The sequence below is a fragment of the Kitasatospora phosalacinea genome (assembly GCF_000717185.1).
In the GTDB taxonomy this organism is placed as follows: Bacteria; Actinomycetota; Actinomycetes; order Streptomycetales; family Streptomycetaceae; genus Kitasatospora; species Kitasatospora phosalacinea_A.
This window is the reverse complement of sequence record NZ_JNYE01000049.1, coordinates 1-51,953: the sequence shown is the minus strand read 5'-3', so window position 1 is coordinate 51,953 and position 51,953 is coordinate 1. Positions and strand designations below refer to the sequence as shown.

41 protein-coding genes are annotated in these 51,953 nt (G+C 74.3%); 15 read left to right on the top strand and 26 right to left on the bottom strand.

Translation table 11 applies throughout. The features are described from left to right. Nucleotides 1–416 precede the first annotated feature (416 nt). The 3 genes from htpG to OO57_RS21045 form a co-directional block, all read right to left on the bottom strand. On the bottom strand, nt 417–2,261 hold the full coding sequence (gene htpG, locus OO57_RS21055) for a molecular chaperone HtpG (RefSeq protein ID WP_033254123.1): 1,845 nt from the start codon (nt 2,259–2,261) through the stop codon (nt 417–419). A gap of 178 nt (nt 2,262–2,439) precedes the next feature. After that, a complete protein-coding gene (locus OO57_RS21050) occupies nt 2,440–3,168 on the bottom strand; it encodes a ribonuclease H family protein (protein ID WP_033254122.1) in 729 nt (242 codons plus the stop codon). Between the two features lie 85 nt (nt 3,169–3,253). Next, nucleotides 3,254–4,672 (bottom strand): MFS transporter, encoded by a 1,419-nt coding sequence (locus tag OO57_RS21045; protein WP_106974056.1) that lies wholly within the window; start codon nt 4,670–4,672, stop codon nt 3,254–3,256. 163 nt (nt 4,673–4,835) lie between these two features. Between OO57_RS21045 and OO57_RS21040 the strand changes: the two genes are divergently transcribed. Further along, nucleotides 4,836–5,768 (top strand): helix-turn-helix domain-containing protein, encoded by a 933-nt coding sequence (locus OO57_RS21040; RefSeq protein ID WP_063737612.1) that lies wholly within the window; start codon nt 4,836–4,838, stop codon nt 5,766–5,768. Between the two features lie 99 nt (nt 5,769–5,867). Here the strand turns inward: OO57_RS21040 and OO57_RS21035 are convergent, their stop codons facing one another. Then, complete coding sequence (locus tag OO57_RS21035; protein WP_033254120.1) at nt 5,868–6,278, bottom strand: cold-shock protein; 411 nt, start codon at nt 6,276–6,278, stop codon at nt 5,868–5,870. 257 nt (nt 6,279–6,535) lie between these two features. On the opposite strand from OO57_RS21035, the gene OO57_RS21030 reads away from it, so the two are divergent. Continuing rightward, on the top strand, nt 6,536–6,970 hold the full coding sequence (locus OO57_RS21030) for an LppU/SCO3897 family protein (RefSeq protein WP_051778027.1): 435 nt from the start codon (nt 6,536–6,538) through the stop codon (nt 6,968–6,970). A 52-nt stretch (nt 6,971–7,022) separates the two neighbouring features. On the opposite strand, the gene OO57_RS44815 is transcribed toward OO57_RS21030, so the two are convergent. The 6 genes from OO57_RS44815 to OO57_RS21000 form a co-directional block, all read right to left on the bottom strand. Then, nucleotides 7,023–7,823, bottom strand: coding sequence for an ABC transporter permease subunit (locus tag OO57_RS44815; protein ID WP_033254119.1), 801 nt, complete (start codon nt 7,821–7,823; stop codon nt 7,023–7,025). Next, the gene (locus OO57_RS21020) at nt 7,820–9,376 is read right to left on the bottom strand and encodes a hypothetical protein (protein WP_199811294.1); all 1,557 of its coding nucleotides are present in this window, start codon (nt 9,374–9,376) and stop codon (nt 7,820–7,822) included. Before OO57_RS21020 ends, OO57_RS44815 begins: the two co-directional genes overlap by 4 nt. Then, nucleotides 9,373–10,323, bottom strand: coding sequence for an ABC transporter ATP-binding protein (locus OO57_RS21015; RefSeq protein WP_033254118.1), 951 nt, complete (start codon nt 10,321–10,323; stop codon nt 9,373–9,375). Before OO57_RS21015 ends, OO57_RS21020 begins: the two co-directional genes overlap by 4 nt. 110 nt (nt 10,324–10,433) lie before the next feature. Further along, complete coding sequence (locus OO57_RS21010; RefSeq protein WP_033254117.1) at nt 10,434–11,054, bottom strand: dihydrofolate reductase family protein; 621 nt, start codon at nt 11,052–11,054, stop codon at nt 10,434–10,436. A gap of 106 nt (nt 11,055–11,160) precedes the next feature. Continuing rightward, complete coding sequence (locus OO57_RS21005) at nt 11,161–11,892, bottom strand: response regulator (RefSeq protein ID WP_033254116.1); 732 nt, start codon at nt 11,890–11,892, stop codon at nt 11,161–11,163. Further along, complete coding sequence (locus OO57_RS21000; protein ID WP_234337435.1) at nt 11,889–13,136, bottom strand: sensor histidine kinase; 1,248 nt, start codon at nt 13,134–13,136, stop codon at nt 11,889–11,891. Before OO57_RS21000 ends, OO57_RS21005 begins: the two co-directional genes overlap by 4 nt. 339 nt (nt 13,137–13,475) lie before the next feature. Here OO57_RS21000 and OO57_RS20995 point away from each other — a divergent pair, with 339 nt between their 5' ends. From OO57_RS20995 to OO57_RS20985, 3 genes are all read left to right on the top strand, one after another. Continuing rightward, entirely contained in the window at nt 13,476–13,778 is a 303-nt protein-coding gene (locus OO57_RS20995; RefSeq protein ID WP_063737611.1) for a DUF3311 domain-containing protein, read from the top strand. A gap of 20 nt (nt 13,779–13,798) precedes the next feature. After that, nucleotides 13,799–15,394 carry a monocarboxylate uptake permease MctP gene (mctP, locus tag OO57_RS20990; RefSeq protein ID WP_158715181.1) on the top strand — a complete coding sequence of 532 codons (1,596 nt, stop codon included), beginning with the start codon at nt 13,799–13,801 and terminating at the stop codon, nt 15,392–15,394. Nucleotides 15,395–15,598: 204 nt separating this feature from the next. Next, the gene (locus OO57_RS20985) at nt 15,599–16,687 is read left to right on the top strand and encodes a branched-chain amino acid aminotransferase (protein ID WP_033254114.1); all 1,089 of its coding nucleotides are present in this window, start codon (nt 15,599–15,601) and stop codon (nt 16,685–16,687) included. A gap of 420 nt (nt 16,688–17,107) precedes the next feature. Here the strand turns inward: OO57_RS20985 and OO57_RS20980 are convergent, their stop codons facing one another. After that, entirely contained in the window at nt 17,108–18,163 is a 1,056-nt protein-coding gene (locus OO57_RS20980; protein WP_033254113.1) for a helix-turn-helix transcriptional regulator, read from the bottom strand. Between the two features lie 147 nt (nt 18,164–18,310). On the opposite strand from OO57_RS20980, the gene OO57_RS20975 reads away from it, so the two are divergent. Together OO57_RS20975 and OO57_RS20970 are read left to right on the top strand one after the other, a co-directional pair. Then, the gene (locus tag OO57_RS20975) at nt 18,311–21,160 is read left to right on the top strand and encodes a M4 family metallopeptidase (protein WP_033254112.1); all 2,850 of its coding nucleotides are present in this window, start codon (nt 18,311–18,313) and stop codon (nt 21,158–21,160) included. Nucleotides 21,161–21,462: 302 nt separating this feature from the next. Continuing rightward, nucleotides 21,463–22,248, top strand: coding sequence for a hypothetical protein (locus OO57_RS20970; RefSeq protein WP_033254111.1), 786 nt, complete (start codon nt 21,463–21,465; stop codon nt 22,246–22,248). Between the two features lie 71 nt (nt 22,249–22,319). On the opposite strand, the gene OO57_RS20965 is transcribed toward OO57_RS20970, so the two are convergent. From OO57_RS20965 to OO57_RS20955, 3 genes are all read right to left on the bottom strand, one after another. Further along, entirely contained in the window at nt 22,320–22,514 is a 195-nt protein-coding gene (locus OO57_RS20965) for a hypothetical protein (protein ID WP_033254110.1), read from the bottom strand. A 137-nt stretch (nt 22,515–22,651) separates the two neighbouring features. After that, nucleotides 22,652–24,181: an NAD(P)/FAD-dependent oxidoreductase gene (locus tag OO57_RS20960; protein WP_051778024.1), complete on the bottom strand. Its 1,530-nt coding sequence runs from the start codon at nt 24,179–24,181 to the stop codon at nt 22,652–22,654. Between the two features lie 93 nt (nt 24,182–24,274). Next, entirely contained in the window at nt 24,275–25,732 is a 1,458-nt protein-coding gene (locus OO57_RS20955; protein WP_033254109.1) for a hypothetical protein, read from the bottom strand. A gap of 454 nt (nt 25,733–26,186) precedes the next feature. Between OO57_RS20955 and OO57_RS20950 the strand changes: the two genes are divergently transcribed. Both OO57_RS20950 and pntB read left to right on the top strand, forming a co-directional pair. Beyond that, nucleotides 26,187–27,740 (top strand): Re/Si-specific NAD(P)(+) transhydrogenase subunit alpha, encoded by a 1,554-nt coding sequence (locus OO57_RS20950; protein ID WP_033254108.1) that lies wholly within the window; start codon nt 26,187–26,189, stop codon nt 27,738–27,740. Nucleotides 27,741–27,746: 6 nt separating this feature from the next. Further along, the gene (gene pntB, locus OO57_RS20945; protein ID WP_033254107.1) at nt 27,747–29,186 is read left to right on the top strand and encodes a Re/Si-specific NAD(P)(+) transhydrogenase subunit beta; all 1,440 of its coding nucleotides are present in this window, start codon (nt 27,747–27,749) and stop codon (nt 29,184–29,186) included. Here the strand turns inward: pntB and OO57_RS20940 are convergent. Both OO57_RS20940 and OO57_RS20935 read right to left on the bottom strand, forming a co-directional pair. Then, a complete protein-coding gene (locus tag OO57_RS20940; protein ID WP_063737610.1) occupies nt 29,170–29,499 on the bottom strand; it encodes an STAS domain-containing protein in 330 nt (109 codons plus the stop codon). The two genes, pntB and OO57_RS20940, sit on opposite strands and share 17 nt — an antisense overlap. A 97-nt stretch (nt 29,500–29,596) precedes the next feature. Then, nucleotides 29,597–30,031, bottom strand: coding sequence for an Hsp20/alpha crystallin family protein (locus OO57_RS20935; protein WP_033254106.1), 435 nt, complete (start codon nt 30,029–30,031; stop codon nt 29,597–29,599). A 125-nt stretch (nt 30,032–30,156) separates the two neighbouring features. On the opposite strand from OO57_RS20935, the gene OO57_RS20930 reads away from it, so the two are divergent. Together OO57_RS20930 and OO57_RS20925 are read left to right on the top strand one after the other, a co-directional pair. After that, nucleotides 30,157–30,837: a hypothetical protein gene (locus OO57_RS20930; RefSeq protein WP_051778022.1), complete on the top strand. Its 681-nt coding sequence runs from the start codon at nt 30,157–30,159 to the stop codon at nt 30,835–30,837. After that, nucleotides 30,746–31,030 carry a hypothetical protein gene (locus OO57_RS20925; RefSeq protein ID WP_033254105.1) on the top strand — a complete coding sequence of 95 codons (285 nt, stop codon included), beginning with the start codon at nt 30,746–30,748 and terminating at the stop codon, nt 31,028–31,030. The genes OO57_RS20930 and OO57_RS20925 overlap by 92 nt, the downstream gene beginning before the upstream one ends. Nucleotides 31,031–31,066: 36 nt before the next feature. On the opposite strand, the gene OO57_RS20920 is transcribed toward OO57_RS20925, so the two are convergent. The 6 genes from OO57_RS20920 to OO57_RS20895 all read right to left on the bottom strand — a co-directional run bounded on the left by OO57_RS20920 (nt 31,067) and on the right by OO57_RS20895 (nt 40,214). After that, entirely contained in the window at nt 31,067–32,203 is a 1,137-nt protein-coding gene (locus OO57_RS20920; protein ID WP_051778021.1) for an ABC transporter substrate-binding protein, read from the bottom strand. Between the two features lie 112 nt (nt 32,204–32,315). Next, entirely contained in the window at nt 32,316–35,084 is a 2,769-nt protein-coding gene (locus tag OO57_RS20915) for a SpoIIE family protein phosphatase/ATP-binding protein (RefSeq protein WP_033254104.1), read from the bottom strand. A gap of 122 nt (nt 35,085–35,206) precedes the next feature. After that, on the bottom strand, nt 35,207–35,584 hold the full coding sequence (locus tag OO57_RS20910; protein WP_033254103.1) for a hypothetical protein: 378 nt from the start codon (nt 35,582–35,584) through the stop codon (nt 35,207–35,209). Nucleotides 35,585–35,998: 414 nt separating this feature from the next. Next, a complete protein-coding gene (locus OO57_RS20905; protein WP_033254102.1) occupies nt 35,999–36,670 on the bottom strand; it encodes a response regulator in 672 nt (223 codons plus the stop codon). 58 nt (nt 36,671–36,728) lie between these two features. Beyond that, entirely contained in the window at nt 36,729–37,946 is a 1,218-nt protein-coding gene (locus OO57_RS20900) for a sensor histidine kinase (RefSeq protein ID WP_106974055.1), read from the bottom strand. 81 nt (nt 37,947–38,027) lie between these two features. Next, on the bottom strand, nt 38,028–40,214 hold the full coding sequence (locus OO57_RS20895; RefSeq protein WP_033254101.1) for an MMPL family transporter: 2,187 nt from the start codon (nt 40,212–40,214) through the stop codon (nt 38,028–38,030). Nucleotides 40,215–40,507: 293 nt separating this feature from the next. Here OO57_RS20895 and OO57_RS20890 point away from each other — a divergent pair, with 293 nt between their 5' ends. Together OO57_RS20890 and OO57_RS20885 are read left to right on the top strand one after the other, a co-directional pair. Beyond that, the gene (locus OO57_RS20890) at nt 40,508–41,947 is read left to right on the top strand and encodes a condensation domain-containing protein (RefSeq protein WP_081973840.1); all 1,440 of its coding nucleotides are present in this window, start codon (nt 40,508–40,510) and stop codon (nt 41,945–41,947) included. Nucleotides 41,948–42,287: 340 nt separating this feature from the next. Then, nucleotides 42,288–43,442, top strand: a complete 1,155-nt coding sequence (locus OO57_RS20885) for an endo-1,4-beta-xylanase (protein WP_033254100.1) — start codon at nt 42,288–42,290, stop codon at nt 43,440–43,442. 341 nt (nt 43,443–43,783) lie between these two features. On the opposite strand, the gene OO57_RS20880 is transcribed toward OO57_RS20885, so the two are convergent. The 4 genes from OO57_RS20880 to OO57_RS20865 are packed head-to-tail and all read right to left on the bottom strand — an operon-like array spanning nt 43,784 to nt 49,222. Continuing rightward, on the bottom strand, nt 43,784–46,162 hold the full coding sequence (locus tag OO57_RS20880) for a beta-glucosidase (protein WP_033254124.1): 2,379 nt from the start codon (nt 46,160–46,162) through the stop codon (nt 43,784–43,786). Nucleotides 46,163–46,170: 8 nt separating this feature from the next. Continuing rightward, complete coding sequence (locus OO57_RS20875; protein WP_033254099.1) at nt 46,171–46,989, bottom strand: carbohydrate ABC transporter permease; 819 nt, start codon at nt 46,987–46,989, stop codon at nt 46,171–46,173. Beyond that, the gene (locus OO57_RS20870; protein WP_234337434.1) at nt 46,989–47,924 is read right to left on the bottom strand and encodes a carbohydrate ABC transporter permease; all 936 of its coding nucleotides are present in this window, start codon (nt 47,922–47,924) and stop codon (nt 46,989–46,991) included. The genes OO57_RS20875 and OO57_RS20870 overlap by 1 nt, the downstream gene beginning before the upstream one ends. An 11-nt stretch (nt 47,925–47,935) precedes the next feature. Then, entirely contained in the window at nt 47,936–49,222 is a 1,287-nt protein-coding gene (locus tag OO57_RS20865) for an ABC transporter substrate-binding protein (protein WP_033254097.1), read from the bottom strand. A 155-nt stretch (nt 49,223–49,377) separates the two neighbouring features. Between OO57_RS20865 and OO57_RS20860 the strand changes: the two genes are divergently transcribed. Both OO57_RS20860 and OO57_RS20855 read left to right on the top strand, forming a co-directional pair. Then, complete coding sequence (locus OO57_RS20860) at nt 49,378–50,403, top strand: LacI family DNA-binding transcriptional regulator (RefSeq protein ID WP_033254096.1); 1,026 nt, start codon at nt 49,378–49,380, stop codon at nt 50,401–50,403. Between the two features lie 235 nt (nt 50,404–50,638). Then, the gene (locus OO57_RS20855) at nt 50,639–51,904 is read left to right on the top strand and encodes an FAD-binding protein (protein ID WP_033254095.1); all 1,266 of its coding nucleotides are present in this window, start codon (nt 50,639–50,641) and stop codon (nt 51,902–51,904) included. Nucleotides 51,905–51,953: the final 49 nt, after the last annotated feature.

Here is a 51,953-nt window from a genome sequence, read left to right as displayed (position 1 = left end):
TCCCGCCGCCACCACTGCTGCTACAGGCAGTGAGCACCACCATGGAAGCGGCCCCGACGGCCAGCCATCCTCTGCGCATCTCGCTCATCCTTCACGCTGTTCCTCATCGGCTCCGGATCGGCCCCGGGCCGTTGGACGCTTAACGTAGACGTCACCTCCCAGCCATGTCCATAGACCGGTCAACACTGAAATACAGCGGATCTGAAGCAGCAAAGCCCCCAGGCACTAAAACTTTACTTAACTTGATGACAGATTAGTCTCGTTACCGGACTGCTATCGCGAAGCACTGGACAACGTTGTCAGGACAGGCCAGAATCCACCGCAGCGCAGTTACGTTGCGTTACCATCCCGGGCGTGCAAAAGCCGCGGCCCCGCCCCCCCGGGAACGAGCGGGGGCGGGGCCGCGGCCGGGGGCGTCAGACCGTCCGGGCCAGCCGGTCGGCCAGCAGCTTGGCGAAGCGGGCCGGGTCGGCGAGGTCGCCGCCCTCGGCCAGCAGGGCGGTGCCGTAGAGGAGTTCGGCGGTCTCGACCAGGGCCGGGTCGTCGGCGCGCTCCTCGTGGGCGGTGCGCAGGGCGCCGACCAGGGGGTGCTCGGGGTTGAGTTCGAGGATCCGCCGGGCGGTCGGGACGTCCTGGCCCATCGCCCGGTACATCTTCTCCAGGGTCGGGGTGAGGCCGTCGGCGTCGCTGACCAGGCAGGCGGGCGAGTTGGTCAGGCGGCTGGTGAGGCGGACGTCCTTGACCTCGGCGAGCGTCTCGCCCAGCCAGCCCAGCAGCGCCGCGTACGAGCCGGTGCGCTCCTCGGAGACCTCGTCGGCTGGCAGGTCGACGGCGCCGCGGGCCACCGAGCTGAACTCCTTGCCCTCGTACTCGGGGACGCCCTCGACCCAGATCTCGTCGACCGGGTCGGTGAGCAGCAGGACCTCGTAGCCCTGGGCCCGGAACGCCTCCAGGTGCGGGGAGTTCTCGACCTGGGCACGGCTCTCGCCGGTCATGTAGTAGATCTTGTCCTGGCCGTCCTTCATCCGGGCCAGGTAGTCGGCCAGCGAGGTCGGCTCCTCGCCCGCGGTGCTGGCGAAGGAGGCGATGTCGAGGATCGCCTTGCGGTCCTCGGCCGGGTCGAGCAGGCCTTCCTTGACGGCGGGGCCGAACTCGCGCCAGAAGGTGCGGTACTTGTCGGCGTCGCCGGTCATCATCTCCTTGATCGTGGCCGTCACCTTCTTGGCGAGGCGGCGGCGGATCAGCTGGATGTGCCGGTCCTGCTGGAGGATCTCGCGGGAGATGTTCAGCGACAGGTCGGCGGCGTCCACCACGCCCTTGACGAAGCGCAGGTGGTCGGGGAGCAGCTCGCGGCTGTCCTCCAGGATGAACACCCGCTTGACGTACAGCTGGACGCCGTGGCGGCCGTCGCGCTGGAACAGGTCGTGCGGGCGGCGGGCCGGGATGAACAGCAGCGCCTCGTACTCGAAGGTGCCCTCGGCCCGCAGGCTGATGGTCTCCAGCGGGTCGGTCCAGTCGTGCGCGATGTGCCGGTAGAACTCGCGGTACTCCTCCTCGGCGACCTCGGCGCGCGGGCGGGCCCACAGCGCCTTCATCGAGTTGAGGACCTGCTCCTCGGCGCCCGCCGCCGCGGTGGCGCGGATCGGGAAGGCGATGAAGTCGGAGTAGCGCTTGACGATCCGCCGGACGGTCGCCAGGTCGGTGTAGTCGTGCAGGCCGTCCTCGCCGTCCTCGGGGCGCAGGTGGACGGTGACCGCGGTGCCCTCGGGCGCGTCCGCGACCTCCTCCACGGTGTAGGTGCCCTCGCCGGCCGACTCCCAGCGGGTGCCGGTGGGCTCGCCGGCCTTGCGGGTCAGCAGGGTGACCTTGTCCGCGACCATGAAGGTGGAGTAGAAGCCGACGCCGAACTGGCCGATCAGCTCGGCGGGTTCCTTGCTCTCGCGCAGGCGGCGCAGCGTCTCGGCGGTGCCGGAGCGGGCGATGGTGCCGATCAGGCCGACGACCTCGTCGCGGCTCATGCCGATGCCGTTGTCGCGGACGGTCAGGGTGCGGGCGTCCGGGTCGACGGCGAGGTCGATGTGCAGGTCGTCGGCGCGCAGCCCCTCGTCGGTCAGTCCGGCCAGGCGCCGCTTGTCCAGCGCGTCCGACGCGTTGGAGATCAGCTCGCGCAGGAAGACGTCCTTGTTCGAGTAGATCGAATGGACCATCAGCTGCAGCAACTGCCGCGCTTCGGCCTGGAACTCCAGCGTCTCGGTGGTCATGGGGTCCTTCTCGCTCAGGTTCGCTCGGGTGACGGTACGGGTACGGGAGCACGCGCTCCGTGGCAATCTGACACACCGGCGGCGGCCCCGACAAACCCCGTGGAAGGCGGCTCCGGCACCGTGGACGCCACCGCCGGGGCCGGCCCCGGCGGCGGGACCGGCCCCGGTCGTCGTCCCGTCAGGCGTGGGCGGTCGCGCAGTCCGGGTGGCCCCAGCTGCTGCCCACCTTGGTGATCGTCTCGCCCTTGCCGTACGCGCGCCCGCACGGGCACCGGCCGGGGAACTTCGCGGCCAGCGTCCGCCCGCCGCCTCCCGTCGAACTGCGCTTCGCCGCACCGCCGTTGGCGCCGGAAGCGGCGGACGCGGCAGAGGAGGAGGACGAGGAGGCCCGGCGGGCGCGCGGGGCGGGGGCGGCGGCCGGGTCGGGCACCGGGAGGTCGGCGGCGGTGCCCGCGGCGGACTGCTGGGTGCGGGCCGCGTCGCTGGCGGCCTTGTCGGCGATCGCGTTCAGCGGGTCGCCGTCCACCTGGTGGGCGGGGACGTAGACGAACTCGACGTCGCGGCCGGTGAGCAGCGCGTCGATCCGCTGGATCAGCTCCTGGTTGGCGACCGGCTTGCCCGCCGCGGTCTTCCAGCCGTTGCGCTTCCAGCCGTGCAGCCACTTGGTGACCGCGTCCCGGGTGTAGGTGCTGTCCAGGCGCACCTCCAGCGGCGCCCCCGGGTCGGTGGCCTCCAGCAGGCGCTGCAGGGCCGTGAGCTCCCCGACGTTGTTGGTGTTGCGCCCCAGTGCGCCGGACTCCCAGCGCTGCGGCGCGCCGTTCCCGTCCGCGACCACGAAGGCCCACCCGGCGGGCCCCGGGTTGCCCTTGGCCGCTCCGTCGCAGGCGGCGATGACTCGTTCAACCATCCCCCGATCATGCCAGCCCGCGCCCACGCCCCGCCCCGCCCGCCCCTTCCTCCGCGGGAGGGGACGGGCGGGGCGGTGCCGCCGGTCAGGAGGCCCGGCGGCGCAGGAAGCCGCTGCCCAGGACGCCCAGCAGCACCAGGGCCGCGTTCACCAGGACGGCCAGCGTGACGCCGTCCAGGACCGCCTGGGCGGACGGGTGGGCGCCCGCCCAGGCCGCGACGACCGCGCTCATCACCGGGGTGCCCATGGTGATGCCGATCTGCTGGGTCATCGTCGCCAGGCCGGTGGCCAGGCCCTGCTCGCGGTCGGGCAGGCCGGAGGTGGCGGTGACCATGAAGCCGACGATCACGTACATGTTGCCGACGCCGCCGACGAAGGTCGCCGCGAGCAGCAGCCACAGCGAGGAGTGGCCCTGGCCGAGCAGCAGCAGCGCGGCCGTCGCGACGGCCTGCACCAGGCCGCCGGCCACCAGGGCGGTGCGGGTGCCGGTGGCGGCGATCAGGCGGGCCGCGGTGGCGCCGCCCAGGACGGTGCCCAGGCCCAGGACGCCGAAGGACAGGCCCGCGGCCAGCGCGGAGAAGCCCAGCACCTCCTGGAGGTAGAGGGTCAGCAGGAAGACCAGCGAGGTCTCGGTCAGGAAGGCGATCAGCCCGGCCGCGTTGCCCCACACCACGCTGCGCCGCCGCAGGATCGACACCGGCACCAGCGGCGCCGCGGCCCGCCGCTCCACCGCCAGGAACACCAGCAGCAGCGCCGCCCCCAGCCCCAGCCCGCCCAGGGCGAACGCGTCGCCCCAGCCCGCCGTACCGGCCCGGGTCAGTCCGTACACCAGGGACAGCAGGCCCAGCGTGACCGAGAGCGCGCCCGGCACGTCCAGCTTCGGGCGGGCGTCCGGGCGGCTCTCCCGGATCATGCCCGGGGCGACCAGCAGCACCGCGAACGCCACCGGCACGTTCACGAAGAACGCCCAGCGCCAGGACAGCAGGTCGGTGAGGACGCCGCCGAGCACCGCGCCGGTGGTGAACCCCGCCGACATCAGCGCCCCGTTCAGGCCCAGCGCCCGGTCGCGCAGCGGCCCCTCCGGGAACGAGGTGGTCAGCAGCGACAGCCCCGCCGGGGTGACCGCCGCCGTCGCCAGGCCCTGCGCCACCCGCGCCGCGACCAGCACCGCCGGGCCGGTCGCCAGGCCGCCCACCAGCGAGGACACCCCGAGCACCGCCAGGCCCAGCAGGAACAGCCGCCGCCGCCCGAACAGGTCGGCGACCCGCCCGAACAGCAGGGTGAACCCGGCCGCGGACAGCGCGAACGCCGTCCCGATCCACTGCAGTTCGCCCAGCGGGAAGCCCAGGCCCTGGCCGATCGCCGGCAGCGCCACGTTCAGGATCGAGAAGTCCACCGCCAGCATGAACTGGGCGACCAGCAGGACCAGCAGGACGATCCGCTGACGCTTCGTCAACTTCCCTGCCGCATCTGCCTGTTGGTTCTCTTCTACCGCTGCGACCATCGCCATGACGGGCCTCCCTCTCGGTGCTCCTCCGCGGTTCCGCGGTGACGAGAAGGAGACTGCACCGGCCCGGGAGACCCACCCAGCCCCCTGCGGAAGGTAGCACCGGCAGGGATACCCTGGCCCGGCCGCGGAGCCGCCCCGCACCGGCACACTGGACGGCATGGAGACATCGACCGCCCTCGGCGAGTTCCTGCGCAACCGCCGCGCCCGACTGCGCCCCGAGGACACCGGGCTGACCCTGTACCCGGGCCGCCGACGGGTGCCCGGGCTGCGCCGCGAGGAGCTCGCGCTGCTCGCCGGGGTCAGCGTCACCTACTACACCCGGCTCGAACAGGGCCACAGCGCCAACGCCTCCGACGGCGTCCTGGACGCGCTCGCCCGCGCCCTGCGCCTCACCCCCGACGAGCGCGCCCACCTCTACGACCTGGCCCGGCCCTCCCGCGTCCGGCGCGCACCGCAGCACCGGCCCGCCAGGGTCCGGCCCGCCACCAAGCACCTGATCGACGCGATGCCGCACGTCCCCGCCGTCGTCCTGGACCGCGGCAACGACGTCCTCGCCTGGAACGCCCTCGGCCACGCCCTGCTCGCCGGACACCTCGACCCGACCTCACCCGACCGGCCCGCCGACCGCCCCAACCTGACCCGGCTGCTCTTCCTCGACCCGCACACCCGCGAACTGCACACCCGCTGGGACGAGGACGCCCGCACCGCCGTCGCCGCCCTCCGCCTCGCCGTCGGCCGCCACCCCGAGGACCACCGCCTGGCCCGCCTCGTCGGCGAACTCGCCATCCAGAGCCCCGAGTTCGCCGCCCTCTGGGCCCGCCACCCGGTCCGCGACTGCACCGTCGGCACCAAGTCCTTCCACCACCCCCTGGTCGGCCCGCTGGACCTCGACTTCGAGAGCCTCCCCCTCTCCGACGGCACCACCCACCGCCTCCTCCTCCACACCGCCACCCCCGCCACCCCGTCCGCCGCCGCCCTCGCCCTCCTCACCGCCACCCTCACCGACGCCCTCACCGCGACGGCGGAGGAACGCGAACGGGGACGGGCGACGGGAGCGGGGACGGCGGCAGGGCGCGGGGACGGCAGCTGAGGACGGGCCGGACGCCCCGGGCCACCGCAACCACAGCGCCCCCGCTCCCGCCCCGGAGAACCGGGGCGGGAGCGGGGGCGCTGGCGCGTGCGGGTCGGGTCAGTCGATCCAGCCGTGGCTCTTGGCGAGCTGGAGCATGGCGGCGCGGACCTGGAGGATCTGGGTGCCGGTGAGGGAGGGGGAGGCTTCCAGGAGGGCCTCGGTGACGTCGTCGAGGTAGTCGTCGGAGGCGAGCTGCTCGTCGTCGTCGACGGGGCGGACGATGCGTTCGGCCAGGGGGGCGGCGACGGGGGCCTTGGGGTCGGCGCCGGGGGCGAGCTGGACGGAGGAGGCCTTGGGGCCGCGGTCGCCGTCCTCGATGTCGAAGACCACGGCGAGGCCGGTGCGGATGTAGGACTCGGGGATCAACAGGTCGTTGACGTGCAGGAAGACGTCCTCCCCGCCCTGGTCGGGGGCGATGAACCCGTAGCCCCGAGAACCGTCGAACCGCACCACGCGACCGGCAACCATGCCAACCCCCAAGACACCTTCCGGGCCCCTTGCCCGCAACCTGGGCCCGAGGATAGTCCGGCCGGGGCGGTGAGGCGAACCCGGCCGTTCGGGAACCGGCGGGCACCGCGTGGACGGGGCGTCACCCGGCAGACGCCGGAGCGGGCCGGGGGCGGGTCCGGGGCGGGTCCCGGATGCGTCACCACCCGTCCCGGTCAACGCACTTGAGCGGCACGGCGGTACGCTGCCGTGCCGCTCCGTACCAGTGAGGGAACCCCGTGACCACTCCGCCCATCCCCGCCGCCGCCGAACCCGCCGACGCCGAACCCGCCACCGAACCCGCCACCGAACGCCGGGCGGAGGCCGGGCCGGGGCCGGCCGAGAAGCCCGGGGCCCGCCGCGGGGTGCCCGGCGTCCTGAAGATCGCGGGTCTGGTCGTGGCGATCGTGGCCGCGCTCCTCGCCGCCGCCTACTTCGCGCGTGACACCCCGGCCGCCGCCAAGGCGGGCGACTGCGCGCACAACGCGGGCAACGACGCCAAGCCCGACGTGAGCCTGGTCGACTGCAATTCGGCCGACGCCGAGTTCACCGTCCTCAAGGTGGTCCACGGCGCCAACGAACAGGACTGCCAGACCGAACCGGCCCTCGTCGCCACCTACGTGGAGACCCGCCGCAGCTCCGTCCTCGTCCTCTGCCTGGGCGTGCACGGCTGACCCGCCCCGGGCCCGGTGGGTGGGGCGGTTCCGGTGCGGAGGACGGGTGCGGTCAGGCGTCCCGCGCGTGCAGGGCGGTGCGGCCGAGGGTGAGGGCGGCGGCGGTCCACAGGGCGAGGACGCCCAGGCCGGGCCAGGGGGCGATGGGGAGGCGGGCGGTGTCGAGGGTGGCCTGGACGGCGAGGCCGGCGGGCATCGGGGCGAACTGCTGGAGGTGGCGCTGCCAGTCGGGGTCGCCGACGACCGCGGTCACGGCGGGGAGGACGAACAGCAGGCCGAGGACGGCGCCGGTGGCGGCCGCGGAGCTGCGGGTCGCGGTGACGGCGCCGAGGCCGAGCAGGGCGACCAGCAGCAGGTAGAGGACCGACCCGGTGGCGGCCCGCAGGGTGGGGCCGTCGGCGAGGGACAGCGCCGGGTAGCCGTGGGCGGGGGTGAAGCCGTTGCCGGGCAGCAGCAGCCGGGCGGCGAGCAGCGAGCCGGCCACCGCGAGCGCGCCCGCGGCGAGGACGGCGGCGGACAGCACCACGGCCTTGGCGGTCAGGACCGCGGAGCGGCTCGGCACCGCGGCCAGGGTCGTGCGGACCATGCCGGTGCGGTACTCGTTCCCGGCCGTCAGCACGCCCAGCACGACCGCGACGACCTGGCCGACCAGGACGCCGGTGAGCGCGGTGCGGGGCGCGTCGACGCCGCAGCCGGGGGCGGGGCAGGTGGTGGTGGCGGCGGTGGCCGCGCCGACCGCGGCGGTCAGCACGACCAGGCCGAGCAGCAGCCGGGCGTGGGTGGCGTCGGTGCGGAACTTGGTCCACTCCGCGGCCAGCGCGCGGCGGAGCGTACCGGCGGGCGGGTGCTTCACGCGTCCCTCCGGCGGATCAGGAGGGCGGCCGCGAGCAGGGCGGCGGCGGCCCAGGCGGTCAGGACGGCGAGTCCGGTCCACGGGGGGAGCGGGTAGTGGCCGGAGGCGGGCGCGTAGAGGGTGGAGACCTGCGGGAGGCGGGGCAGGCTCTGCTGGATCGCGAACCCGGCCGCCGGGGTGACCCGCAGCAGCCACTCGGACGCCCCGGTGGGCAGCGTGCCGGAGGTGGCGAGCAGGTAGGGCAGCACCAGGCCCGCGACGGTCGCGGCGATCGCCGGTGCGGCGCGCCGCAGCAGCAGGCCGAGTGCGAGGGCGAGCACGGTGGCGTCCGCGAGCAGCAGGCCGGTGCCGAGCACCACCCGCAGGGTGACGGCGTCCGGGACGGCGGCGACCGGGAAGCCGTGCGCGGTGGACCAGGCGGTGCCGAGCGGGACGGCGAGCGCCGCGGCGGCCGTGCCGACCAGCAGGGAGACGCCCGCGAGCGGCAGCGCCTTGGCGAGCGGGAGCAGGCCGCGGCGGGGGGCCGCGGCGAGGGTGAGGGCGATCAGGCCGCGCCGGTACTCGGCGGTGGCGGAGCCGGTGGCGACCACGGCCAGGGCGGTCAGCCCGGCGAAGGTGCCGACCAGGAAGTTCTCCACCACCCGTCCCCCGGCCAGGGCGGGGCCGCCGACCACCGGGGCGATGTCGCCCGCGCCGGTGACGGTGAACCCGGCGGCGTCCCGGGCGTACCCGCCCGTGGCGCCCGGCAGGTAGCTGCCGGAGGTGCCCGCGTCGGTGCCGACCAGGCTGCCGGTCCACCCGTCGTCCGGGCCGCCGGGGCCGCCCGGGTCCTCGGCCCAGCCGCCGGAGAGGACGGCCGGTCCGAACCGGCCGGTGGCGACGGCGGGGGCGAGGCCGGTGCCGGTGCCGGTGTCCTCGGGGGTCTCCGGGGAGGTGGTGAACAGGCCGACCTGCGCGGTGCCGGGCAGGTCGGGGAGCCGGGCGGTGCCGATCCGCGTCCAGTGCTCGCCGTCGGCGGAGTCGTAGCCGGTCACGGTGTCGCCGGTGCGGGTCAGCCGCAGCCACTGCGGGGCGGCGTCGGTGGGGCGGCCGGGGCGGCCGGCCGCGTCGTGGGTGTAGTCGTGCTGCCAGCGGACGCCGTGGGCCCCGGTGGCGGTGACCGCCGCGTACGTGGAGCCCTGGTCGAGCCCGGCCTTGACGATGATCCCGGCCTTCGCCCACTCGGCCACCGGGCCGGGTGAACTCCCCTCCGGGCCCTGGGCGGTGACGCTGGTGAGGCCGAGCACGGGGACGGTCAGGGTGCCGTCGCCGGACAGTTCGCGGTGGACGAAGGAGAAGCTGTCGTTGACGGCCTCCCCGCCGGGGCCGACCGGCAGTCCGGTGCGGACGGGGTTCGGGTTGGTCGCGGCGGTGCCGAGCAGGCCGACCGCCAGGATCGCGAGCAGCGCGCCCGCCGCGGTGGCGACCCAGCCGGGGACGGTGCGCAGCTTGGTCCACTCGGCGCGCAGCATCAGGGCGAAGTCGCCCGCGAGGGAGGACAGTTGGACCATCACGCCGCCTCCCCCGCGTCGGTCGCCCGGTACTGGACGGCGTCCCGGGTGAGTTCGAGGTAGGCCTCCTCCAGCGAGGCGCGGTGCGCGGAAACCTCCGCGAACGGGACGCCCCCGGCGGTGAGCAGGGCGACGACCCGTTCGGGCTCCAGGCCGTGGGCGGTGACGGTGTCCGGGCCGGTGGAGCTGACGGTGGCGCCGCCGCCCGCCAGGGCCCGCACCGCCCGGTCGGGGGCGGAGGTGCGCAGGGTGACCCGGCCGTTCGAGGCGCCGGCCAGCAGCGCGGCGACGGTGGTGTCGGCGATCACCCGGCCGCGGCCGACCACGACCAAGTGGTCGGCGGTGTCCTGGAGTTCGCCCATCAGGTGGCTGGAGACCAGGACCGCCCGGCCGCGGGCGGCCTGCTCGGCGAGCAGGGCGCGGATCCACCGGAAGCCCTCGGGGTCGAGGCCGTTGAAGGGTTCGTCCAGCATCAGTGCGGGCGGGTCGCCGAGCAGGGCCGCGGCGATGCCCAGGCGCTGGCGCATGCCGAGCGAGAACTGCCCGGCCCTGCGTCCGGCCGCCTCCTGCAGGCCCGCGGCGGCCAGCACCCGGTCGACCCGGCGGGCGTCGATGCCCTGCGAACGGGCCAGCCACAGCAGGTGGTTGCGGGCGGTGCGGCCGGGTTGCAGGGCGCCCGCGTCGAGCAGGGCGCCGAGGTGGGTGAGGGGGCGGCGCAGGCTGCGGTAGGGGCGGCCGCCGACCAGGGCGGTGCCCTCGTCGGGGGCGTCGAGGCCGAGGACCACCCGCATGGTGGTGGACTTCCCGGCGCCGTTGGGGCCGACGAAGCCGGTGACCTGGCCGGGGCGGACGGTGAAGGTCATGCCGTCCAGGGCCGGGTTCGCCCCGAACCGCTTGCGCAGGCCGGTGACGCGGATCGTCCCGGCCGGATCGGTGGTGTGCTGCTCCATGGTGGCCGAGCGTAGGAATCCGGCCCCCGCCGGGTCGTCACGGCCGGGAGCGATCCTGCGGGAGGGCGCCGTCCCCCGCAGGAGCTACGTCGCCCTCCCCCTGCCCGGCCTCAGTCCTGGAGTTCGCTCATGTCGCCGGTCTCCGGGACGCCCTCGACCAGGCCGTAGCGCAGCAGGACGGTGCCGCGCGGGCTCGCGGCGGGCGGTTCGAGCAGCGCGAGGCTGGTGGGGACGGCGCCGTCGGCGAACACCTTCTTGCCGCTGCCGAGGACGATCGGGTGGACCCACAGGTCGAGCCGGTCGAACAGCTTCTCCCGCAGCAGGGTCTGCACCAGGTCCAGGCTGCCCACCACCTTGACCTTCTCGTGCCGCTCGCGGAGCTCCCGCACGGCGGCGGGCAGGTCGGGCCCGAGCAGTTCGGACCCGGCCCAGGGCAGCTCGGGCTCACCGCGCGAGGCCACGTACTTCGGGACGCGGTTGAACAGCTCGGCGAAGGGGTTCTCCCCGGCGTTCGGCCAGTAGGCGGCGAAGATGTCGTACGTCCGCCGCCCGAGCAGCAGCGCGTCGGTGCCCTCGTACGCGGCGTCGACCTGCGCCCCGGAGACCTCGTCGATCAGCGGGGCCTGCCAGCCGCCGAAGGCGAAGCCGTCCGCCGGGTCCTCCTCGGGGCCGCCGGGCGCCTGCCCGACCAGGTCGAGGGTGGTGAACAGCTCGATGTCGATGAAGCCCATGGTGTGCTCCCGGGGAGTGGTCGGTGCCGTCGGAGGTTCAGACGGACCGGGGCGGGCGGACTCATCGGTCCGCCCCCGTCCAGTCTGCTCCGTCGGGCCGTCCCCGCTACCGGTCGCGGCCGCCGGGCACCACCAGTCCGCTCTCGTAGGCCGTCACCACGGCCTGGGTGCGGTCGCGCAGGCCGAGTTTGGCCAGGATCCGGCTGACGTGGGTCTTCACCGTCTCCTCGGTGACGGTGAGGCGGGCGGCGACCTCCGGGTTGGACAGGCCCTCGGCGACCAGTAGCAGCACCTCGGTCTCGCGCGGGGTGAGGGTGCGCAGCCGCTCGGCGGCGGGGTGCGGGCGGGGGCCGGTGCGCGGGTCGGCGCGGGGGTCGGCGCGGGGCGGGGTGGCGGCGAACTCGGCGATCAGCCGGCGGGTCACGCCGGGGGCGAGCAGGGCGTCGCCCGCGGCCACCACCCGGACCGCCTCGAAGAGCCGCTCGGCGGTGGACTCCTTGAGCAGGAAGCCGCTGGCCCCGGCGCGCAGCGCCTCGTAGACGTACTCGTCGAGGTCGAAGGTGGTGAGGATGAGCACCCGGGGCGGGTGCGGGCCCTCGGCGGTGACCTGCCGGGTCGCCTCGATGCCGTCGGTGCCGGGCATCCGGATGTCCATCAGGACGAGGTCGGGGCGCTCCTCCCGGCAGGCCAGGACGGCCTCGGTGCCGTCGCCCGCGGTGCGGACCACCGTGAAGTCGGGCTGGCCGTCCAGCAGGGTGGCGAACGCGGAGCGGACCACGGGGTGGTCGTCGGCGACGACGATCCGGACCGGACGGGACGGGTCGGGCCCGGCGCTCACCGCGCCTCCCCCCGCGGGAGGTGCGCCGTGACCGCGAAGCCGCCGCCGGGGCCGGGGCCGGTGCGCAGGGTGCCGCCGACCGCGGCGGCGCGCTCGCGCATGCCGGTCAGGCCGTGCCCGCCGCCCGGCCGGGGGCCGCCGCCCGGGCCGGGACCGTGGTCGCGCACCCGCAGCTCCAGGGCGGTGGCGGTGTGGTGCAGTTCGACCTCGACGGCGGCGCCGGGGGCGTGGCGGCGGGCGTTGGTCAGCGCCTCCTGGACGATCCGGTAGGCGGCGAGTTCCGCGCCGGGGTCGAGCGGGGCGGGCGTGCCGCGCACCACCAGGCGGACGGTGCCGCCACCGGCCCGGCGGGCCTGCTCCAGCAGTTCGCCCAGCGCGGCCAGCCCCGGCTGCGGGGCGCGGGCGGGCGCGGCCCGCCCGTCCTCGCGCAGCACGCCGAGCAGGCGGCGCATCTCGGCGAGCGCGTCGCGGGCCGCGTCGCCGATCTCCAGCAGCCGTTCGGCGCCCTGCGCGGGCAGGTCGGGGGTGGCCAGCCGGGCGGTCTCGGCCCGGACCGCGATCATCGACACGTGGTGGGCCACCACGTCGTGCAACTCGCGGGCGATCCTGGCCCGTTCGGCCCGGACGGCGTTCTCCGCGACGGCGCCGAGGGCGAGCGCGCGGGTCCGCTCGTGCGCGGCGCGCTGCGCGCGGGAGCGGCGGTGCAGGCCTGCGGTTGCGGCGACGGGGGCGAGCGCGGCGAGCAGCCAGAGGCGGACCCGCAGGTCGGTGTCGGCGGCCGCGGCGAGCGCGAGCAGCGGGAAGGGCAGCGCGAGCCCGAGCGCGAGCGGGGTGCGGCCGGTGCGGCCCATCCGGTAGTGGGCGAGCAGGACGGCGACGGTCCCGACGGCGGTGGCGGTGTGGAAGGCCCCGACCGTGCCGAGGACGGCGGCGGTGACCGCCGGTCCGGCCGCGGCGGGGCGCAGGCGCAGCAGCGGCAGCGCGGTGGCCGCACCGAACAGGCCGACGGCGAAGAGCAGTTGGACGCCCAGGACGCCGCTCCCCGCGGTCTGCTGGAGGCGCTCGGCGGCGAGCCGCGGCAGCGGGCCGCGGGCGGCCGTCAGCTCGACGACGGAGGCGACGGCCGCGAGCGCCGCGAGCAGCCCGAGCAGCACCCCGCCGACCGGCCCGCCCCGCGCGCTCCCCCCGAAGTCCCCCGCCGCCGCCCGCCACGTCGTCATCGGCCACGCCGCCGTCCGTCCCATGCCGGTCATTATGCCCACGGCCGTGCCGGGCCCCGGGCGGTCCGCCGGAACCGGGCGGGCGGTGGGCGGGCGGGGGATGGGCGGTGCGGTGCGGGGCCGGGCGGGTGGCGGGCGGGGGCGGTGCGGGGCCGGGCGCCGGGGACCGGCTGGTGAACGGGGTAGTGACAGGGGTCACTCCGCTGTCCTACCCTCGCGGGGTCCTCCCGATCACCGAGGGCACTGCTCGGCGGACGCACGGCTTCGTGCGTTGCGGTGCCACTGAGGTGACACCCCGTCATCCTCCGGAGCCGCCCCGTGCCGTCCCCGTCCCCCCAAGTCCCTGCCTCGGGCGCACCGCCCGTGGCCTCCGCCGCCCGGGTGCTGGCCGGGCTGTGCCTGCTGGTGCCGATCGTGGTGATGATGTGGGTGCCGTCCTACAGCAAGGTCACCCCGAAGCTCGGCGGGATGCCGTTCTTCTACTGGTACCAGCTGCTGTGGGTGCTGCTGTCGGCGCTGTTCACCGGCACCGCGTACCTGCTGATCCGGCGTGACGAGGCGGCCCGCCGGGCCGCTGCCCCGTCCGCCGCCGCCCCGTCCGCTCCCGCGGCGGACGCGCCCGCCGCGCCCGTCGTGCCCGCTCCGAAGGACGGTGGCCAGGCGTGAAGCACGTCGACTGGACCGCGATGACGGTCTTCCTGCTGTTCTTCGTCCTGGTGACGGTGATGGGCTTCCTGGCCTCGCGCTGGCGCCGGGCCGACGACGCCGCGCACCTGCACGAGTGGGGCCTGGGCGGCCGGAGCTTCGGCACCTGGATCACCTGGTTCCTGCTCGGCGGCGACCTGTACACCGCGTACACCTTCGTCGCGGTGCCCGCGGCCATCTACGCGGGCGGCGCGGCGGGCTTCTTCGCGGTGCCGTACACGATCATCGCGTACCCGCTGGTGTTCCTGTTCCTGCCCCGGCTGTGGTCGGTGTCGCGGGTGCACGGCTACGTCACCCCGGCGGACTTCGTCCGCGGCCGCTACGGCTCGCGCGGCCTGTCGGTGGCGGTGGCGCTAACCGGGATCCTGGCCACCATGCCGTACATCGCGCTGCAACTGGTCGGCATCCAGGCCGTGCTGGACGTGCTGGGCGTCGGCGGCAGCGGCAACTGGTTCGTCCAGGACCTGCCGCTGTTCATCGCCTTCGGCGTGCTGGCCGCGTACACCTACTCCTCCGGCCTGCGGGCCCCGGCGCTGATCGCGTTCGTCAAGGACGCGCTGATCTACATCGTGATCGCGGTCGCGGTGATCTACATCCCGATGCGGCTGGGCGGCTACGGGCACATCTTCGACGCCGCGCAGCACAAGTTCGCCACCCCCGGCCCGAACGGCAAGCCCAGCGGCTCGCTGGTGGTCGGGCCGACCGGCCAGTGGGCGTACGCGACGCTGGCGTTCGGCTCGGCGCTGGCGCTGTTCATGTACCCGCACTCGGTGACGGGCGTGCTGGCGTCGAAGTCCCGCAACACGGTGCGCCGGAACATGGCGATCATGCCCGCGTACTCGCTGATGCTGGGCCTGCTGGCGCTGCTGGGCTTCATGGCGATCGCCGCCGGGGTCAGCAAGGGCGCCAAGGGCTACAACAGCCAGCTGGCGGTGCCGCAGCTGTTCGCCGACATGTTCCCGTCCTGGTTCACCGGCGTCGCGTTCGCGGCGATCGGGATCGGGGCGCTCGTCCCGGCGGCGATCATGTCGATCGCGGCGGCGAACCTGTTCACCCGCAACGTGTACAAGGAGTTCCTGAAGCCGGACGCCACCCCGGCCGAGGAGACCAAGGTCGCCAAGATCGCCTCGCTGCTGGTGAAGGTCGGCGCGCTGGTGTTCGTGCTGGTGATGGACAAGCAGGCCGCGATCAACATGCAGCTGCTGGGCGGGCTGTGGATCCTGCAGACCGCGGTCGCCCTGGTCGCGGGCCTGTTCACCCGCTGGTTCCACCGCTGGGCGCTGCTCGCGGGCTGGGCCGTCGGCATGGCCTACGGCACCTGGCGGGCCTGGGGCATCGCCTCCCCCGCCACCAAGCACTTCGGCGGCAGCAGCGCGGAGATCCCCGGCATCGGCGAGACCGGCTACATCGGCCTGACCGCGTTCGTGCTGAACCTGGCCGTCGCGGCGGTGCTCACCCTGGTCCTGCGGGCCCTGAAGGCGCCCGAGGGCGCCGACGAGACCAGCCGCGCCGACTACTCCGCGGAGGCCGGCGACGAGGCCGTCGAGCGCGCCCCGCAGCCCGCGGCGGCGCACTGACCCCGCGCACCCGGCCGCTCCGGGCGGGCAACCCCCGTCACCTGCACGGGGGTTGCCCGCCCGGCGGCCCGCCCCGGTCCGCCTCGGTCCACCCGGCTGACGCCGCTGACGCGGCTGACGGCGCATTAGCATGTCCGCAGCGCCGGTGAGCGGTGGCCGCCTCCGGACGGGTGCCCGCTCGCGCCGACCTCAAGGAGTGGACCGATGAGTCTCGACTTTGCCCTGCAGCCCAGTTCGCACCCCGCCTCGGAGGCCGAACGGGCCGCGGTCCTGGCCGCCCCGGCGTTCGGCCGGTACTTCACCGACCACATGGCGTCGGCGGTGTGGACCCCCGGGGAGGGCTGGCACGGGGCCCGGGTCGGGGCGCTGGAGCCGTTCTCGCTGCACCCCAGCGCAGCCGTGCTGCACTACGCGCAGGAGATCTTCGAGGGCCTGAAGGCGTACCGGCACGCGGACGGCAGCGTCTGGCTGTTCCGCCCGGAGGCCAACGCCCGCCGCTTCCAGCGCTCCGCGGCCCGCCTGGCCCTGCCGGTGCTGGACGAGGCGGACTTCCTGGCCAGCGTCGAGGCCCTGGTCCGGGCGGACGAGGCGTGGGTGCCGGTGCCGACCACCGAGGAGAGCCTGTACCTGCGCCCGTTCATGTTCGCCGCCGAGGCCTTCCTCGGGGTGCGCCCCGCCGAGCGGTGCGTCTACTCGGTGATCGCCAGCCCGGCGGGCCCGTACTTCGCCTCCGGCGTCGCCGGGGTCACCCTGTGGATCAGCAGCACCTACACCCGGGCGGCGCCCGGCGGCACCGGCGACGCCAAGTGCGGCGGCAACTACGCGGCCGGTCTGGCCGCACAGCTGGAGGCCCGGGAGCACGGCTGCGACCAGGTGCTCTACCTGGACCGGACGGGCGGCGAGGGCCGCCTGGAGGAGTCCGGCACGATGAACCTGTGCCTGGTGACCTCCTCCGGCGAACTGCTCACCCCCGGCCTCGGCACCATCCTGGAGGGCGTCACCCGCGACACCGTGCTGACCCTGGCCGGGAAGTTCGGGCTGACGCCGGTCGAGCGTCCCGTCACCGTCGAGGAGCTGCGCGCGGGCGCCGCCGACGGCACGATCACGGAGGTCTTCGCCGCCGGGACGGCCGCGGTCGTCACCCCGATCGTCGCCCTCAAGAGCCCCGAGCACTCCTTCACCATCGGCGACGGCCAGCCCGGCAAGCAGACCCTGGCCCTGCGCGAGCACCTGCTGGACATCCAGTTCGGCCGCGTCCCCGACACCCACGGCTGGATGCGCCGGGTGCTGTGACCCGGCCGGGGGGCAGCCCGGCCGGGGGCTGTGGCCCCGCCGAGGGCCGTGACCCCGTCGGGGGGCGGCCCGGCCGGCGCGGTGCTGTGCGCCGACCGGTCCCACCGACGACCGGCGGGCGGACGAGGGGCCCTCCCCACAGAGGGCCCCGCTCCGCGCCACCGGTCGGGCTGCTCGACGGGCGCGGCGGCCGGGGGGACCGGTGGGTCCGCGGCCGGCGCGCCCGAGGATGAGCGGCACCGCTGGGGACGACGGCTCCTCCTGCCGGGCCCCGCAGCACTTGTCCCGGACTCTAGGCGGCGGGCGTTACTGCGGCATTACTGACGTCACCGCAGGTCAGCTAGGGCGGCAGAGTCTGCGGGGTCCGCGGGGTCCGCGGGGTCCGCGGGGTCTGCGGGAGGCGCAGACCGCGCGGCCGGGTCAGACCGTGAGCCAGCCCCGGCGCAGCGCCTGCACCCCGGCCTGGAAGCGGGTCTCCGCGTCGAGCACCAGCAGCAGGGCCTTGATCCGGCGGCGGACGGTGTGCACGTGGACGTCCAGCCGGCGGGCGATCGCCTCGTCCTTGAAGCCGGAGGCCAGCAGGGTGAGGATCTCCCGGTCCTGCGCGGTGGCGCCGTCGCGGCTGTCGCCGCCGATCGGGATGGCCCGCTCCCAGACCAGTTCGAACAGCGGCACCAGGACGTGGTGCAGGGTGGTGTCCTTGACCACCAGCGCGGAGGCGGTCGGGTCGACCGCGTCGGTGGGCGGCAGCAGGCTGATCCGGCCGTCGACCACGATCAGCTTGGTCGGCAGGTCCGCGGCGATCCTGATCTCCACGCCCCGGTCGGCGAGTTCGTTGAGCTCGCGGGCCCGGCCGGGGAAGTCCAGGCCCTCCCGGTCGACCACCGCCCGGACGGTGACCCCGCGCTCGACCAGCTCGGTCACGCCCAGCGGGGCCGGGGGGCCGTCGCCGTCCCGGGAGGTGTAGGGCGGCCGGTCGAGCAGGGTGAGCTCGCTGGTCGCGGAGGCGACCAGCGCCTGCACCCGGGCCGCGATCGCCGCCCGGCCGCGGACGGTCTCGATGCCCGGGGTCCGCCCCTCCGGGACGCCGCCGGACAGCTGCGCGGCCAGCCGGTCCACCGAGGCGCTGACCACCTCCAACCGGGCCGAGCGGCCCAGCAGTTCGGCCTGCCGCAGCTGGATCAGGCTGCGCAGCGCGGTCGCGGGCGGCAGCACGCCCGGCCACCGCTCGCCGGGGACCGCGGGCAGCACGAACCCGGCGCGCCGCAGCGCGCCGAGCGCGGCCCGGGCCCGCTGCGGCGGCAGGCCCGCCGCGGCGGCCGCCCCGTCGAACGGGGTCGCCGCCCCGTCGGCCGGAACGGCCGCCCCGTCGGTCGGGGCGGTCGGCGGCGGGGCCAGGAGCGCCTCGTAGAGCGCCAGTTCGTCGGGCCCGAGACCGAGTTCTGCCCAGTCGGAGGCGTCGTCAGGCCAGTTCACAGTCAGGGATCTTGACCTGACCGGTGGCGCGTCCGCAAGTGTGCATGCCCACTATTCGACGTCCGGGATCCGTTGTCCGGGCCGTCGCCGCGTACTTCGATGTGGGCGCTCCCCCAGGAATTCCGCCCCAACGGAAAGGGATCCGCCTTGCGCACCCAACCCCCCGGACGCCGCCGCTCCGGCGCGGCCGCCGGCACCGGCGTCACCGCCCTGCTCGCCGCCGCCGCGCTGCTCCTGCCGACCGCGGCGACCGCCCGTGCCGACGCCGCCGCCGCCACCGCGCCGGCCGACGCGATACCCGCCGCCGGGACGGGCACCACCCCGACCACCACCCCGGAACTGGTCACCGGCCTCGACGAGGCGGTGGACGCCGGCGTCCCCGCGGCGGACGCGGCCCGCGGCCACCTCGCGGCGAAGCACGACCGGTACCACATCGCGGACCCGGCGCAGGACCTGGCCACCGTCTCCACCGAGACCGAGGGCGACCGAGAGACCGTCCGGCTCCAGCAGAACTACCGGGGCGTGCCGGTGCTCGGCGGCGAGTACGTGGTGCGGATGACGAAGAAGAACGGCAAGCGGGCCGTCACCGGCACCTCCGGCCGGTACTTCACCGGGCTCGCGCTGCCCACCGTCACGCCCGCGGTGTCGACGCCGACCGCGGTCGACCGCGCCGTCGCCGCCGTGACCCGGCAGCTCGGCGACGGCCCGCTGACCCGCCCCGCCGGGAAGCTGACGGTGCCTCAACTCACCGGAACCGACCAGGGCCTGACGATCCTTCCGCAGGGCAGCGGCGTACTGGCCCGGCACGTGGTCGTCACCGGCAGCAGCCCCACCGACGGGCAGCCCGTCCAGCAGGAGGTGTACGTCGACGCGCGCACCGGTTTCCCGCTGCTGCAGTACAGCTCCCTGCGGACCTTCGGCGCGACGGACGCCACCGCGCCCGCCGCCGGGGACGGCGCCACCGGCGCGGGCCCGGCCCTCGACGCCGTCCCGCAGCAGCTGGTCGTCAAGGGCACCGGCACCCGCTACGACGGGCAGCAGGTCGAACTCAACCTGTACCAGGGCATCGACGGCGCCTACCAGACGATCGACTACGGCTTCCGCGACCCGGCCACCCCGTACAGCGGCGTCCTGCTCGCCACCTACGACGCCCGCGGCAAGGAGGCCTCCAGCGCCTCCGGCGGCTGGCCCAGCGGCATCCAGACCTTCCGCCCCGCCACCCCGGAGCTGGGCGCGGACCTGACCGACTCCGGCGCGGTGGACGCCCACTGGGCCGCCCACCAGGTCTACGACTACTACCACGCGAAGTTCGGCCGGGACAGCCTGGACGGCAAGGGCGGCTTCATCCAGTCCCTGGTCGGCGTGGTCAGCAACGGGCAGCCCTACAACAACGCCTTCTGGGACGGCACCAAGATGGTGTACGGCCAGGGCGGCGGCGACTACCGCACCTTCTCCGCCGACACCGACGTGGTCGGCCACGAGATGACCCACGGCGTGGTCCAGCACAGCGCGGGCCTGGTGTACGTCGGCCAGTCCGGCGCGATGAACGAGGCGCTCGCCGACTACTTCGGCAACGCGATCGACGTCGAGTCCAACCACGTCCCGATGACCGACCCGGACGCGTCCCTGCTCGGCGAGGACCTCTGCACGAACCTCGCCCCGCGCGACTGCGCGCTGCGCGACCTCGACGACGGCGCCACCACCCAGGACGACTTCGTCGGCGTCACCTACCGCGGCGACAACGGCGGCGTGCACCTCAACTCCACCATCTTCTCCGGCGCCCTGTGGGACATCCGGCAGAACCTCGGCGCGGACTTCGCCGACCAGACCGTCTACCGCGCCCTGACCGCCTACATGACGCCGCTCGACGGCTTCACCGACGGCCGCGACGCGGTCGTCGCCGCGGCGAAGGAGCGCGGCGCGACCAAGGCCCAGCTCGCCGTCGTCACCAAGGCCTTCGACGACCACGGGATCACCGCGGGCTGGGAGAAGAAGCTCGGCGTCGACACCACCACCCTGCTCACCGGCCTCAACACGGCGGGCACCGGCGTCGGCGCGGGCGGCGGCTACTACGCGGTCTCCCGCTCCAACGCCAGCGCCGAGGAACCGTACTCGGTGTGGATCGGCCGCACCGACGGCAAGGGCGCCCCGCAGCAGGTCAGCGAGAACACCGGCAACTACGCGGTCTACCCCGACACCGACGGCACCACCGTGGTCTGGGCCGAGTACGGGCCCTCCTCCATCGCGATCAAGGCCCGCGCCGTCTCCGGCGGCCTGGTCCGGACCGTCGGCCACTCCGGCACCGCGCTGACCTCGCTGACGGTCGACGGCGACTACGCCGCGTACGCCGTGATCGACCCGTACACCGGCCTGCAGCACGTCGCGTACATCAACCTGCGGACCGGCGCCACCGGCATGGTCGACAACGGCCGCCACGACCTCGCCACCGCCTTCGCCTCGCTGCGCGGCGGCAAGATCGCCTACGCCAAGATGTGGAGCGACCCGACCGGCTTCAAGCTCGGCGCCGAGGTCTACGACCTCGCCACCGGCACCACCGTCCTGCTGCCCGGCGACCCGTCCGCCACCATGGGCGTCGGCCAGACCGCCCTCACCGGCGACGGCGTGCTGTGGATCCGCGACACGAACACCCAGGACGGCGGCAAGGCCTCCGTGGAACGCGCCGCCCTCGACGGCGGCAACCCCACCACCCTCCTCCCCGAGGACGGCCCCGCCTCCCTCTACGCCTACTCCCTCACCGCCTCCGAGGACACCGTCACCGTCCTGGACCTCCCCCCGGCCACCACCTGGTCCAACACCACCCTCCCGAAGCTCTACCAGCTCCCCGCCACCGGCAAGGGCGAAGCCCAGCGCCTCTCCTGCAACCGCGGCGACCAGGTCTACCCCGCCGCCGACACCGGCAAGCGCGTCCTGTGGCTCGACGGCACCACCGGCTCCACCGACCTGGTGACCCGCGACAGGCCCGCCACCAAGTGCTGACCCCCGCCTGACACCCCTCGGACGGGGCCCGGAGACCGTCGTGGTCCCCGGGCCCCGCTGCGTCGTTCCCCCGGCCGGCGGGGGCAGCCCCCAGGACGGTCCAACTCGCTTTCGGCGCCTGCCCGTTCCACTCCGGGTCCGGCACCGGCAGCGTGGCCCTGGCCATCGCCGTCCTCGGCCGCGTCGCAGCCCGTCGGCCGCACGCCGCCCGAGGTGCCTGCGGGGGGCGGGGCACGAACGGCCCCGGGTGGCTGTCAAGCTTGCGCGATCGAACGTCCCTCGAAGAACCGGAAGCACCACCGATGCGCACCAACCGGCTGCTCGCAGCCACCACGCTGTCCGTCACCGCGGTCGTCCTGCTCACCGCCTGCGGCCCGGAGAAGTCCGGCGGGGCCGACGCCCCCGCCTCCGCCCCCGCCTCCGCCCCCGCCTCCCCCGTCGCGGCGAGCAGCAGCCCGGCGGGTCCGACCCCGGACGAGGTCGTGGCGAAGGCCCGTACCGCCGGGGCGAAGCTCGGCTCCGTCAAGATCACCTTCTCGCAGGCCGCCCCCGCCGGCCGGACCACCGGCGCCCTCTCGGTCGACCGGGCCGGCAACTGCACCGGCACGATGACCGTCGAGGGCTCGGGCGGCGGGCAGGTGGTCCGCAACAGCGACGGCGACGTGTGGCTCAAGCCCGACGCCGCGTTCCTCGCCGGACTCGACACCCCCGGCGGGGACACCGGCCTCGACGACCAATGGTTCCTCTTCCCCAAGGCGGGAGCCGACCTGGGTGTGGAGTTCACCCGGTTCTGCGACCTGGCCCTGCCGGTCCAGGAGACCGCGGGACAGGCCGCGTTCGAGAGCCCGGTGGCCACGGGCATCAAGGCCAAGGCGCTGCCCGTGAGCGTCGACGGCGTCAACATGCTCAGCTTCAAGCTGTTCGAGGGGAACAAGGCGGGCGCCCCGGTCCTGTTCAGCGCGGACGCCGAGCCCCGCCTGCTCTCGCTGGAGACCGACAACGGCAGCACCAGCATGAAGTTCAGCGAGTTCGACCAGCCGGTCCGGGCGGTGCCGCCGCCGTCCGACAAGGTCATCCGGACCAAGTAGCCCCCGTGCCGTCCCGGGCGCCGTCTCCTGACGGGGGCCGCCCCCTCGCCGAGCGCCCCGGGGCCGGGAGGTCACTGCGGGAGCCGGACGGGGTGGGGCCAGCCCGGGACGTTGCGGACGTGGATGCGGTCGTCGCACCAGGCGCACTCCCATTCGCCGAGGTCGATGTCGTAGGCGAGGCGGCCGCAGTGGACGGGGATGGGCTGGCTGCCGAGGTGGGTGGTGTGCCAGTCGGTGCGCTGCGCGGTGGTGCCGGTGTCGGTCATGGGGGAAGCGTGGCAGGGGGGACTGACGGTCAGTCAGTGCCGGGGCGGCCGTCGGTGGGGCATCGGCGCGCTGGTCCACTGCGACCTGCCCGCCGTCGTGCCCCGCCCCGCCCGCCCCGCCCCCCTGCCGGCTGCCTTCAGACGGAGGCGCGCCCGCCCGCCTCCTGGCGCGGCACGAACGGCGCGTCGCGGCCGGTGCCCGCGGGGGTGGAGCGCTCGGAGTCGCCGCCCTCCTCGTGGTACTCCTCCTCGACGTTGACCTCCCACACGTCGTGGGCGGAGCCGGTGCGGATGTTCTCCGCGGTCAGCAGCGCGGTCATCATCGAGTGGTCCTGGTTGTTGTACCGGTGCATGCCGTTGCGCCCGACCGGGTGCACGTTCGGCACGGCCCCGGCCAGCCAGGCCCGGATGACCTCCAGGGCCGCCTGGTAGCGGTCGTCGTAGATCGGGTACGCCTTGTGGATGCGCACCGCGTAACCGGCCTCGACTCTGCCCGGCTTGGTCAGGCCCAGCTGCTCCAGCTCGGCGGTGCCGAGCGCGACCAGCCCCTCGTCGGTCGTGTTCCAGAGTTCGTCGCCCTCGTTGACGAAGTACTCCAGGCCGAGGCAGGTGCGCCCCTCCTTGACCAGGTACGGCGACCAGGAGCCGAAGTTCTGGATCCGGCCGACCTTGACGCCCGGGCTGTGGATGTAGATCCAGTTGTCCGGGAAGCCGTCCTTCTCCGGGACGACCAGCGCGACGGTCAGGAAGTCGCGGTAGCGCAGGTCGTCCGCGGCCGCGATCACCTCGGCCGGTGCGGCCGGCTCCATGATCCGGACCAGGTGCGAGATCGGGGTGGAGGACACCACGTGCTCGGCCGGGACGTGCGAGACCTCGCCGCCGGGCCCGGCCACGGTGACGGAGACCGCGCCCTTGCCCTGCTCCCAGGTGACCTTCTCGACGCGGGTGCTCGTCTCGACCGTGCCGCCCTGGGCGCGGACCTTGTCGGTCGCGGTCTCCCACATCATGCCCGGGCCGTACTTCGGGTACTGGAACTCCTCGATGAGGGACGTGATGTCCTTCTGGTTCCGGCTCGGCAGCACCGCGTTCTTGATCGCCGCCATCAGCGACAGGTTCTTGATCCGCTGCGCGGCCCAGTCGGCCTGGAGCTCCGTGGTCCTCATGCCCCAGACCTTCTCGGTGTAGGTCTTGAAGAAGATCGAGAACAGCCGGCGGCCGAAGCGGGCGGTGACCCAGCCCTCGAAGTGCGACTGGTCCTCCGGCGGCCGCACCCGGGCCCAGAAGTACGAGCCGATGCAGCGCGCGGCCTCGAACACGCCGAGTCCCTTGAGCGCGTTGCCCGCCTTCAGCGGGTAGTCGAAGAGCCGACCGCGGTAGAAGATGCGGCTCATCCGCGGGCGCAGCAGGAAGTCCTCGTCGGGGAGGATCTCGTGCCAGAGCGCCTCGACGGCGGCGACCTTGGTGAAGAAGCGGTGGCCGCCGATGTCGAAGCGCCAGCCGTCGCGCTCCGCGGTCCGGGATATGCCGCCGACGACGTCGTCCGCCTCGAAGACCCGGGCCGGGAAGCCGTGCTTGGTCAGGTCGTACGCGGCGGTCAGGCCGGCGGGACCGGCACCGATGACGACCGTCCCCGGCTTCGGTTCGGCCTGCGTGTCACTGGGTTCCATGTCTGGCCAGTTCCTCGGTTCATGGCCCTCGGGGGGAGGACCGTCTGTCTGTGAGTGGCGCGGGCGAGGTGCGGGGAGCGGTCTCGGGGGCGCTCAGGACGCCGCTGCGGGTTCCGCGGCGGTGGGCTCGGGGGCGGACCCGGGGTCCGGCCCGGGGGGTCGCGCGGCGGTGGGCGCGGGGCGTTCCGCGGCGAGCAGCCAGCAGGTCAGGACGCAGACGGTCATGACGATCGCGGCGGTGCCCCAGGCGAACCGGCTGCTCGGTCCGCTGACCCACTGGCTCTTCAGCGGGCCGGCCCAGAACGCCTTGGCCAGCAGGACGTTGCTGAGGACGCCCAGCCCGGCGAGCGTCACCCAGCGGGGGCCGATCCGGTCGGCGCGCATCGCCAGCAGCAGGAACAGCGTCGGGTAGACCGGGAGCAGGTAGCGGGCGCCGACCTGGTCGTAGCCGGCCGCCTGGAACAGGATGACGGGCACGAACAGGGCGACGGTGCCCGTCCACATCACGGCCCGCATCCAGCGGTCGGCGGCCCTGCCCTGCGAGGAGACCAGGAACAGCAGCATCAGCGGGGTGCTGAAGAAGATGCTGGTGCCCATGCCGCCGGCCCGCAGGCTCATCACCGGGTGCGCGTCGTTGACGCCGGTGAAGTGGAAGTCGGGGAAGCGCAGGAAGTCGATGACGAAGTTCGGCCAGACGTAGTGCCAGCTCATCAGCCCGTACGGGAAGGTGACGATGTCGTTGGCGGTGTGGATGTCGTAGCCGGTGCTGGTGACGCTGCCGAAGTACAGCTTGTTGCGGGCCAGCAGGATCGCGCCGCAGACCGCGAGCGGGAGCACGGCGGCCGCGACCTCGCGCGGTGAGGGCAGGCGGACGGGACGGAAGTTCCACCGCCCGGCGGTCCGGCAGCCCACGCCCAGGTCGCGGAGGTGGACCAGGGCCGGGACGACGCCGACCATCACCTCGGTGGTGCGGGTCAGCGCGATCAGGCCGACGCCCAGCCAGGCCAGCCACCAGCGGCGGCAGATCGTGCTGTGCAGCACCAGGACGATCCCGGCGGTGCTCATCAACTGCCCGGTGAACCAGACCTTCCCGCCGAGCGACAGCCACAGCACGATCGTGCCGAAGCCGAAGACCGCGGTGAGGACGAGGTTCTCCAGCGTGGTGCGCCGGGTGATCCGGCGGTGCCGCATCGACTCCAGGGTGCGGAACATCAGCACCGCGACGAGCGCCGCCACCCCCCAGGTGAACCAGACGTCGCTGAAGCCGTCGCCCAGCAGCCACACGAACGGCAGCATGACCACGGCCGGGAGCGGCGGGTACATCAGGTAGTAGTGGCCGTTCACGGTGATCTTGTCGTCGACCACCCACGGACCGGGGCTCGGACCGAGGTCGAACCGGCCGTCCAGCCACGCCTGCGCCTGCCACACGTAGTGCCCCGACGTGGTGACCTTGCCCGGGTCGATCTCGAGGATGCCGGAGAGCAGCGCGAGCAGCGCCAGCACGAAGACGAAAACCGCGAGGTCGACCAGCCGACGCCGGAGACGGGTCATGGCGAGAACTCCATGGTGGACGAAGGGAGGTCGCGCGCCGAAACACACCCCCTGGCGGCGAAGCTGTCCGTTTTCCCAGGACGGAGAGCACCGCCATGCTAGGGCACGGCCGAGCCGACTCCCCACCGCCGCCGCCTTCCTGGTCCGGCCGCACGTCCGGCGGAAATCCGACCGTCCGGGCCTTTCGCCCGGTTCGCGGCCGAATTGCTCACCGCCCGGCCGGGCGCGGCCCGTTACCGGACCGCAACCTCGCGGCCGTTCCCGCCCCGAGCTGCGGAGCGCGGGCCGGGGGCGGGTGTAGTCCGGTCGGTGGGAGTTGTGGTGACACATTTCACCGTTCGCCCCGTTCTGCCGGGAGGGGTCGGGAGTCTAGGTTCCTGCGACCGGGGGGAGTACTCCCCTTCGATCACGGAACACGTCCGGCACCACCTCCTCCGACGAGAGAGAACGAGCGATGTCTGGATACGACTCCTCCGCCCGCCCGCCCCAACGGGTCGGCGTGGTCGCCGAGTCCGCCCCCGGGGAGACCCGGGTCGCGGCGACCCCGGCCACCGTGCGCGGCCTGCTGGCCCTCGGCTACGACGTGGTCGTCGACCCGGGGGCGGGCGCGGCGTCCGGGTTCGACGACGCGGCGTACGCGGCGGCGGGCGCCGCCGTCGGGGACGCCTGGGCGGCCGACGTGGTGCTGAAGGTGAACGCGCCGTCGGACGCCGAGGTGGCCCGGCTGCGCGGGGGCGCCACCCTGGTGGGGCTGCTGGCGCCCGCCCAGCACCCGGAGCTGCTGGCGGCGCTGGCGGAGCGCGGGGTGACGGCGCTGTCGCTGGACGCGGTGCCGCGGATCTCCCGGGCGCAGTCGATGGACGTGCTCAGCTCGATGGCCAACATCGCCGGGTACCGGGCCGTCATCGAGGCCGCGCACGCCTTCGGCCGGTTCTTCACCGGGCAGGTCACCGCGGCGGGCAAGGTCCCGCCCGCGAAGGTGCTGGTGGCGGGCGCGGGGGTGGCCGGGCTGGCCGCGGTCGGCGCCGCGTCCAGCCTGGGCGCGGTCGTCCGGGCCACCGACCCGCGCCCCGAGGTGGCCGACCAGGTCAAGTCGCTGGGCGGCGAGTACCTGGCCGTGCAGGTCGCCCAGGAGGCGAGCACCGACGGGTACGCGAAGGCCACCTCGGCGGACTACGACCGGGCCGCCGCCGAGCTGTACCGGGCCCAGGCCGCGGACGTGGACATCGTGATCACCACGGCGCTGATCCCGGGCCGGCCCGCGCCGAAGCTGCTGACCGCCGAGGACGTGGCGGCGATGAAGCCCGGCAGCGTGGTCGTCGACATGGCGGCCGCCCAGGGCGGCAACGTCGCCGGGACGGTGCCCGGCCGGACAGTGGTCACCGACAACGGGGTGACCCTGATCGGCTACACCGACCTGGCGTCCCGGCTGCCCGCGCAGGCCTCGCAGCTGTTCGGCACCAACCTGGTGAACCTGCTGAAGCTGCTGACGCCCGGCAAGGACGGGCAGTTGGCGGTCGACTTCGAGGACGTGGTGCAGCGCGCCGTGACGGTCGTGCGGGACGGCGAGACCACCTGGCCGCCCCCGCCGGTCGCCGTCTCGGCGGCGCCCGCCGCCCCCGCCGCTCCCCCGGCCCCGGCCGCCCCCGCGCCCTCACGGGTGACCCCCGCCGTCCGGTTCGGCCTGATCGGCGCCGGGATGCTCGCGCTGTTCCTGCTGGTCGCCTTCGCCCCGGCCCAACTGGCGGAGAACTTCACGGTGTTCGCGCTCGCCGTGGTGATCGGCTACTACGTGATCGGCAAGGTCCACCACGCCCTGCACACGCCGCTGATGTCGGTGACCAACGCGATCTCCGGCATCGTCGTGATCGGCGCGCTGCTGCAGATCGGGCACGAGAGCACCCTGGTCACCGTGCTGTCCTTCGTGGCGATCCTGCTGACCAGCGTGAACGTCTTCGGCGGCTTCGCCGTCACCCGCCGCATGCTGAGCATGTTCTCGAAAGGCTGAGCCGAGATGACGTCCCTCACCGCCGCGCACGCCGCGGACCTGGTCGCCGCCCTGCTGTTCGTCCTCAGCCTGGCCGGCCTCTCCCAGCACCGCACCTCCCGGGCCGGTGTCGCCTACGGCATCGCCGGGATGGCCCTCGCCCTGACCGCGACCGTCGTGGTCGCCTCCCGCTCGATCAGCGCGGGCGCCGTCGCGCTGATCCTGCTGGCGACGGCGATCGGCGCCGCGCTCGGCCTGTGGCGGGCCCGCCGGGTCGAGATGACCGAGATGCCGGAGCTGATCGCCGTCCTGCACAGCTTCGTCGGCCTGGCCGCCGTCCTGGTCGGCTGGAACAGCTACCTGGAGGTGGAGCGGCACGGCGACGCCCAGAGCGCCGTCGCCGCCGACCTGCTGTCGATCCACCACGCCGAGGTGTTCATCGGCATCTTCATCGGCGCCGTCACCTTCACCGGCTCGGTCGTCGCCTACCTGAAGCTCTCCGCCAAGATCGCCTCCCGCCCGCTGGTGCTGCCCGGCAAGAACGCCCTCAACCTGGGCGCGCTCGGCGCCTTCGTCGCGCTCACCGCCTGGTTCACCGCCTCGCCCGGCCTCGGCCTGATGGTCGCCGTCACCGTGCTCGCCCTGCTCCTGGGCTGGCACCTGGTCGCCTCCATCGGCGGCGGCGACATGCCCGTCGTGGTCTCCATGCTCAACAGCTACTCCGGCTGGGCGGCGGCCGCCGCGGGCTTCCTGCTCGACAACGACCTGCTGATCGTCACCGGCGCGCTGGTCGGCTCCTCCGGCGCCTACCTCTCGTACATCATGTGCCGGGCGATGAACCGCTCCTTCCTGTCCGTCATCGCGGGCGGCTTCGGCATCGAGGCCCCCGCGGGCGGGGACGCCGAGCAGGGCGAGCACCACGAGATCGCCGCCCGGGAGGCCGCCGAGCTCCTCGCCGCCGCGCGGTCCGTCATCATCACCCCCGGCTACGGCATGGCCGTCGCCCAGGCCCAGCACCCCGTCGCCGACCTCACCCGCCGCCTGCGCGAACGCGGCGTCGAGGTCCGCTTCGGCGTCCACCCGGTGGCGGGCCGCCTGCCCGGCCACATGAACGTGCTGCTCGCCGAGGCGAAGGTCCCCTACGACGTCGTCCTGGAGATGGACGAGATCAACGAGGACTTCGCCGACACCTCCGTCGTCCTGGTCATCGGCGCCAACGACACCGTCAACCCGGCCGCCCTCGACGACCCGGCCAGCCCGATCGCCGGGATGCCCGTCCTGAAGGTCTGGGAGGCCGAGCGGGTCGTCGTCTTCAAACGCTCCATGGCCTCCGGGTACGCGGGCGTGCAGAACCCGCTGTTCTTCCGCGAGAACACCAGCATGCTCTTCGGCGACGCCAGGCAGAGCGTCGACCAGATCCTGCAGTCCCTCGACGCCGCCGACCCGGCCCTCAGCGCCCGGCCCTGACCGCGGGGGGCCGGACCCCGCCGGGGCGTTCCAGCCCGGCGGGGTCCAGCCCGGCCAGTTCCAGCAGCCGGGCCACCGGTCGGCCCACGCCGCGCAGCTCCAGCCGGGCGCCCGTCCGCTCGGCCAGGTCACCGGCCGCGAGCAGGACGCGCAGGCCCGTGCAGTCCATGAACGTCACGGCCGAGAGGTCCAGCACCACCTCCCGGTGCGCGGTCAGGGCACGGGTCAGTTCGCGGCTCGTCCGGGGCGCGGTGTCGACGTCGACCTCGCCGCGGGCCCGTACCAGGAAGGGGGTGTCCACTCGGTCCGCCATGGGCTCGCCCGCCGTTCGGGATCGGCCCGCACGCCGGTGCGGGCCCGGGGTAGCAGGGGTGTCCGGCCGCGCCCGGGGGCGGCGCGGCCGGGCCGGGTCAGGCCTGGATCTGTCGGCGGGCGCCGCCGTGCGCGACCGCCACCTTGCGGGGCCTGGCCTTCTCCGCGACCGGGATCCGCAGCGTCAGCACGCCCTCGTCGTAGTCCGCGGCGATGCCGTCCGGGTCGAGGGTGTCGGCGAGCACGACCTGCCGGGAGAAGACGCCCAGCGGCCGTTCCGACAGCTCCCACTGCACGTCCTCGCCCTGCTGCCGCGGCCGGCGCTCGGCCTTGACGGTCAGCACGTTGCGCTCGACGTCGATGTCGATCGCCTCCGGGTCCACCCCGGGCAGGTCGAAGCAGATCACGTACTCGTCGCCGGCCCGGTACGCGTCCAGCGGCATCGGGGTCGGACGCGACCAGGTGCCGGTCGTTCCCAGGAACTGCTGGGTGAGCCGGTCGAGTTCGCGGAACGGGTCGGTGCGCAGCAGCATCGCGAAACACCTCCTGTGGGATCAAAGGGTGCCGGTGCACATCACCTGGATCCGTTCTAACACGTCATCCGACGGATGACAAAGCGGATCCGTCGTCGTTAGGGTGACACCATGGAGGTGACACCATGAACCGGAAGCCGCCGCCCGACCCCGCCCGGCCCGTCGCACAGGTGCCGCTGCTCGCCGCCGCCGCGGCCCTGGCCGCCATCGACGACGCCGTGCGCACCGCCCAGGGGCCCGGGACGGGGGCACCGGCACCCGGCACCGGCGCCGCGCCGGACCCCGAACCGGCCCTCGCCGCCCTGGTCCTGCTGCGCGAGCTCCGGGCCCAGCTCGCCGGGTGGGAGGCCGGCCTGGTGGAGGACGCCCGCGCCGCCGGAGCCACCTGGGCCGACCTCGCCCACCCGATGGGGGTCGCCAGCCGCCAGGCCGCCGAGAACCGCTACCTGCGGCTGCGCCGCGCCGGAGCCGCCCCCGCCGCGGGGACCGGCGCGGAACGCGTCAAGGCCGTCCGCGACCACCGGGCCGCCGAGCGCGCCGTCACCGCCTGGGCCCGCGACCACGCCGCCGAGCTGCGCACCCTGGCCGCGCAGCTCACCGCGGCCGGGCTCGGCCCCGACGCCCGCACCGCCCAACGGATCCTCACCGCGGCGCTCGGCACCGCCGACCCCGCCGACCTCCTCGCCCCGCTCAACGACATGCGCCCCCACCTCGATGACAACCACGACCACCTCGCCACCCGCCTCGACGCCCTGGCCGACCGCACCGACCGGCTCCGCGACGCCAGCAACCGGCGCCGCGCCTGACCCCGCCGCGGCCGCCCCCACCGACGCATCCGGCCCGCCCGGGGCCCGCTGGGACCTGCTGCTGCACCGGCTGGACCTGGCCGCGGCCCGGGCGCGCTCCGAGACGGCGGCCGCCCTGACCGCCCTGGACGCCCGCCTCGCCCGGCTCGACGCCCTGCGCGGACAGCTGGCCGACCGGCCGGACCCGCCCTGACCCGGCGGCCTCCGCCCGGCCCCGGCCGGGGGCGGGTCATCGGGGAACGACGGCGGGCCAGTTGGCCTTGACCACGGCGAGGGCGGTGATCAGCTGCTGCTGGGTGGGGAAGGACGTGGTGCCCTCGACCGTCGGGAGCCGGTCGGCGAGGGCGCGGTCCAGGGTGCCCTCGCGGGCCATGACGTCCATCAGGACGGGGCGCGCGTAGTCCACCAGCCGCAGGTTCTGGCCCTCCACCGAGTTCAGGTACTCCTCCCACAGGCGGGCCGCGGCCGGGTGCGGGGCGTCCTTGCTGACGGCCTGCGCGTAGTACTGGGCGAAACTGCCGTCGAAGGGGATGGCCACCTTCCAGTCCACGCCCGCGGCCCGGAGCCCGTCGACGTGCTGGAGGTTGAGGAAGTCCCACTCCACGCTGATCGGCGTCTCGCCGGCGGCGATCGCGCTCACGCTGGAGTTGGCGTGGTTGAAGTTGCCGATCCGGTTCAGGTGGGCGAAGAAGTCGATGCCCGGCTGGATGTCGGCGAACGAGCCGCCGTTGGCGAGGGCGACCGCGTACACGGCGGCGAAGACCGACCCGGCGCTGGTGGGCTCGCCGGTGAGCGCGACCATGCCCTTGTACTGCGGGTCGAGCAGTTCGGCGAAGGACTGCGGGCAGTGCTGCACCCGCTTCGCGTCGCAGCCGATGGCGACGAAGCCGCCGTAGCTGTTGTACCAGCGCGCCTTGTGGTCCTTCTGGAAGCCCGGGATCCGGTCGTACCGCTCGGTCCGGTACGGGGCCAGCAGCCCCTGGTCGGCGGCGGACTGGGCGAAGGGGTCGCCGAGGTCGAGCACGTCGGGCGCGCGGTCCTGGCCGCGGTACCGCTTGACGTCGTCGATCTCCTGCTGGCTGGAGCCCTCGGGGTTGTCGTTGACGACCTCGATCCCGTACTTCTTCGAGAAGCCGTCGATCAGCCCGCCGTAGTTCGCCCAGTGCGGCAGCAGGGTGGTCGTGTTGAGCCGGCCCTCCGCCTGCGCCTGCCGGACCAGCTCGTCCATCCCGCCCGCCGCCCGGGCCGAGTCGGCCCGCGCCACGGGCACCGGGCCGGTGTCCCCCTGGCCGCAGGCGCCCAGCCCGGCCGCGGTGACGCCCAGGCAGGCGGCGAACAGGGCTGCCCGGCGGCGGGAAACGGCCATGGTGCCTCCACGGTGCGAAAGCGGGCGGTCCGACGCCTGGCGGGACCCGGGTCGTCACGGTCCGTACCGGAATCCCGTCCGCGGTGACGCTGGGTTCATTCTACGGCGGGTGTCACGACCCGTCCTCGTCCCACCCGCCGTCGTCCCACTCCCCGAGCAGGTCCGCCCCCAGCACCTCGTCGTCCGGGCCCCCGCTGCCGTCGAGCGCCTGCGAGGACCAGATGGTCTTGCCCCGGGCCGAGTAGCGCGTCCCCCAGTGCCGGGCGTACCGGGCGACCAGGAACAGGCCGCGGCCGCCCTCGTCGGTCTCCTTGGCCCGGCGGATGTGCGGCGCGGTGCTGCTCCCGTCGGAGACCTCGCAGATCAGGGTGCGGGCGTGCAGCAGCCGGACCTTGATCGGCTCCTTGCCGTAGCGGACGGCGTTGGTGATCAGCTCGCTGAGGATGAGCTCGCTGCCGAAGGAGACCTCGTCCAGGCCCCACTCCGCGAGCTTGCGGGCGCAGGCGTTGCGGACCGGACCCACCGCCGCCGGGTCGCTCGGCACCTCCCACTCCGCCACCCGACCCGGGTCGAGCAGCCGGGTCCGGGCGACCAGGAGCGCGATGTCGTCCTCCTGCCGGTCCGGCGGCAGGCCGTCCAGCACGGCGGCGCAGACCTCCTCCGGCGACCGGTCCGGTCCGCTGACGGTGCGGCCCAGGGACTCCAGCGCGGTGTCCAGGTCACGGGTGCGGCTGCCCAGCAGCCCGTCCGTGTAGAGCACCAGCCGGGAGCCCTCGGGCACCGTCGCGGAGGCGGTCTCCACCGGCAGTCCGGCGCCCAGGCCCAGCGGCGGCGAGACCGGCGGACGCAGGAAGACGACCTTGCCGTCGGGGTGCACCACGGCCGGCGGGGGGTGACCCGCGGTCGCCGCGGTGACCTGTCCGGAGACGGCGTCGTAGATCACGTACAGGCAGGTGGCGCCGGTGATCGCGGGCACGTCGTCGGCGACGCCGGGCGCGGGCCCGGGGCGGTCGGGGGCCTCACCGCCCCGGGCCTCGCCGTCCGGGGCCTCGCCGTCCGGGGCCTCGCCGTCCGGGTGGTCCTCCTCGTCCTGGACGTCGATCCGGGCGACCAACTCGTCCAGGTGGCCGAGGAGTTCGTCCGGCGGCAGGTCCAGGGCGGAGAAGTTGTGGACGGCGACGCGCAGGCGGCCCATGGTGGCCGCGGCGTGCATGCCGTGGCCGACCACGTCGCCGACCACCAGGGCCACCCGGGCGCCGGGCAGCGGGATGACGTCGAACCAGTCGCCGCCGACCCCGGCCAGCGCGGGCAGGTAGCGGTGGGCCACCTCCAGCTCGTCCTGCTCCGGCAGGCCCCGGGGCATCAGGCTGCGCTGCAGGGTCACCGCCATGGCGTGCTCGCGGGTGTAGCGCCGGGCGTTGTCGATGCAGGCGGCGGCCCGGCCGGCCACCTCCTCGGCGAAGGAGAGGTCGTCCCGGTCGAAGGGCGGGGAGTCGTCGGCCCGCCAGAAGTTCACCAGGCCCAGGACCGTTCCGCGGGCCAGCAGGGGCACCACCACCAGGGAGTGCAGGCCGGAGTCGAGGATCCGCCCGGCCCGCTCGGGGTCCTGGGCGCGCCAGCCGGCGGAGGCGGCGAGGTCCGGTTCCAGCACGGACCGCCCGCTGCCGATGCCGGCCGCCATCGGCGTGCTGTCCGCGAAGTGGATCAGCCGGCCGACGGGGTACAGCGGGTGGTCCTCGGCCAGGCCGGCCACGGCCGTGCGGCGCAGTCCGGAGGCGTTCCCGTCCACCTCCTCGCCGCGCAGCACCGGGTCGCGCAGCTCGACGGTGACGACGTCGGCGAACCCCGGGACGGCGACCTGCGCGAGCTCCTCGGCGGTGCGGGTGACGTCCAGCGTCGAGCCGATCCGCATCCCGGCCTCGTAGAGCAGCCGCAGCCGTTCCCTGGCCACCTCGACCCGCCCGGTCAGGGCCCGCAGCTCGGTGGTGTCGCGCAGGGTGACCACGTTGGCGCGGTGCACGCCGAAGGGCGCGGTGGAGCGCTTGTTCAGGGCCAGCAGCCGGTCGCCGGCCTGGTGCACCTCGTCGTCGGCGGTCCGGTCCGAGCCCAGCAGTTCGGCGGTGCGGGGGTCGAGGCCCAGGTCGCGGACGCGGCTGCCCTCCGCGTCCGCCCGCAGGCCGAGCAGGCGCCGGGCCTCGTCGTTGGCCAGCAGCAGGCGGCCGTCGCCCCCGATGATCAGGACGCCCTCGCGGACCGCGTGCAGGACCGCGTCGTGGTGCTCGTACATCCGGGTCATCTCGGTCGGGCCCAGGCCGTGCGTCTGTCGGCGCAGGCGGCGGCTGATCAGGGCCGTGCAGCCCGCGGCCAGCGCGACCGCGGCACCGGCGACGGCCAGGAAGACGGGCAGCTGCCGGTTGACCGCGTGCCGGACCGACTCCACCGTGACCGGGGCCGACACGATGCCGACCACCTTGCCCGTGGCGTCCTTGACCGGCACGGCCGAGACCACCGAGGGACCCAGCGCTCCCCGGAAGGTCCGGGTGAAGGCGTTGCCCTGGGCGGCCTGGGCGTACGGGCCGATGACGTGCTTGCCGATCTGCGCCGGATCGCTGTGGGTGAGCGTGATGCCGTCGAGCCTGTACACGATGAGGGCGTCGACGCCGGCCGCCTTCCGGGCGTCCTCGGCCAGCGGCTGCAGCGTCGCGGTCGGGTCGGGGCCCTCCAGGGCCTCCGGCAGCCCCGGGGCGTGCGCGAACGCCTGCGCGGCGGCGATCGAACGGTGCCGGGCGTCGGCGGTGGTCTCCCGGCCGGTCTGCAGCACGACGGCCGCCAGCGCTCCGGCGATCAGCACCAGGACCAGCAGCAGCTGCAGGAGGAACATCTCCCGGGCGAAGCTGCGCGAGGCCCCCCGGCCCGGCGGACGGGGTGGTCGGTCCTGCGACCTGACCGAATTCGGCCTCATGTACCCATTAATCCCGTTCGGTGAGCGGCTGGCAAGAAAATTCACCGAGAGTGAGCGGACGTGCGGCCCGACCGGGCGCGCGGGGCGGGGAGCTCGTGGACGGCGCAGCCCGCCGCCTCGAAGCGGAGCGCGGTGGCGCGGGCCTTCTCGTCGTCCGGCGAGAAGACGAACGGGCCGGGGATCACCACGGCCGAGACGTGTCCGGCCGCGGCGGCGGCCAGCAGGGAGTCCAGGGCGGTCAGCGGGTCGTGCGGGTCGCGGCCGTTGTCCATGAACACGGTGGCCTCGCCCAGTCCGGCGTCCAGGGCGTAGCGGCTGAGCACGCCCCAGAAGTCCAGCAGGAGGCCGGCGTCGTGCGGGTGGCAGCGCAGGTAGATGGCGGTGGGTCGGCTGGCGGTCGGGCGGGTCCTGGCGTTCATGGCTGCTCGCCTCCGGGAGGTCCGGGCGGGGCCGCGGGTCGGACGTGCGGCCCGGGTGGGGCGTGGGCGGCGGGCCGGGAAGGCGGCCGCCTCGGGCGGCGGCGGCCGACCGGGCGGGAAGACGTCACCCGGTGGGGCCGACAGCGGGCGTCCGGAGCGGTCGGGCCTGACATGTCCAAACGCGGTGCCACGTATCCGACTCCTGCGGGAGCATCCGCGTCAAGGGGGAGAAAAGGGACGAGACCGGCTTGTGACGTCCGGCGCCACCGGGGCGGGAGGGGCCCGGGGGGCCGCGGCCGCCGGGTCCGGACCGCCCTCGCCCGCCCGGCTGCCGGGCGGGCCCGGCCGCGCTCGGACCGTACCGCGCTCGGACCGTACCGCGCTCGGACCGTACCGCGCTCGGACCGTGCCGCGTCACGGACCGCCGGGGCGGACCAGGCCGGTCTCGTAGGCGATGACGACGAGCTGGGCGCGGTCGCGGGCGCCGAGCTTGGTCATGGCGCGGTTGACGTGGGTCTTGGCGGTGAGGGGGGTGACGAACAGCCGCTCGGCGATGTCGTCGTTGGAGAGCCCGGCCGCGACGAGGGCGACGACCTCCTGCTCGCGGGCGGTGAGCACGTCCAGCCGGGGCAGGGCGGCGCGGCGGCCGGGGTCGGGCTGGGCGAGGAAGCGGCCGATCAGGGCCTTGGTGGCGGCCGGGGAGAGCAGGGCGTCGCCGGCCGCGACGACCCGGATGGCGTCGAGGAGCTCCTCCGGGTCGATGCCCTTGCCGAGGAAGCCGCTGGCCCCGGCGCGCAGGGCCTCGGCCACGTACTCGTCGCTCTCGAAGGTGGTGAGGACGAGGACCTTGACCCCGGCCAGGTCCTCGTCCGCGGTGATCAGCGCGGTCGCGGCGAGGCCGTCCAGGTCGGGCATCCGGATGTCCATCAGGACGAGGTCGGCGCGCAGTTCGCGGGCGAGCGCGACGGCCTCCCGGCCGGTGCCCGCCTCGCCGACCACCTCCAGGTCGGGGGCGGAGTCGATCAGCAGCCGGAAGGTGCCGCGCAGCAGCGCCTGGTCGTCGGCGAGCAGGACGCGGACGGTCATCGGTGGGGTCCTTCCGGTGGGCGGCGGTGGGCGGCGGTGGGCGGCGGTGGGTCGGCCCTCACGGCCGGCAGCCCTGGCGGCCGCCGCCGGGCAGCGGCAGTTCGGCGTGGACGCGGAAGCCGCGGCGGGGGCGGGGGCCCGCGGTGAGGGTGCCGCCGGCGGCGCGGGCGCGCTCGTGCATGCCGATCATGCCGTGCCCGGTGCCGTCGCCCGCGCCCTGCGGGCCCCCCGCGGCGGGGCCGTCGTCCTCGACGGTGAGCCGGAGCAGGCCGGGGGCGAAGTCGAGGCGGACCCGGGCGGTGGTGGGCCCGGCGTGCTTGTGGGTGTTGGTGAGGGCCTCCTGGATGATCCGGTAGGCCGTCAGGTCGGTGATCGGCGGGAGTCCGTCGGGCTCCCCGGCGCGCTCCAGGGCGACGTCCAGGCCGGAGTGCCGGAAGGCGTCGAGCAGGTCGTCGAGCCCGGCCAGGCCGGGGGCGGGTTCGCGCGGCGCGGCCTGGTCGCCGCTGTGGCGCAGCAGGCCGACGGTGGCGCGCAGTTCGTCGAGGGCGGCCCGGCTGGTGTCGCGGATGCGTTCCAGGGCCTGGTAGGCGTGCTCGGGGTCGGTGCGCATCAGGTGGTGGGCGACGCCCGCCTGGGCGTTGACCAGGGTGATGTGGTGGGCGACGACGTCGTGGAGTTCGCGGGCGATCCGCATCCGCTCCTCGGTGACCCGGCGGCGGGCCTCCTCCTCGCGGGTGCGTTCGGCGCGCTCGGCCCGCTCGACGACGGAGGCGAGCAGTTCGCGGCGGCTGCGGACGGCGTCGCCGATCGCCACCGACAGGCAGGGCCAGGCGATCAGGCCGAGGTTCTGCGGGAGCTCCTCCAGCCCGGAGCGGACGATCAGTGCGGTGAGGGTGAGCACCCCGGCCGCGCAGCAGCCGGTGCGCCAGGCGGTGCGCCGGTCGGTGCGGGTGGCGACGGCGTACAGGGCGACGCCGACCGCGAACAGGGAGATCCCGAACGCGTCCGGGTGCGGCGCGGGCGTGAACGGGAGCAGCACCAGCTCGACCACGCCGACCAGCACCGTCGCGGCGGCCACCGGCACCGGCCACCGGCTGCGGACCAGCAGCGGCAGGCAGGAGGCCAGCAGGAGCAGCAGGTAGGCGGGGACCGAGGCGTCGCGGTGGTACGCGGTGGCGGCGGTGACCGGGGCGGCGAGCAGGAAGCAGGCCAGCGCCACCGCCACGTCGGTCCGCCGCGGGCGTCCGCCGCACCAGCGCCTGAGCATCTCCGTCATCTGCACTCCTTCACCGTACGCAGTTCCACCGCACGCGACGGGGCCCAGCCGGTCCCGTCGACCGGCCGGGCCCCGCGGGGGTCAGCGCCGGGCGTCCGCGAGCTCGGGTTCCCGGACGGGGGCCGGGTCGGGCTCGCCCTCGACGGAGACGTGCGGCAGCAGGCGGTCGAGCCAGCCGGGCAGCCACCAGTTGGCGGCGCCGAAGCGGTGCATCAGCGCGGGGACGAGGACCGTCCGCAGCACCAGCACGTCGAGCAGGACGGCCAGGGCCAGGCCGAGCCCGAACTCGGCGATCATGCGCTGCCCGGCGAACAGGAAGGCGGCGAACACGCAGGCCATGATGACGGCGGCGGCGGTGATGACCTGGCCGGTCTCGCCGTGGCCGACCCGGACGGCTCGGTGGTTGTCCCGGGTGTGGGTCCACTCCTCGTGCATCCGGCTGATCAGGAAGACCTGGTAGTCCATCGAGAGGCCGAACAGGATCGCGATGATCATGACGGGGGCGAAGGCCTCGACCGGCCCGGCCGCGCCGACCCCGAGCGCCTCGGAGCCCCAGCCCCACTGGAACACCGCGACGATCGCGCCGAACGCCACGCCCATGGTCAGCAGGTTCATCGCGACGCCGATCAGCGGCACCAGCAGGCTGCGGAAGGCCACCATCATCAGCAGGCAGCCCAGGCCGACGATGATCCCGATGAACAGCGGCAGCTTGGAGATCAGCACGTCCGCGAAGTCCGCGGCGGTGGCGGTGGCGCCGACGTGCACCTGGAGGCCGGTCCCGGCCTCGGCGGCGGGGACGGTGCGCTCGCGCAGCTCGGTGATCAGCTCGGAGGTCTGCGCGGACTGCGGGGAGGTGGTGGGCACCACCTGGACGGTGCCGATCCGCTGCCCGTCCTGCATCGGCGCGGCCGTGACCTGGGCGACGCCGTCCAGGCCCTTCAGCTCGGCGACCAGCTCGGTGAGGGCGGCCTTGTCGGCGGCGTCCGGCGCCTCGGCGACCAGCAGCAGCGGGCCGTTGAAGCCGGGGCCGAAGCCCTCGGCCAGCAGGTCGTACGCCTGCCGGGAGGTGGTGGACCTCGGGTTGTTGCCCGCGTCCGAGCTGCCCAGGCGCAGCGACAGCACCGGCAGCGACACGGCGAGCATCAGCAGCAGCGCGACCAGCGCCCTGCCGGTGGGCCGGGCCTGCACCCTGGCGGCCCAGCGCGGCCAGAACCCGGTGGTGTGCTCCTCGCCGGGGCCCTGCTCGGCCAGGCGGCGGCGCTGGGCGCGGCTGAGCACCCGCAGCCCCAGCAGGCCGAGCAGCGCGGGCAGCAGGGTGACCGCGGCCAGCACGGTCAGGGCGACGGTGAGCGCGGCGGAGACCGCCATGCCGTTGAGGAAGCCCATGCCGAGGATCAGCATGCCGAGCAGGGCGATCACCACGGTCAGGCCCGCGAACAGCACGGCCCGGCCGGAGGTGTTCAGCGCCTTCGCGGAGGCGTCCTCGACGCTCAGGCCCGCCGTCAGGCCCTTGCGGTGCCGGTTGACGATGAACAGCGCGTAGTCGATGCCGACGCCGAGGCCGACCAGCACGCCCAGGGTGGGCGCGACCGAGGCGATGCTCATGCCGTGGCTGAGCAGCCCGGTGCCGATCACGCCGGTGCCGACGCCCGCGACCGCGGTGAGGATCGGCAGCGCGGCGGCCCAGGCCGAGCGGAACACCAGCGTCATCACGACCAGCGCCGCGACGACGCCGATGACCTCGCTGAGGCCGCCCATCTCGGTCTCGGTGTTCTGCACCGCCTGCCCGCCCAGCTGGACGTCCAGCCCGCCGGTGCGGGCCTGCTCCGCGAGGTCGATCACGTGCTCGACGTCGGCCTTGGGGACGGCGTGCGCGTCCCCGGTGAAGGTGACCTGCGCGTACGCGGTGGTGCCGTCGGCGCTGACCTGGTGGGCGCCGCGCTCGGTGTACGGGCCGGAGACCGAGGCGACGGACGGGCTGTGCGCGACGGCGTCCAGCGCCGCGGTCATCCGGTCCTTGACGGCGGGGTCGTTCACGGTGCCGGTCGCGGTGTGCCACACCACGGTGTCGGTGTCCCCGGCCGCGGCGGGCATCTGCTCCTTCAGCAGGTCCATCGCCCGGCTGGACTCGGTGGCGGGCATCGCCATGCTGTCGCTGTACTTCGTGCCGACCGCTCCCGAGACCGCCCCGAGACCGACCAGCAGGCCCAACCACAGCAGTACGGTGACGAGCCGGTGCCGGTGGCACCAGCGAGCGAGGACGGACATGCGCGACTCCCGTTTTCGGCCTTCTCCCGGTCTCCCCCACCCTCCCCGCCGCCCCGCCCCGCTGTCGTCCCCCGTCCGCGGACACCCGCCGTACCGCGTCCGCAGTACCCGGCGGCGGCCCGCTACCGCGTCCGCGGACGTCCGCAGCTGATCCTCCGTCAGCAGCGCCCGCACCGGCGCGGCGGGGTGGGTCAACTTCCGCCGCCCGGGCGGGGGTTCGCGCGGTAGGCTGGCCGCAAGGGGACCGGGGCCGGCGGTGCCGCACACCACGACTCCGCCCGGAGGTCCCGTCGATGCACGCCAGCCGCACGGTCCACGCCCACGGTGCCCACGACGCCGACCACGCCGTCCGCCTGCCCGGGGAGGGCCCCGGCGGGCCGCTGCCCGCACCGGCCGAACGGGTCGCCGTCGCCTTCGACGGGCTGGCGGCGGGCACCGGACCGCTCACCTGGGGCCAGTGGTCGCTGTGGGAGGCGATGGTCCGGCACGGCTCCTGGATGCCGCTCGGCGGCACCAAGGCGCTGGAGCCCGGGACGGGCCTCGCCGACCTCGCCGCCGAACTGCGCTACCTGGTCACCCGCTACCCGTCGATGCGCACCCGGCTGCGCTTCGACGGCGGCCCCGAACCGCTCCAGGAGGTGGCCGGGGCGGGCGAGGTGCTGCTGGAGGTGCACGACGCCCCCGCGGACGGCGACCCCGCGGCCACCGCCGCCGCCGTCGAGGCGCACCACCGGCACGCGCCGCTCGACGCCGCCGCCGACTGGCCGGTGCGGATGGCCGTGGTCCGGCACCGCGGCGCCCCCACCCACCTGGTCGTGCTCGTCTGCCACCTGGCCACCGACGCCGCCGGGGCCCGCACCATGCTGCGCGAGGTCGCCGAACGCAGCACCGCGCCCGCCGAGGGCCTGCAACCGCTGGACCAGGCCCGCTGGCAGCGCTCCCCCGCCGGGCTGCGCCAGGACGAACGGGCGCTGCGCCACCACGAGCAGCTGCTGCGCTCGGCGCCCCTGCTCCCGTCGCGCCCGCTGCCCGGCCCGACGCCGCCGCCGCCCGGCCCGCGGTACTGGACCGGCGAGCTGCGCTCCCGCGCCCTGGGCCCCGCCGCCGCGGCCGTCGCCCGGCGCACCGGCGCCACGCCCACCACCGTCCTGCTCGCCCTGTACGCCGTCGCGCTGGCCCGCGCGACCGGCGTCAACCCGGTGGTGCTGCGCCCCATGGTCGGCAACCGCTTCCGCCCCGGCCTGGCCGACGTGGTCTGCATGCTCTCCCAGCTCGGCCTGTGCTCCGTCGACCTGGCCGGCGCCACCCTCGACGAGGCCGTGGACCGCACCCGCCGCGCCGCCCTGGGCGCCTACAAGCACGGCTACTACGACCCGCGCCGGTTCGCCGGCCTGCTCGACCGGGTCTCCCGGGAGCGCGGCCCCGGCCTGGACGTCTCCCGGGTCTTCAACGACCGCCGCGCCGAGACCCCCGACGACGGCGCCCCCGTCCCCGCGGCGGCCGAGCTGCGGGCCGCCCGGGCGGGCGGCGGCTTCCGCTGGACGGACCGGACCGACCGGCCCTCCGAGCGCCTGTTCCTGAACGTCGAGGACCACCCCGAGGGCGTGCTGCTCTCCTTCACCGCGGACGTCCACCACTTCCCCGCGGAGCGCGTCGAACCCCTGCTGCGCGACCTGGAGGGCCTGGCCGTCGCGGCCGCCCACGACCCGGCCGTCCCGAGCGGCGTGCACTGACCCGGCCGGGCCCCGCGACTTCCCTGCCCGCCGCACCGGCACGGTGCGGCGGGCAGGTCCGTTTCGGCGGGCCTCGCCGAGCAGGAGGGTAGGCCGCCGCCGACCGGCCCGTCAATGAAAAGTACCGAACTTCGATCGGAAAGTTCGATCCTCCGGGCCGGACGGCGTTTTCCCAGACCACTCGCTTCCGGGTCACGGAAGCCCGGGCGGATCGTTCAACTTCTGAGGCGTGCAGCGTTATTGACTGGGGTGGATTTGCCGCACTAGCTTCTTGGAAGTTCGATCGATTTTTCGAAACTTTCGAAACCTCTCGCTCCTCCCCCGTACCAAGGAGTCCGTTGTGAAGCCACGCCGCCGACTTGCGGCCGCGGTCGCCACCGCCGCCGTCCTCGCGCTCGCCCCCTCCGCGGTCGCCATCGCCTCCCCCGACAAGCACCCCAAGGCGCCGGCCGACTCGCTGCGCGCCCTCGGCGACCGCCAGAAGCTGGGCATCGGCACCGCCGTCGACGACGCCCACCTGGGCAGCGACAAGCCGTACACCGCGATCGTCGCGGACCAGTTCTCCGTCGTGACGGCGGAGAACGCCATGAAGTGGGAGTCGGTGGAGCCCACCCGCGGCAGCTACGACTGGGCCGCCGCCGACCGGCTGGTCCAGTTCGCCGGGGAGCACGGCCAGCAGGTCCGCGGCCACACCCTGCTGTGGCACAACCAGCTGCCGTCCTGGCTCACCACCGGCGTCGCCGACGGCAGCATCAGCAAGGACGAGCTGCGCGAGATCCTGCACAAGCACGTCACCGACGAGGTCAGCCACTTCCGCGGCAAGATCTGGCAGTGGGACGTCGCCAACGAGGTGTTCGCCAACTCCTGGGACCCGAACCCGCTGCCCAACGGCCTGAACGGCGACGACTTCTGGATCAAGAACCTGGGCGAGGGCGTCCTCGCCGACGTCTTCCGCTGGGCCCACCAGGCCGACCCGAAGGCCCTGCTCTTCTACAACGACTACAACATCGCCGGCCAGGACGGCAGCAACGCCAAGTTCCAGGCCGTGCACGACTACGTCGCGGAGCTCGTCGCCCAGGGCGTCCCGATCCACGGCGTCGGCGAGCAGGGCCACCTGGACACCCAGTACGGCTTCGACGGCAAGCTCTTCCAGTCCGACCTGCAGTCCTACGGCGACCTCGGCCTGAAGGTCGCCGTCACCGAGGCCGACGTGCGCACCTTCGTCAACAACGCCACCGAGCAGGTCCCGACCAGCCAGCTGGCCGCCTTCGCCCAGCCGTACGAGTTCTCCCAGATGCTCAAGGCCTGCCAGCTGGTCGACCAGTGCATCTCGTTCACCGCCTGGGGCGTCTACGACGGCGACTCCTGGATCCCCGGCACCTTCGCCGGCACCGGCTACGGCCTGCTCTACGACGTCAACATGGCCCCCAAGCCCGCCTACTACACCCTCCAGCAGGACCTCCAGCTGGCCGCCCGCCCCGGCGGCAAGAAGTAACTCCCCCTCCCAGCAGCCGGCCCGCAGCCACCCCCACCCCACGGGGGGCCTGCGGGCCGGCCTCGTCGTGCCCGGGCCCGTCCCGGAGCGGGCCCGGGCTCCGGGGCGGGCTGCGGCTCCCGGGGCGGGCTGTGCGGCTCCAGGACCTGCCGCGGCGGCTCCGCAGGCCCGTACTGCGCGCCCCCGCAGAACCCGTGCCACCGCGCTCCCGCAGGACGGGCCCACGGCCCCGTGGAACGCGCCGGTGCCGCCTTCCCCGCCATCCCCGCCATCCCCGCCGGACGCGCCGCGGCCGCGCCCCCTGCGGGAGGGGACGCGGCCGTGGCGGTGGTGCTGCGGGGTCAGGCGGTGCGGATGTCCGCGTGGAGGCGGCGGGTGTGGTCCAGGGTGCGGACCGGGCCCTCCAGGCGGACGTCGGCGGTGAGGTGGGCGGTGGTGCTGGAGGCGGCGATGCGCAGTTCCAGGGCCCCGGGTTCGACGGTCCGGCGGCCGTCGCGGCCGGTGAAGGAGGCGAGGTCGGCGGGCACGTCGATCAGGACGCGGGCCTGCTCGCCGGGTTCCAGGGTGACCCGCCGGTAGCCGATCAGGCGCTGGACGGGCTGGACGACGCTGGCGACGGGGTCGTGCAGGTAGAGCTGGACGGTCTCGGTGCCGGTCCGGTCGCCGGTGTTGCGCAGGGCGAAGGAGAGGGCGAGCGTGCCGTCGGTGCCGGTGGTGCCGCGTTCGACCTGGAGGTCGGTCCAGTCGAAGGTGGTGTAGCCGGTGCCGTGGCCGAAGCCGAACGCCGGGGTGGGGTCGGTGCTGGAGACCTCGCTGGGCCCGGCGAGGCGGGCAGCCAGGTAGGTGGAGGGCTGGACGCCGGGCCGGGCCGGGATACTGACGGGCAGTCGGCCGGACGGGTTGACCCGGCCGCTGAGGACGGCGGCGACCGCCTCGGTCCCGGCCTCGCCGGGGAAGAAGGTCTGCACGAGGGCGGCGGACTCGGTGACGGCGCGCCCCAGCGCGTAGGGGCGGCCGGCCAGCAGCACCGGGACGACGGGCGTCCCGACGTCGAGCAGGGCGTCGAGCAACTGCTGCTGCACGCCCGGCAGTTCGAGGGACTCGACGTCGCAGCCCTCGCCACTGGTGCCGCGTCCGAACAGGCCGGCCCGGTCGCCGAGGGCGACGATCACCACGTCGGCGCGGCGGGCGGTGTCGATCGCCTCGGCGAACCCGGAGGTGTCGGTGCCGTCGACGCTCGCCCCGGCGACCGTCCAGATCTCGCTGCCGGGGAACTCGGCGGCCAGCGCCTGGCGCAGCGTGGGCAGTTCGATGCCGACGGGGACGCCGGGGTGCTGGCTGCCGACGTGCACGGGGAAGGCGTAGCAGCCGAGGACGGAGGTCGGGGTGTCGGCGTTGGGGCCGATCAGGGCGATCCGGCGGGGGGCGCGCAGCGGGAGGGTGCCGTCGTTGCGGAGCAGGACCACGGCGCGTTCGGCGATCTCGCGGGCGAGTGCGCGGTTCTCGGGGCGGTCCAGGTCGACGGTGCCGCGCAGGGCGGCCGCGTCGTCCAGTTCCCGTCCGGCCAGGGCGGCGGGGACGGCGTCCCAGTCCTCGTCGAGCAGGCCGAGTTCGGCCTTCTGGGCCAGGACGCGGTGCAGGGCCCGGTCGATCAGCTCCTCGGGGACGGTGCCGTCCTCGACGGCGCGCAGCAGGGGCTCGCCGAAGGTCTTGACGGTGGGGAGTTCGACGTCGACGCCGCTGGCCAGGGCGAGGGCGGCGGCTTCGGCCCAGTCGCCCGCGACGCCGTGCAGGAGCTTGAGGAAGGCGATGCCGAAGTAGTCGGCGACCACGGTGCCGTCGAAGCCCCAGGTGTCGCGGAGCAGCCCGGTGAGCAGCTCGGCGTCGGCTGCGGAGGGGACGCCGTCGGTGTCGGTGTAGGCGTGCATGACGGAGCGCGGGCGGCCCTCGCGGACGGCCATCTCGAAGGGCGGCAGGATGACGTCGGCGCGTTCGCGGACGCCCATGCCGACGGGGGCGAGGTTGCGCCCGGCGCGGGAGGCGGAGTACCCGGCGAAGTGCTTGAGGGTGGCGACGACGCCCGCGGCCTCCAGGCCCTGCACGTAGGCGGTGGCGACGGTGCCGACCAGGTACGGGTCCTCGCCGATGGTCTCCTCGACCCGGCCCCAGCGGGCGTCGCGGACCACGTCGAGGACGGGGGCGAGGCCCTGGTGGACGCCGACGGCGCGCATGTCGCGGCCGATCGCCTCCGCCATCCGCCGGATCAGGCCGGGGTCGAAGGTCGCGCCCCAGGAGAGCGGCACCGGGTAGGCGGTGGCGCCCCAGGCGGCGAAGCCGGCCAGGCACTCCTCGTGGGCGAGGGCGGGGATCTTGAAGCGGTTGGCGGCGGCGATCCGCTGCTGGCTGCGGGCCAGCGAGAGCGCGCCGAGCGCCGGGTCGACCGGGACGGTGCCGAAGGGGCGGGTCAGCTGGCCCAGTCCGTTCGGCAGGAGGGTGTCCAGGTCGGGCGGCTCCTCCATGTCGTGCTGGTGCGGGGCGACGTCGCCGCCCTCGTCGGAGGCGCCGACCCAGACGCCGACCAGCTGGCCGAGCTTCTCGGGCAGCGTCATCTCGGCGATCAGGGCGTCCGCGCGCTCCGCCGGGGTCAGCGTGCGGTCGCGCCAGCGGGGGGCCGCGGTGGCGGCGGTGGCGGGGGCTTCGGTAGGAACGGCCACGTTCATCTTGTCGGTCACTTTCCTCCGACGCCCATGAGGCCCTGGACCAAGGCGCGACGGGCGAACAGGTAGACGATGAAGATCGGGAGCATCGACAGCACGACGGCGCTGAGCAGGCCGGGCACGTCGACGCCGTGCTCGGTCTGGAAGTTGTACAGGCCGAGGGTGATGACCTTGGTGCTCTCCGACTGGGTGAGGATCAGCGGGAACAGGAAGCCGTTCCACGCCTGGAGCGCCGAGAAGACCACGACGGACGACAGTCCGCCCTTGGACAGCGGCACCACCAGCTGCCAGAACACCCGCCAGGGGCTGGCGCCGTCCATGGCCATGGCCTCGTACAGCTCGTTGGTGATGTCGCGCATCGCGCCGGTCAGCACGAGCGTGCACACCGGCAGGCAGAACGCAGCGGTGGGCAGGATGACGCCGATCAGCTGGTCGTACAGGCCGGCCTTGCTGATGACGTAGAACATCGGCACGATCACGGCCTGCGCCGGGATCGCCAGGCCCAGCAGGAAGACCCGGAAGACCGTGCTGATGGTCCTGCCCCGGGCGCGCACGATCGCGTAGGCCAGCGGGGGCACGACGAGCAGCACGATCGCGACGACGCTGACGGTGACGATCAGGGTGTTGAGGAAGTCCTGGCCGAAACCGTTGGAGAAGTCGTCGAAGTAGTTCTGCAGGGTCAGGTGGTCGGGGAAGCTGAGCGGGCCCTCGGAGGAGTAGCTGGAGCGGGTCCGGAAGGTCGAGATCAGCAGGACGTACAGCGGGAAGCCGACCAGGACCAGCCAGACCAGCGAGCCGAGCCCGGCCAGGTAGTTGGGGCGCCGTCGCATCACAGTCCCTCCGAGGTGCTGCGCATCTTGTCGTAGCCGGAGAGCCGGACGACGGCGAGCGAGATCAGGGTCGCGACGACGACGAGGACCAGGGCGATGGCCGAGCCGGAGCCGAAGTCGAAGCTCTTGAAGGCCTGTTGGTACATGTAGTAGGCGCTGTTCGTGGTGTCGGTGCCCGGGCCGCCCTGGGTCAGGATCAGCACGGTGTCGAAGGTGGTGAGGCCGCCGACCAGCATCAGGATCATCGAGGTGATCATGGTGTTGCGCAGCTGCGGCAGGGTGATGTGCAGGAACTGCCGGACCTTGCCCGCGCCGTCGATCGCCGCGGCCTGGTAGAGCACCTGCGGGATCGCCCGGGCGCCGCCCTGGTAGAGCAGGGCGTGCATGGGCGTCCACTGCCACATGCCGACGAAGGTGAGCACCGCGATCGCGCCGCTCTGGCTGCCCATCAGGTTGCCGTCGCCGAACAGCCAGGTCATCTCCGAGGGGATGCCGAAGTTCGGGTCGAGGATGGCCCGCCACACCACCGAGATCGCGGTCGCGGACAGCAGCAGCGGGACGAAGAAGATCGCCGACAGCACGGCCCGGTTGCGCTGGTGCCCGGCCGCCCACACGCCCAGCAGGATGCTCACCGGGGTCTGCACGACCACGCCGGCCACGGTCAGCACCAGGGTCAGCCAGATGCTCTGGGTCATCACCGGGTCGTGCAGCAGCTTGGTCCAGTTGTCCAGGCCGTTGAAGGTCGGCGCGCTCACGCCGTCCCAGCTGGTGAAGGAGAGGACGGCGACCAGCACCAGCGGCAGGATCGCGAACAGCAGGAAGAAGACGGTGGCGGGTACCGCCCAGACCAGGCCCGGGCGGGTCACCCCGACACCGCTCCGGCGCCCGGCCCGCAGGCGGCGGCCGGACGCGGATGCGGAGGAGAGTGCACTCATGTGGATTCGTCTCAGGAGGCGGGAAGGGCCTGCATGGCCTTGATGAAGCCGTCCACGTCGAGCTTGCCGCTGAAGAACTGCTGCACGGCGGTGTGGATGGGCGTGGTGGCGGCCGGCGGGTACGCCTGGTCCCAGGAGAGCTGGAACGACGGGGCGGCCTTGACCAGGTCGTACTGGTACTTCGAGTACTCGGGGCTGGCCGCGGTGCTCAGGAACTGCTCGGTGTTCGTGGTGGTCGGCAGGTTGCCGATGGCCAGCTGGGCCTTCACGAACTCGTCGGAGTACATGAGCTTGAGGAACTCGGCGGCTTCCTTGGGGTGCTTGGTCTTCTTCAGCACCGAGTAGAAGTTGTTGGTGTTGCCGACCACGTCCGCCGGGTCGCCCTTGCCGTCGGCCACGGCCGGGAAGTTGCTGTAGCCGAGGTCGTTCTTGGCGAAGTCCGGGTTGGCGTCCTGCTGGGTGGCGTACGCCCAGGAGCCCATCAGCTCGAACGCGGCCTTGCCCTTGGCCAGCAGGGCCGGGGAGCCGCCGTCGGTGAACTTCACCGAGTCGAAGTTCGAGCCGAACGCGCCCGCGTCGACCAGCTGCTTGAGCATGCCCAGCGCCTTCTTCGACTCCGGGCTCTCCCAGGCGGTCTTGTCGCCGGACAGCGCCTTCTGGAACAGCTCGGGGCCCGCGACCCGGTCGAAGACGTACTCGTACCACATCAGGGTCGGCCACTGGTCGCCGCCGCCGAGCGCGAACGGGGTGACGCCCTTGCCCTTGAGCACGGTGACGGCGTTGAGCAGCTCGTCCCAGGTCTTCGGGACGCTCAGGCCCGCGTCGGCCAGCACCTTCTTGTTGTTGAACAGCAGCACCGGCTGGGTGCCGCGCATCGGGATGCCGTAGGACTTGCCGTCGATCACCGCGGTGTTGAAGACGGAGGAGAGGAAGTTGCCCTTCAGCCCCGGGTCCGCGGCGATCATGTCGTCCAGCGGGAGCAGCAGGTCCGCCTTGACGTAGGGCTGGATGCTGCCGCCGCCCCAGTTGAAGAAGATGTCCGGGGCCTGCGGGGTGTTGATGATCGTGTTCAGCTTGGACTGGTAGTCCGCGCCGGGGATGGTGTCCAGCACGACCTTGACCTTCGAGGTCTTGTTGAAGGTCTCGACGATCTGCTTCTCGACCTTGTTGCTGGCGTCGCCGTAGACCAGGACGTGGATCGTGTTGGAGCCGCCGGCGGAGGCCCCGCTGCTGCAGGCCGTCACGCCCACGGTCGCCAGGGAGAGGCCGAGGGCCACAGCGAAAGCACGTCTCTTCATCTGGGGGTCTCCTAAAGTTTCGAGCCGAGTCTCGAAATAACTGCCTGGCCGGGACGCTAAGTTGCGGGCGTGTTGCGGGTCAACCCCTCGTGCCGAGGGTTACTGAAGCGTGATCCGGGGGTTGGCCCGGACCGCCCGTGCCCTATGCTGCGTCCATGGAAAAGGGCGATGAACTGGGACGGGTCACCCTCGCGGACATCGCGCGAGAAGCCGAAGTCTCGGTTTCGACGGTTTCGAAGGTCCTCAACGGACGTACCGACGTCTCGGCGTCCACCCGGGGCCGGGTCGAACGCGTGCTGCGCGAGCACGACTACCAGCGCGCCGCCCGCAACGGCGGCGAGGCCCCGCTGATCGAGATCGTCTTCCACGAGCTCGACAGCCTCTGGGCGATGGAACTGCTGCGCGGCGTCGAGAACGTGGCCAACGAGCACGGGGCCGCGGTCGTGGTCGCCCACAGCGGCTCCCGGCACGCCCCCGGGCCCGGCTGGATCGACGCGGTGCTGCGGCGGCGGCCGCTCGGCGTGGTGCTGGTCTTCTCCACCCTGCCGCCCGAGCTCAAGCGCCAACTCCGGGCCCGCTCCATCCCGTTCGTGGTCATCGACCCGGCCGGCAACCCGGACCCGGACGTGCCCTCGGTCGGCTCCGCCAACTGGGCCGGCGGCCTGGCCGCCACCCGGCACCTGATCGACCTCGGCCACCGGCGGATCGGCATCGTCACCGGCCCCGAGGACACCCTCTGCTCGCTCGCCCGGCTCGACGGCTACCGCTCCGCGATGTCGATGGCCGGGCTGGAGGTCGACCCCGAGCTGATCGCCTTCGGCGACTTCCACGCCGAGGGCGGACTCGCCCGCGCCAAGCGGCTGTTGGAGCTCCCCGACCGGCCCACCGCGATCTTCGCGGGCAGCGACCTGCAGGCGCTCGGCGTGATGGAGGCGGCCCGGGTCTGCGGCCTGCGCGTGCCCGAGGAGCTGTCCGTGGTCGGCTACGACGACCTGGACATCGCCCAGTGGACCAGCCCCGCGCTGACCACCATCCGCCAGCCGCTGCGCGAGATGGCCGAGCAGGCCACCCGGCTGATCCTCGCCCTGCGCAGCGGGGAGATCGGCGCCGCCCCCACCCGGCTGGAGCTCTCCACCACCCTGGTGGTGCGCTCCAGCACCGTCGGGCCCGGGCCGCGCTGAGCCGGGGCGCACCGAGCCGGGGGCACCGAACTGGGGTGCACCGAGCCGGGGTGCACCGAACTGGGCCGCGCTGAGCCGGGGCGCGCTGAGCCGGGGCGACGGCCGCTCCGAAACTTTCCGCCGGTCCGCCCCTTGCCCCGCTGACCTCGGCGGACTAATTTGTAGTTCGGCATTGCAAATGGGAACGGCCGTACGTCCGGGCGCCCCGCACCGACCGCCCCCTGGGGGTGCACCGATGACGACCACCGACCCCACCGGCCCGGCCCCGCTCAGCAACTGGGCGGGCAACCTGGTCTTCGGCGCCCGCGCCGTGCACCGGCCGCGCACCGTGGCGGAGCTGCAGGAGCTGGTCCGCCGCAGCGAGCGCGTCCGGGCCCTGGGCAGCGGCCACTCCTTCAGCCCGGTCGCCGACACCACCGGCGACCTGGTGCTGCTGGACGGCCTGCCGACCCGGATCGAGATCGCCCCGGACGCCCGCAGCGTCACCGTCTCCGCCGCCACCCGCTACGCGGAGCTGGCCGTCGCCCTCCAGGCGGCGGGCCTGGCCCTGGAGAACCTGGCCTCGCTGCCGCACATCTCGGTCGCCGGGGCCACCGCCACCGGCACCCACGGCTCGGGCGACGGGCGCCGCTCGCTCGCGGCCGCCGTCCGCTCGCTGGAGCTGGTCGGCGCCGACGGCGAACTGCGCACCACCTCGCACCCCGGCGCGGTGGTGCACCTGGGCGCGCTCGGCGTCGTCACCGCGCTCACCCTGGACGTCGTCCCCGCCTACGCCCTGCGCCAGCACGTCCACCTCGGCCTGCCGCTGGCGCAGTACGCGGCGCACCTGGACGAGGTGCACGCCGCCGGGTGGAGCGTCAGCCTGTTCACCGACTGGGGCTCGGACACCGGCCGGGTCTGGGTCAAGCAGCTCGACGACGGCACCCCCGCCGCGACCGTCCCCGGCGCCCGCCCGGCCGACGCCCCGCAGCACCCGGTGCCGGGCATGCCCACCGCCCACTGCACCGCCCAGCTCGGCGCCCCCGGCCCGTGGCACGAGCGACTGCCGCACTTCCGCCCCGAGTTCACCCCGAGCAGCGGCGCCGAGCTGCAGTCCGAGTACCTGCTGCCGCGGTCGGCCGCGGTCGCGGCGATCGCCGAACTGCGTTCGCTGGGCGCGCAGTTGGCGCCGGTGCTGCACATCTCCGAGGTGCGCACGGTGGCCGCGGACGAGCTGTGGCTCAGCCCCGCGTACGGGCGCGACTCGGTGGCCTTCCACTTCACCTGGAAGCCGGAGCCCGCCGCCGTCGCCCCGGTGCTCGCCGCCGTGGAGCGCGCCCTGCTGCCGCTGGGCGGCCGCCCGCACTGGGGGAAGGTGACGCACGCGCCGCGGGCCGCCGCGGCCGGCTACGAGCGGCTGGGCGACTTCCTGGCGCTGCGTCAGGAGCTGGACCCAGCGGGCAAGTTCGGCAACGCCTTCACCGACCGGCTGGCCGCCACCGCCGCCGCTGCCCGCGACTGACCCGCCCCCGTCTTTCCCGCCCCACCGCCCCACCGCCCCACCCCACCGC

Coding starts and splice junctions, on each gene's coding strand:
- OO57_RS20920 (WP_051778021.1), bottom strand. CDS start 32,203: ATGGCCGTTTCCCGCCGCCGGGCAGCCCTGTTCGCCGCCTGCCTGGGC.
- OO57_RS21045 (WP_106974056.1), bottom strand. CDS start 4,672: ATGGTCGCAGCGGTAGAAGAGAACCAACAGGCAGATGCGGCAGGGAAG.
- OO57_RS20880 (WP_033254124.1), bottom strand. CDS start 46,162: ATGAACGTGGCCGTTCCTACCGAAGCCCCCGCCACCGCCGCCACCGCG.
- htpG (WP_033254123.1), bottom strand. CDS start 2,261: ATGACCACCGAGACGCTGGAGTTCCAGGCCGAAGCGCGGCAGTTGCTG.
- OO57_RS20940 (WP_063737610.1), bottom strand. CDS start 29,499: ATGGCGGACCGAGTGGACACCCCCTTCCTGGTACGGGCCCGCGGCGAG.
- OO57_RS20955 (WP_033254109.1), bottom strand. CDS start 25,732: ATGACCCGTCTCCGGCGTCGGCTGGTCGACCTCGCGGTTTTCGTCTTC.
- OO57_RS20910 (WP_033254103.1), bottom strand. CDS start 35,584: ATGAACGCCAGGACCCGCCCGACCGCCAGCCGACCCACCGCCATCTAC.
- OO57_RS20895 (WP_033254101.1), bottom strand. CDS start 40,214: ATGTCCGTCCTCGCTCGCTGGTGCCACCGGCACCGGCTCGTCACCGTA.
- OO57_RS20900 (WP_106974055.1), bottom strand. CDS start 37,946: ATGACGGAGATGCTCAGGCGCTGGTGCGGCGGACGCCCGCGGCGGACC.
- OO57_RS20970 (WP_033254111.1), top strand. CDS start 21,463: ATGCGCACCAACCGGCTGCTCGCAGCCACCACGCTGTCCGTCACCGCG.
- OO57_RS21010 (WP_033254117.1), bottom strand. CDS start 11,054: ATGGGCTTCATCGACATCGAGCTGTTCACCACCCTCGACCTGGTCGGG.
- OO57_RS20865 (WP_033254097.1), bottom strand. CDS start 49,222: ATGAAGAGACGTGCTTTCGCTGTGGCCCTCGGCCTCTCCCTGGCGACC.
- OO57_RS20930 (WP_051778022.1), top strand. CDS start 30,157: ATGAACCGGAAGCCGCCGCCCGACCCCGCCCGGCCCGTCGCACAGGTG.
- OO57_RS20870 (WP_234337434.1), bottom strand. CDS start 47,924: ATGAGTGCACTCTCCTCCGCATCCGCGTCCGGCCGCCGCCTGCGGGCC.
- pntB (WP_033254107.1), top strand. CDS start 27,747: ATGACGTCCCTCACCGCCGCGCACGCCGCGGACCTGGTCGCCGCCCTG.
- OO57_RS20925 (WP_033254105.1), top strand. CDS start 30,746: ATGACAACCACGACCACCTCGCCACCCGCCTCGACGCCCTGGCCGACC.
- OO57_RS20875 (WP_033254099.1), bottom strand. CDS start 46,989: ATGCGACGGCGCCCCAACTACCTGGCCGGGCTCGGCTCGCTGGTCTGG.
- OO57_RS20860 (WP_033254096.1), top strand. CDS start 49,378: ATGGAAAAGGGCGATGAACTGGGACGGGTCACCCTCGCGGACATCGCG.
- OO57_RS21015 (WP_033254118.1), bottom strand. CDS start 10,323: ATGGAGCAGCACACCACCGATCCGGCCGGGACGATCCGCGTCACCGGC.
- mctP (WP_158715181.1), top strand. CDS start 13,799: ATGACGGTCTTCCTGCTGTTCTTCGTCCTGGTGACGGTGATGGGCTTC.
- OO57_RS21040 (WP_063737612.1), top strand. CDS start 4,836: ATGGAGACATCGACCGCCCTCGGCGAGTTCCTGCGCAACCGCCGCGCC.
- OO57_RS20855 (WP_033254095.1), top strand. CDS start 50,639: ATGACGACCACCGACCCCACCGGCCCGGCCCCGCTCAGCAACTGGGCG.
- OO57_RS20890 (WP_081973840.1), top strand. CDS start 40,508: ATGCACGCCAGCCGCACGGTCCACGCCCACGGTGCCCACGACGCCGAC.
- OO57_RS20935 (WP_033254106.1), bottom strand. CDS start 30,031: ATGCTGCTGCGCACCGACCCGTTCCGCGAACTCGACCGGCTCACCCAG.
- OO57_RS20960 (WP_051778024.1), bottom strand. CDS start 24,181: ATGGAACCCAGTGACACGCAGGCCGAACCGAAGCCGGGGACGGTCGTC.
- OO57_RS21050 (WP_033254122.1), bottom strand. CDS start 3,168: ATGGTTGAACGAGTCATCGCCGCCTGCGACGGAGCGGCCAAGGGCAAC.
- OO57_RS21000 (WP_234337435.1), bottom strand. CDS start 13,136: ATGGGACGGACGGCGGCGTGGCCGATGACGACGTGGCGGGCGGCGGCG.
- OO57_RS20950 (WP_033254108.1), top strand. CDS start 26,187: ATGTCTGGATACGACTCCTCCGCCCGCCCGCCCCAACGGGTCGGCGTG.
- OO57_RS20905 (WP_033254102.1), bottom strand. CDS start 36,670: ATGACCGTCCGCGTCCTGCTCGCCGACGACCAGGCGCTGCTGCGCGGC.
- OO57_RS20985 (WP_033254114.1), top strand. CDS start 15,599: ATGAGTCTCGACTTTGCCCTGCAGCCCAGTTCGCACCCCGCCTCGGAG.
- OO57_RS20965 (WP_033254110.1), bottom strand. CDS start 22,514: ATGACCGACACCGGCACCACCGCGCAGCGCACCGACTGGCACACCACC.
- OO57_RS21035 (WP_033254120.1), bottom strand. CDS start 6,278: ATGGTTGCCGGTCGCGTGGTGCGGTTCGACGGTTCTCGGGGCTACGGG.
- OO57_RS20915 (WP_033254104.1), bottom strand. CDS start 35,084: ATGTTCCTCCTGCAGCTGCTGCTGGTCCTGGTGCTGATCGCCGGAGCG.